Origin of the sequence: Microbacterium sp. (assembly GCF_051860965.1) — a bacterium.
Lineage (GTDB): Bacteria > Actinomycetota > Actinomycetes > Actinomycetales > Microbacteriaceae > Microbacterium.
Genome location: NZ_JBIMKU010000003.1, coordinates 1 through 57,069, shown reverse-complemented (window position 1 = coordinate 57,069; position 57,069 = coordinate 1). Strand labels below are relative to the sequence as shown.

At 67.7% G+C, this 57,069-nt stretch carries 53 protein-coding genes, 1 tRNA gene and 1 other RNA gene (1 of these 55 only partly in view); 29 read left to right on the top strand and 26 right to left on the bottom strand.

Features of this window, described 5'->3' with window-relative positions:
• From ACTIFV_RS06160 to ACTIFV_RS06135, 6 genes are all read right to left on the bottom strand, one after another.
• Positions 1-453 carry the 5' portion of a thymidine kinase gene (locus tag ACTIFV_RS06160; protein ID WP_439591898.1) on the bottom strand. Its footprint begins 198 nt before the window's first position, so the window shows 453 of its 651 coding nt (coding positions 1-453); the start codon lies at positions 451-453; its stop codon lies off the left edge, out of view.
• Between the two features lie 21 nt (positions 454-474).
• A complete protein-coding gene (locus tag ACTIFV_RS06155; protein ID WP_439591897.1) occupies positions 475-2,421 on the bottom strand; it encodes a DUF2207 domain-containing protein in 1,947 nt (648 codons plus the stop codon).
• A gap of 25 nt (positions 2,422-2,446) precedes the next feature.
• On the bottom strand, positions 2,447-3,919 hold the full coding sequence (locus tag ACTIFV_RS06150) for a malate:quinone oxidoreductase (RefSeq protein ID WP_439591896.1): 1,473 nt from the start codon (positions 3,917-3,919) through the stop codon (positions 2,447-2,449).
• Between the two features lie 41 nt (positions 3,920-3,960).
• Positions 3,961-4,668 carry a VIT1/CCC1 transporter family protein gene (locus tag ACTIFV_RS06145; protein ID WP_439591895.1) on the bottom strand — a complete coding sequence of 236 codons (708 nt, stop codon included), beginning with the start codon at positions 4,666-4,668 and terminating at the stop codon, positions 3,961-3,963.
• 12 nt (positions 4,669-4,680) lie between these two features.
• A complete protein-coding gene (locus ACTIFV_RS06140; RefSeq protein ID WP_439591894.1) occupies positions 4,681-5,751 on the bottom strand; it encodes an aspartate-semialdehyde dehydrogenase in 1,071 nt (356 codons plus the stop codon).
• 63 nt (positions 5,752-5,814) lie between these two features.
• Positions 5,815-7,098, bottom strand: coding sequence for an aspartate kinase (locus ACTIFV_RS06135; RefSeq protein WP_439592299.1), 1,284 nt, complete (start codon positions 7,096-7,098; stop codon positions 5,815-5,817).
• A 106-nt stretch (positions 7,099-7,204) separates the two neighbouring features.
• On the opposite strand from ACTIFV_RS06135, the gene ACTIFV_RS06130 reads away from it, so the two are divergent.
• Positions 7,205-7,696, top strand: a complete 492-nt coding sequence (locus ACTIFV_RS06130; protein WP_439591893.1) for a hypothetical protein — start codon at positions 7,205-7,207, stop codon at positions 7,694-7,696.
• Positions 7,697-7,847: 151 nt separating this feature from the next.
• Here ACTIFV_RS06130 and ACTIFV_RS06125 read toward each other — a convergent pair whose 3' ends face one another.
• From ACTIFV_RS06125 to pta, 7 genes are all read right to left on the bottom strand, one after another.
• A complete protein-coding gene (locus tag ACTIFV_RS06125; RefSeq protein WP_439591892.1) occupies positions 7,848-8,783 on the bottom strand; it encodes a DMT family transporter in 936 nt (311 codons plus the stop codon).
• A complete protein-coding gene (gene recR / locus ACTIFV_RS06120; RefSeq protein ID WP_439591891.1) occupies positions 8,783-9,376 on the bottom strand; it encodes a recombination mediator RecR in 594 nt (197 codons plus the stop codon). Before recR ends, ACTIFV_RS06125 begins: the two co-directional genes overlap by 1 nt.
• Positions 9,377-9,378: 2 nt before the next feature.
• Positions 9,379-11,595 carry a DNA polymerase III subunit gamma and tau gene (locus ACTIFV_RS06115; protein ID WP_439591890.1) on the bottom strand — a complete coding sequence of 739 codons (2,217 nt, stop codon included), beginning with the start codon at positions 11,593-11,595 and terminating at the stop codon, positions 9,379-9,381.
• Positions 11,596-11,656: 61 nt separating this feature from the next.
• Positions 11,657-14,176 (bottom strand): glycoside hydrolase family 65 protein, encoded by a 2,520-nt coding sequence (locus ACTIFV_RS06110; RefSeq protein ID WP_439591889.1) that lies wholly within the window; start codon positions 14,174-14,176, stop codon positions 11,657-11,659.
• Positions 14,173-14,904, bottom strand: a complete 732-nt coding sequence (locus ACTIFV_RS06105) for an HAD family hydrolase (protein WP_439591888.1) — start codon at positions 14,902-14,904, stop codon at positions 14,173-14,175. The genes ACTIFV_RS06110 and ACTIFV_RS06105 overlap by 4 nt, the downstream gene beginning before the upstream one ends.
• A 75-nt stretch (positions 14,905-14,979) precedes the next feature.
• The gene (locus ACTIFV_RS06100; protein WP_439591887.1) at positions 14,980-16,203 is read right to left on the bottom strand and encodes an acetate/propionate family kinase; all 1,224 of its coding nucleotides are present in this window, start codon (positions 16,201-16,203) and stop codon (positions 14,980-14,982) included.
• Between the two features lie 2 nt (positions 16,204-16,205).
• A complete protein-coding gene (gene pta / locus ACTIFV_RS06095; protein ID WP_439591886.1) occupies positions 16,206-18,341 on the bottom strand; it encodes a phosphate acetyltransferase in 2,136 nt (711 codons plus the stop codon).
• Between the two features lie 74 nt (positions 18,342-18,415).
• On the opposite strand from pta, the gene ACTIFV_RS06090 reads away from it, so the two are divergent.
• Positions 18,416-19,096: an NUDIX domain-containing protein gene (locus ACTIFV_RS06090; RefSeq protein ID WP_439591885.1), complete on the top strand. Its 681-nt coding sequence runs from the start codon at positions 18,416-18,418 to the stop codon at positions 19,094-19,096.
• On the opposite strand, the gene ffs is transcribed toward ACTIFV_RS06090, so the two are convergent.
• Positions 19,091-19,187, bottom strand: an RNA gene (ffs, locus tag ACTIFV_RS06085) — signal recognition particle sRNA small type. The two genes, ACTIFV_RS06090 and ffs, sit on opposite strands and share 6 nt — an antisense overlap.
• Before the next feature lie 175 nt (positions 19,188-19,362).
• Between ffs and ACTIFV_RS06080 the strand changes: the two genes are divergently transcribed.
• The 4 genes from ACTIFV_RS06080 (at position 19,363) to ACTIFV_RS06065 (ending at position 24,041) form a co-directional block, all read left to right on the top strand.
• Positions 19,363-20,331 carry an AAA family ATPase gene (locus tag ACTIFV_RS06080; RefSeq protein ID WP_439592298.1) on the top strand — a complete coding sequence of 323 codons (969 nt, stop codon included), beginning with the start codon at positions 19,363-19,365 and terminating at the stop codon, positions 20,329-20,331.
• A 13-nt stretch (positions 20,332-20,344) separates the two neighbouring features.
• Entirely contained in the window at positions 20,345-21,601 is a 1,257-nt protein-coding gene (locus tag ACTIFV_RS06075; RefSeq protein WP_439591884.1) for a DUF58 domain-containing protein, read from the top strand.
• Positions 21,591-23,930 carry a transglutaminaseTgpA domain-containing protein gene (locus ACTIFV_RS06070; RefSeq protein ID WP_439591883.1) on the top strand — a complete coding sequence of 780 codons (2,340 nt, stop codon included), beginning with the start codon at positions 21,591-21,593 and terminating at the stop codon, positions 23,928-23,930. Before ACTIFV_RS06075 ends, ACTIFV_RS06070 begins: the two co-directional genes overlap by 11 nt.
• A gap of 26 nt (positions 23,931-23,956) precedes the next feature.
• Positions 23,957-24,041: transfer RNA gene (locus tag ACTIFV_RS06065), tRNA-Ser, on the top strand.
• 355 nt (positions 24,042-24,396) lie between these two features.
• Here ACTIFV_RS06065 and ACTIFV_RS06060 read toward each other — a convergent pair.
• Positions 24,397-25,443, bottom strand: coding sequence for a cation diffusion facilitator family transporter (locus ACTIFV_RS06060; protein WP_439591882.1), 1,047 nt, complete (start codon positions 25,441-25,443; stop codon positions 24,397-24,399).
• Positions 25,440-25,805: an ArsR/SmtB family transcription factor gene (locus ACTIFV_RS06055; RefSeq protein ID WP_439591881.1), complete on the bottom strand. Its 366-nt coding sequence runs from the start codon at positions 25,803-25,805 to the stop codon at positions 25,440-25,442. Before ACTIFV_RS06055 ends, ACTIFV_RS06060 begins: the two co-directional genes overlap by 4 nt.
• Positions 25,806-26,000: 195 nt before the next feature.
• On the opposite strand from ACTIFV_RS06055, the gene ACTIFV_RS06050 reads away from it, so the two are divergent.
• From ACTIFV_RS06050 to ACTIFV_RS06035, 4 genes are all read left to right on the top strand, one after another.
• Complete coding sequence (locus ACTIFV_RS06050; RefSeq protein ID WP_439591880.1) at positions 26,001-26,330, top strand: heavy-metal-associated domain-containing protein; 330 nt, start codon at positions 26,001-26,003, stop codon at positions 26,328-26,330.
• 32 nt (positions 26,331-26,362) lie between these two features.
• Positions 26,363-28,507 (top strand): heavy metal translocating P-type ATPase, encoded by a 2,145-nt coding sequence (locus ACTIFV_RS06045; protein WP_439591879.1) that lies wholly within the window; start codon positions 26,363-26,365, stop codon positions 28,505-28,507.
• Positions 28,508-28,544: 37 nt separating this feature from the next.
• On the top strand, positions 28,545-28,985 hold the full coding sequence (locus ACTIFV_RS06040; RefSeq protein ID WP_439591878.1) for a DUF6153 family protein: 441 nt from the start codon (positions 28,545-28,547) through the stop codon (positions 28,983-28,985).
• A gap of 102 nt (positions 28,986-29,087) precedes the next feature.
• Positions 29,088-29,699, top strand: a complete 612-nt coding sequence (locus ACTIFV_RS06035; protein ID WP_439591877.1) for a DUF305 domain-containing protein — start codon at positions 29,088-29,090, stop codon at positions 29,697-29,699.
• 441 nt (positions 29,700-30,140) lie between these two features.
• Here ACTIFV_RS06035 and ACTIFV_RS06030 read toward each other — a convergent pair whose 3' ends face one another.
• On the bottom strand, positions 30,141-31,379 hold the full coding sequence (locus ACTIFV_RS06030; protein ID WP_439591876.1) for a tyrosine-type recombinase/integrase: 1,239 nt from the start codon (positions 31,377-31,379) through the stop codon (positions 30,141-30,143).
• Between the two features lie 13 nt (positions 31,380-31,392).
• Positions 31,393-31,977, bottom strand: coding sequence for a hypothetical protein (locus ACTIFV_RS06025; RefSeq protein ID WP_439591875.1), 585 nt, complete (start codon positions 31,975-31,977; stop codon positions 31,393-31,395).
• Positions 31,978-32,130: 153 nt separating this feature from the next.
• Here ACTIFV_RS06025 and ACTIFV_RS06020 point away from each other — a divergent pair, with 153 nt between their 5' ends.
• From ACTIFV_RS06020 to ACTIFV_RS05930, 19 genes are all read left to right on the top strand, one after another.
• Positions 32,131-32,310 (top strand): helix-turn-helix domain-containing protein, encoded by a 180-nt coding sequence (locus ACTIFV_RS06020; protein ID WP_439591874.1) that lies wholly within the window; start codon positions 32,131-32,133, stop codon positions 32,308-32,310.
• 21 nt (positions 32,311-32,331) lie between these two features.
• Positions 32,332-33,021, top strand: a complete 690-nt coding sequence (locus ACTIFV_RS06015) for a hypothetical protein (RefSeq protein ID WP_439591873.1) — start codon at positions 32,332-32,334, stop codon at positions 33,019-33,021.
• A gap of 425 nt (positions 33,022-33,446) precedes the next feature.
• On the top strand, positions 33,447-33,782 hold the full coding sequence (gene cmtR / locus ACTIFV_RS06010) for a Cd(II)/Pb(II)-sensing metalloregulatory transcriptional regulator CmtR (RefSeq protein ID WP_439592297.1): 336 nt from the start codon (positions 33,447-33,449) through the stop codon (positions 33,780-33,782).
• Positions 33,783-33,814: 32 nt separating this feature from the next.
• On the top strand, positions 33,815-35,866 hold the full coding sequence (locus ACTIFV_RS06005; RefSeq protein ID WP_439591872.1) for a heavy metal translocating P-type ATPase: 2,052 nt from the start codon (positions 33,815-33,817) through the stop codon (positions 35,864-35,866).
• 132 nt (positions 35,867-35,998) lie between these two features.
• The gene (locus ACTIFV_RS06000; protein WP_439591871.1) at positions 35,999-36,373 is read left to right on the top strand and encodes a hypothetical protein; all 375 of its coding nucleotides are present in this window, start codon (positions 35,999-36,001) and stop codon (positions 36,371-36,373) included.
• 188 nt (positions 36,374-36,561) lie between these two features.
• Entirely contained in the window at positions 36,562-37,128 is a 567-nt protein-coding gene (locus ACTIFV_RS05995; RefSeq protein WP_439592296.1) for a TlpA family protein disulfide reductase, read from the top strand.
• On the top strand, positions 37,125-37,895 hold the full coding sequence (locus ACTIFV_RS05990) for a cytochrome c biogenesis CcdA family protein (RefSeq protein WP_439591870.1): 771 nt from the start codon (positions 37,125-37,127) through the stop codon (positions 37,893-37,895). The genes ACTIFV_RS05995 and ACTIFV_RS05990 overlap by 4 nt, the downstream gene beginning before the upstream one ends.
• A complete protein-coding gene (resB, locus tag ACTIFV_RS05985; protein WP_439591869.1) occupies positions 37,876-39,555 on the top strand; it encodes a cytochrome c biogenesis protein ResB in 1,680 nt (559 codons plus the stop codon). The genes ACTIFV_RS05990 and resB overlap by 20 nt, the downstream gene beginning before the upstream one ends.
• Positions 39,552-40,490: a cytochrome c oxidase assembly protein gene (locus ACTIFV_RS05980; protein ID WP_439591868.1), complete on the top strand. Its 939-nt coding sequence runs from the start codon at positions 39,552-39,554 to the stop codon at positions 40,488-40,490. The genes resB and ACTIFV_RS05980 overlap by 4 nt, the downstream gene beginning before the upstream one ends.
• Positions 40,490-41,848, top strand: coding sequence for a peptidoglycan DD-metalloendopeptidase family protein (locus tag ACTIFV_RS05975; protein WP_439591867.1), 1,359 nt, complete (start codon positions 40,490-40,492; stop codon positions 41,846-41,848). The genes ACTIFV_RS05980 and ACTIFV_RS05975 overlap by 1 nt, the downstream gene beginning before the upstream one ends.
• Positions 41,849-41,869: 21 nt before the next feature.
• On the top strand, positions 41,870-42,742 hold the full coding sequence (locus ACTIFV_RS05970; protein WP_439591866.1) for a M23 family metallopeptidase: 873 nt from the start codon (positions 41,870-41,872) through the stop codon (positions 42,740-42,742).
• 12 nt (positions 42,743-42,754) lie between these two features.
• The gene (locus ACTIFV_RS05965; protein ID WP_439591865.1) at positions 42,755-43,150 is read left to right on the top strand and encodes a DUF4307 domain-containing protein; all 396 of its coding nucleotides are present in this window, start codon (positions 42,755-42,757) and stop codon (positions 43,148-43,150) included.
• 53 nt (positions 43,151-43,203) lie between these two features.
• Positions 43,204-43,674: a hypothetical protein gene (locus ACTIFV_RS05960; protein ID WP_439591864.1), complete on the top strand. Its 471-nt coding sequence runs from the start codon at positions 43,204-43,206 to the stop codon at positions 43,672-43,674.
• An 87-nt stretch (positions 43,675-43,761) separates the two neighbouring features.
• Positions 43,762-44,427, top strand: a complete 666-nt coding sequence (locus tag ACTIFV_RS05955; RefSeq protein WP_439591863.1) for a DsbA family protein — start codon at positions 43,762-43,764, stop codon at positions 44,425-44,427.
• Positions 44,424-45,443 carry an NAD(P)-binding domain-containing protein gene (locus ACTIFV_RS05950; protein WP_439591862.1) on the top strand — a complete coding sequence of 340 codons (1,020 nt, stop codon included), beginning with the start codon at positions 44,424-44,426 and terminating at the stop codon, positions 45,441-45,443. Before ACTIFV_RS05955 ends, ACTIFV_RS05950 begins: the two co-directional genes overlap by 4 nt.
• Positions 45,444-45,454: 11 nt before the next feature.
• Positions 45,455-46,369 (top strand): cation diffusion facilitator family transporter, encoded by a 915-nt coding sequence (locus tag ACTIFV_RS05945; protein WP_439591861.1) that lies wholly within the window; start codon positions 45,455-45,457, stop codon positions 46,367-46,369.
• Complete coding sequence (locus ACTIFV_RS05940; protein WP_439591860.1) at positions 46,362-47,006, top strand: copper resistance CopC family protein; 645 nt, start codon at positions 46,362-46,364, stop codon at positions 47,004-47,006. The genes ACTIFV_RS05945 and ACTIFV_RS05940 overlap by 8 nt, the downstream gene beginning before the upstream one ends.
• Positions 46,993-47,535, top strand: coding sequence for a signal peptidase II (gene lspA, locus ACTIFV_RS05935; RefSeq protein ID WP_439591859.1), 543 nt, complete (start codon positions 46,993-46,995; stop codon positions 47,533-47,535). Before ACTIFV_RS05940 ends, lspA begins: the two co-directional genes overlap by 14 nt.
• Complete coding sequence (locus ACTIFV_RS05930) at positions 47,532-47,882, top strand: DUF6804 family protein (RefSeq protein WP_439591858.1); 351 nt, start codon at positions 47,532-47,534, stop codon at positions 47,880-47,882. Before lspA ends, ACTIFV_RS05930 begins: the two co-directional genes overlap by 4 nt.
• A gap of 669 nt (positions 47,883-48,551) precedes the next feature.
• Here the strand turns inward: ACTIFV_RS05930 and ACTIFV_RS05925 are convergent.
• The 8 genes from ACTIFV_RS05925 to ACTIFV_RS05890 all read right to left on the bottom strand — a co-directional run bounded on the left by ACTIFV_RS05925 (position 48,552) and on the right by ACTIFV_RS05890 (position 56,947).
• On the bottom strand, positions 48,552-51,344 hold the full coding sequence (locus tag ACTIFV_RS05925) for a DUF4365 domain-containing protein (protein WP_439591857.1): 2,793 nt from the start codon (positions 51,342-51,344) through the stop codon (positions 48,552-48,554).
• Positions 51,345-51,930: 586 nt separating this feature from the next.
• Positions 51,931-52,341 (bottom strand): low molecular weight phosphatase family protein, encoded by a 411-nt coding sequence (locus tag ACTIFV_RS05920; RefSeq protein WP_439591856.1) that lies wholly within the window; start codon positions 52,339-52,341, stop codon positions 51,931-51,933.
• A complete protein-coding gene (locus tag ACTIFV_RS05915; RefSeq protein ID WP_439591855.1) occupies positions 52,338-53,720 on the bottom strand; it encodes an FAD-dependent oxidoreductase in 1,383 nt (460 codons plus the stop codon). Before ACTIFV_RS05915 ends, ACTIFV_RS05920 begins: the two co-directional genes overlap by 4 nt.
• A 67-nt stretch (positions 53,721-53,787) precedes the next feature.
• Positions 53,788-54,765 carry a PstS family phosphate ABC transporter substrate-binding protein gene (locus ACTIFV_RS05910; RefSeq protein WP_439591854.1) on the bottom strand — a complete coding sequence of 326 codons (978 nt, stop codon included), beginning with the start codon at positions 54,763-54,765 and terminating at the stop codon, positions 53,788-53,790.
• The gene (locus ACTIFV_RS05905; RefSeq protein WP_439591853.1) at positions 54,762-55,178 is read right to left on the bottom strand and encodes an arsenate reductase ArsC; all 417 of its coding nucleotides are present in this window, start codon (positions 55,176-55,178) and stop codon (positions 54,762-54,764) included. Before ACTIFV_RS05905 ends, ACTIFV_RS05910 begins: the two co-directional genes overlap by 4 nt.
• A gap of 45 nt (positions 55,179-55,223) precedes the next feature.
• Positions 55,224-56,123: a metalloregulator ArsR/SmtB family transcription factor gene (locus tag ACTIFV_RS05900; RefSeq protein ID WP_439591852.1), complete on the bottom strand. Its 900-nt coding sequence runs from the start codon at positions 56,121-56,123 to the stop codon at positions 55,224-55,226.
• A 10-nt stretch (positions 56,124-56,133) separates the two neighbouring features.
• Positions 56,134-56,424 carry a hypothetical protein gene (locus ACTIFV_RS05895; protein WP_439591851.1) on the bottom strand — a complete coding sequence of 97 codons (291 nt, stop codon included), beginning with the start codon at positions 56,422-56,424 and terminating at the stop codon, positions 56,134-56,136.
• A gap of 1 nt (position 56,425) precedes the next feature.
• A complete protein-coding gene (locus tag ACTIFV_RS05890) occupies positions 56,426-56,947 on the bottom strand; it encodes a GNAT family N-acetyltransferase (RefSeq protein ID WP_439591850.1) in 522 nt (173 codons plus the stop codon).
• Positions 56,948-57,069: the final 122 nt, after the last annotated feature.

The window sequence follows — 57,069 nt, the reverse complement described above, 5'->3', positions numbered from 1 at the left end:
GAGTTCCATCAGTCGCCGTGACCCCGGGAACGCATCGGTGCGGAAGTCGGTGCGGATGCCGTAGGCGAGGACCGGGATGCCGTCGAGCACGACGATGCGCAGCAGGTCGTCGACCTGCTCGCGGGTGAGGAACTGGGCTTCGTCGATGAGCAGGCACGCGACGTCGGCCGCGCGCCCCGTCTCGGAGGGCACGAGCGCCTCGATCGCCTCGTGCTTGAGGCGCGATCGGTGCGCGGCGAAGAGGTCGCGCACGTCGTCGCCGGGACGGATCAGGAAGTCGACGGGCCGCGACATCCCGAGCCGACTCGAGACCTTGTCGGCTTCCTTCGTATCGATCTCGGGCTTGGCCAGGAGCACGCGCTGGCCGCGCTCCTCGTAGTTGTACGCGGCCTGCAGGAGCGATGTCGACTTGCCCGAGTTCATCGCCCCGTAGCGGAAGTACAGTTTGGCCACCTGTCGAGATTAGCCGGTGAGTCAGCGTCCGCCGAAGCCGCCGCCACCGCCTCCGCCTCCCGAGAAGCCCCCGCCCGACGAACCGCCCGAGAACGACCAGCCCGAGCTCGAGGACGACCCGCCCGAGCTCGAGGAGCCGCGCGAGACGGGCGTCGCGGCGAGCCGGCCGATCGACCCCGAGGCATCCGACAGCGAGTCCGACACGACGACGTCGAAGAGCGACACGCGCGCGGCGACGACGGCCGCGGGCGCCGCGGCACGGATCACCTCGACCCACTGCCGCTCCATGCCGAACAGCACGGCGTAGGGCAGCAGCCGCTCGTACAGGTTCACCACGTCCGAGCCCGGCGCGTTCGGCTCGTCGCCGTACGCCCGGCGGCCGGACGACACGAGATCGGCCGTCCGCGGCGACTGCGCGGCGCGCAGGCGATCCTCCTCGGCGAGACGCAGGTACTCGCGGATGCCGTCGAGGTCGGTGCGATGCATCCCACCCGCGAGCGTCAGCACGGTCGTCGGCAGGCGGAACAGGGGCAGGATGAAGCCGGCGAACAGTCCGCTGCCGATCGCCAGGAAGTACAGCGCCGTGCCGAGCTCACCGAGGTCGTCCAGCACCGAGAAGGCCTCGCTCGAGAAGAAGAACAGGGCGAATCCGAGGCCGAGACCGCCGAACTGCACAAGCCCCCGCACGCCGTCGATCCACCCCGGACGCTTGCCCCGGTATCCGCGCTGCAGGGTGAACTCGTCGATGCGCCGGACGTAGGTGACCGCGCGACCCGGAGGACTGTGCGCGAACGAGCCGAGTCCGACTTTCACCCCCGGCTTCGCGTTCTTGCCGAAGAGAGCATCGATCACCCGGCGGTCGTCGTGCTCGAGGTCGGCGCGGTCGGTCAGGACCAGGGCGAAGTCCCCGGGATCGTCGCGCCCGCCCGAGGCCGTGATCTCGACCCGGTCGCGCACGGCGAGGTCGACGACGTGCGCCGCGAGCGCACGCTCGGGCACGTCGAGCACACCGGCTGAGAGCGTGAGCGACTCGTCCTCGGGTGGCGAGTACTGCACGATGACCGGCGAGTGGTCGGGGTTCCGGCGCAGGACGGCCTTCATCACCAGCACGAAGACCAGCCCGCCGATGCCCGACAGGATCGCCAGCACCGGCACGATCCACTCCCACCACGGGTACGGCGGAGGAGGAGGCGGGCTCGGGGCCGCGAAGGTGCCCTGCGCGAATCCGATCGAGAGGGTGACGCCCTCGTAGGGGCCGACCGCTCCCCCGTCGGCGGTGATCACGACCGCGTCGCTCGCGGCATCCATCGCTCCCTTCGACGACGCCCACGCGCTCACGTCGTCGGGCCACGGGCCGCCCGGCTCCGGGGACGAGATCTCGCACCGGTCGGTCGAGCCGGCCTCGCCCCGGTAGCAGTACGCCCGATCGTCGAGGAGCCCGCCCGCTGCAGCGCCCGCGATGTGCACTCGCGAGGTCGCGCTCGCGAACGGCTGCGCGTGATCCGTGCCGACGGTGTCCCAGAAGAACTCGTCGGCATCGGTGTCGTCGTAGCGCAGCACGACATCCTGCATCGTGTACGAGATGACATAGGTCTGCACGCCGCGGACGTAGTCGTCGTTGCCGGTGAGGACGTAGATCCACTCGTCGTCGGATTCCGTCCACCAGGGGATGGATGCTCCGCCCTCGCCGGTGACGCTCATGACGGTGGTCTGCAGGTCGATGCCCGAGTCGGAGCGGGGCAGCCAGCGCACGATGCCGCGGTTCTGATCGAAGGCGGGGAAGCGGGCGACGAGCGTCTCGGTCGTGTAGAGCGCGCTCCGGCCGCCCGCGTCGCGGATCAGCCAGTGGTCGGCATCGAACGAGTCGTACGAGAAGTCGTCGACGTCGGCGGATGCCGGAGCCGCCGTGAGCACGAGGACGAACGCCACCGCGAACGCGGCGAGCAGCCCCCGCATCCATCGCCCCATGCGTACACCCTAGGGGCGGGCGGCGTCAGGCCGTGAGGGCCAGCGTCTCGGCGGTCTCGGCGAGCGATTCCTGAGCGACCTCGGGACGCGTGTTGAGCGTCTGGCCGTAGCTCGGGATGAGCTCGCGCAGCCGCGGCTGCCATCCGTCGATCTGCTCGGGGAAGCACGTCTTCAGCAGCCCGAGCATGATGGACACGGCGGTCGAGGCACCCGGCGAGGCGCCGAGGAGCCCGGCGATCGAGCCGTCGGCGCTCGTGACGACCTCGGTGCCGAACTGCAGGACGCCGCCCTTCTCCGGGTCCTTCTTCATGACCTGCGCGCGCTGGCCTGCCTGCAGGAGCTCCCAGTCCTCGTCCTTCGCGGTGGGCATGAACGTGCGGAGGCTGTCGACCTTCTTCGCGTGGTTCTTCAGCAGCTCGCCCACCAGGTAGGAGATGAGCGACGGGTTGTCGATCGCCACCTTGAGCATCGGGCCGATGTTGCCGGGGCGCACCTGCGAGACGATGTCGAACACCGACCCGTTCTTGAGGAACTTGGGGCTGAACGTCGCGAACGGTCCGAAGAGGAGGGACGCCTCGCCGTCGACGATGCGGGTGTCGAGGTGCGGCACCGACATGGGCGGGGCGCCCACCGACGCCTGGGAGTAGACCTTGGCCTTATGCTGCGCGACGAGCGCCGGGTTCGAGGTCTTGAGCCACTGCCCGCCGATCGGGAACACGCCATAGCCGGAGATCTCGGGGATGCGCGAGGACTGCAGGAGCTTGAGAGCCCACCCGCCCGCGCCGACGAACACGAACTTCGCGTCGGTGTGACCGGGTGTGCGCCCGATCGTGTTGCGCCAGTTGAGGCGCCAGGTGCCGTCCTTGCGGCGACGGATGCTGCGCACCTCGCGGTTCGTAACCACCTCGACGCCCTTGGTCTGCAGATTGGCGAACAGCTGGTGGGTCAGCGCGCCGAAGTCGACGTCGGTTCCGGCCGGCACCCGGGTGGCTGCGAACGGCACGCCGGCACGCCGCTTCTGCATCAGCAGGGGCGCCCACTGGTTGATGACGCGGGAGTCCTCGGAGTACTCGATGCCGGCGAACAGGGGCTCCTTCTTGAGGGCCTCGTAGCGCTTCTTGAGGTACGCGACGTCCTTCTCCCCCTGCACGAACGTCATGTGGGGAGCGGAGTTGATGAAGGTCGACGGGGCATCGAGGACGCCCTCATCGATGAGGGAGGACCAGAGCTGGCGGCTCTGCTGGAACTGCTCGTTGATCGAGATCGCCTTGGCGGGATCGACCGAGCCGTCCTTGCCCTCGGGCATGTAGTTCAGCTCGCACAGTGCCGCGTGGCCGGTGCCCGCGTTGTTCCACGCGTTCGAGCTCTCGAGCGCGACATCGTGGAGGCGCTCGTACACGACGATCTTCCAGTCGGGCTGGAGTTCGGAAAGGAGGGTGCCCAGGGTGGCGCTCATGATGCCACCGCCGATGAGCACGACGTCGACGGGTTCACTCACGATACAATCCTAGGCTTCTCGGCGAGGTCCGGATTCCACGCTCAGCCGTCGCCGTCGACGTCGATCTGCGGGATGAACTGGTCGAGCACCTCGAAGACGTTTCCGGCGAGGAACGCGAGCAGGGCGATGAAGAGGCCGATCGTGATCGAGCGGATGACGGCACGCACGGGATGCCCCGTCCCGGCCCGTGCCGACACCAGCCCCGTGACGGTGAGCGACACGATGACGACGAGCAGCGAGATCGGCAGTCGCCAGTCATCGGGCAGGAAGACGACGGCGGCGGTGAGGGGGAAGGCGCCGGAGACGAACGCGAAGAAGCCGCGGGACGCGACCCCCCACGGTCTGGTCGCGGGCGCGGCGCCCTCCAGCATCCCGTACTCCACCTCGAGCGAGGCGCCGAGCGGGTCGCTGCGCATGAGCTGGTCGGCCACCTGATCGGCGAGGTCGGGATCCAGGCCGCGGCGCACGTAGTGGTCGCGCACCTCGGCGCGCTCCTCGGCAGGGCTCAGCGCGAGCTGTCGCTGCTCCTCCTCGATGATCGCGAGCTCGGCCGCGCGGTCCTGCGCCGCCTCGGCGTAGGCCGCACCGGCCAGCGACAGCCCGCCCGTGATCATGAGGGTCATGGCGGCGAACAGCACCGTCTCGTCGTTCGCGCCGGCGCCTGCGAAGCCCTGGACGATGCCCGTCGTCGAGATGATGCCGTCGTTGGCGTCGAGCACCCACTTGCGGACGACGGACGAGTCGACCACGGATGCCTCGGGTCAGGCGTTCGCGCCGAGGGATGCGGCGACGACCTCGGCGATCTGCACGGCGTTGAGAGCCGCGCCCTTTCGCAGGTTGTCGTTGCTGATGAACAGCACGAGTCCCTTGCCCTCGGGGGCGGACTGATCGGCGCGGATGCGGCCGACGAAGCTCGGGTCCTTGCCGGCCGCCTGCAGCGGCGTCGGCACCTCTTCGAGCACGACGCCCGGGGCCGAGCCGAGGATCTCGCGCGCGCGATCCGGCGTGATGTCGTCGCGGAACTCGGCGTGGATGCTGAGCGAGTGGCCCGTGAAGACCGGCACGCGCACGCACGTGCCGGCGACGCGGAGGTCGGGCAGCTCGAGGATCTTGCGGCTCTCGTTGCGGAGCTTCTTCTCTTCGTCGGTCTCGTTCCAGCCGTCGTCCACGAGGTTGCCCGCGAACGGGATGACGTCGAACGCGATGGGGGCGACGTACTTCTCGGGCTGGGGGAAGTCGATGGACGACCCGTCGTGCACCAGACGGAGCGTGTCGCCCTGCGCGAGCACGCCCTCGACCTGGCCGAGCAGCTCTTCCGCCCCGGCGATGCCGGAGCCCGACACGGCCTGGTACGTGCTGACGATGAGACGCTCGAGGCCGGCCGCGGCATCCAGCACCTTCAGCACCGGCATGGCGGCCATCGTCGTGCAGTTCGGGTTGGCGATGATGCCCTTGCGTGCTTCGGCGATCGCATGCGGATTGACCTCGCTCACGATGAGCGGCACGTCGGGGTCCATGCGCCACGCGCTGGAGTTGTCGATGACCACGGCGCCGGCCTCGGCGAAGCGCGGGGCGTGGGCGCGGCTGCCGGTCGCGCCGGCGGAGAAGAGCGCGATGTCGATGCCCGTCGGGTCGGCGGTCGCGACGTCCTCGACGATGATCGTCTCGCCGCCGAAGCCGATGGCGGCGCCCGCGGAACGCGCGGTCGCGAAGAGGCGAAGCTCGCGCAGCGGGAACCCGCGCTCGGCGAGGATGTCGCGCATGACGGTGCCGACCTGGCCGGTGGCGCCGACGACGGCGACGGAGAGTCCGGAATCGGAGATGCGGGTCATGTCGTGACTGTCCTCGTCATAGTGCGCGGGAGGCGCGGTCCTGTGTGAGCGGGATGCTCGATACTATCGGCCGGTTCCGGCGTGGACGACGGCGTCGCTCGTGCCGTCAAGACCGTAGGCCGTGTGGACGAGACGCGCGGCTTCCGCGAGGTCGTCGCCGCGGAGGACGACCGAGATGCGGATCTCCGAGGTCGAGATCATCTCGATGTTGATGCCCGAGACGCTCAGCGCCTCGAACAGCGTCGCCGAGACGCCCGAGTGCGTGCGCATGCCTGCTCCGACGACCGAGAGCTTGCCGATCTGGTCGTCGTGCACGAGGCTCTCGAACCCGATGTCGGACTGATCGCCCGCAAGCGCCTTGAGCGCCGCGGAGGCATCGGTCTTGGGGAGGGTGAACGAGATGTCCGCGCGGCCCGTCGCCGCGATCGACACGTTCTGGACGATCATGTCGACGTTGGCGCCGGACTTCGCCACGACCTTGAAGATCTCGGCCGCCTTGCCGGGCACGTCGGGCACGCCGATGACCGTGATCTTGGCCTGCGTGAGGTCGGTCGCGACACCCGCGACGATCGGCTCTTCCATCTCTTCTCCTTCGCCGTCGGGGAGGGTCATCCCCGGGCCGAGCACATAGGTTCCGACGCTCGACGAGAACGTCGAGCGCGCCTGGATCAGCACGCCGTGGCGACGTGCGTACTCCACCGCGCGGATGTACAGCACCTTGGCGCCGTTCGCCGAGAGCTCGAGCATCTCCTCGCTCGTGACGACGGAGAGCTTGCGGGCCTTGGGGACGACCCGCGGGTCGGCCGTGTAGATGCCGTCGACGTCGCTGTAGATCTCGCACACATCGGCGTCGAGCGCCGCCGCCAGCGCGACGGCGGTCGTGTCGGATCCGCCGCGACCGAGTGTCGTGATATCGCGCGTGTCGCGGTTGAATCCCTGGAAGCCGGCGACGATGACGATCGCGCCCTCGTCGAGCGCCTCCCTCAGCCGGATCGGAGTGACGTCGACGATCCGGGCGGCGCCGTGCGTGGCATCCGTGATCATGCCCGCCTGGCTGCCGGTGAACGAGCGCGCCTCGAAGCCCATCGAGTGGATCGCCATCGCGAGCAGCGCCATCGAGATGCGCTCGCCGCTCGAGAGGAGCATGTCGAGCTCGCGCGGCGCCGGGATCGGCGCGACCTGGCCCGCGAGATCGAGCAGCTCGTCGGTCGTGTCGCCCATGGCGCTCACCGCGACGACGACGTCGTGACCGGCACGACGGGTGTCGACGATGCGCTTCGCGACCCGCTTGATGCTCTCGGCATCGGCCACCGACGAACCGCCGTACTTCTGCACGATCAACGCCACGTTGGAACTCCCCGAACTGCGGACGCCGGATGCCGCGCCCATCGGATCATCTTACGGATCGCCGTATGACCCACGGGCCATGTGACGCCTTCGCTAGAGTGCACGCATGAGCGAGCTGCTGGCCGAATGGAAGGACTTCAACGTCGCCATCGTCGGCGCGACCGCGGCCCTCGGCGGCCTGGTGATCGTCGCGGCGAGCGTCAACATCGGCGACATCGTGAAGTCCCGCTCGCTCACAGCGCGCCTGGGCTCGGGCATCGTGATGCTCGTCGTCGCGCTCGTCGTGTCGGCGACGGCGCTGATGCCCGCGATCGACGAGACCTGGTACGGCTGGATCGTGCTCGTCATCGCCGTCGTCGCCGTCGTCTTCCAGCTCGGCATCACGCGCGCGGTGATCAGGAACAGAGACCCTCGCAGCAGAGCCAATTGGGCCAAAGCGGCGCTCGGCTTCGTGCCGGCCGTGCTCTATCTCGTCGCCGGCGTCCTCGCGGTCGGTGGGTTGCCGGCCGCGCTGTACGTCGCGGCGGCGGCGGCCCTCCTGGCCATCATCGCCGCGCTCGTCGTGTCGTGGGTCGCCCTGGTCGAAGTCCTGCGCTGAGGCGCCACCCGCCCCGGATCTGCGGACGCCCAACCCGACCGATCCCGTCGAACCACGGCTCGCGGGACTCGGTCTCGACGGTTTCGCTCGGGTTCGAAGAGAGCGCGGTATGCCGCAGCCGAGCGCGCAGGGCGACGAGGCGCGGGCGGCGCTACGGCGCGGCGATGGGCGGGAGTGCGCCCGGCGGCTTGCGGGTGCGGAACGTGCCACCGGTCGCTGCGAGCCAGCAACCCAGGATGACGAGCGGGAAGCCGATGAGGAGCCCCGGGGTGATCTGCTCGCCGAGGACGATCGCACCGAGCGCGATCGCGACGACGGGGTTGACGTACGTGAACAGCGGTGCGCGCGCGGGGCCCACGGTGTCGATCAGCGCGAAGAAGACGATGAACGCGACGGCCGTGCAGATGACGCCGAGCAGCACGAGCGAGACGGTGCTCGGCACCGTCGGCACCTCGTGCTGCGTCAGCAGCGCGATGGGCAGGTAGAAGACTCCGACGGCGGCGAGAGCGAGGGTGATCGATCCGAGCGCCGGGACGTCCTTGAGCTTGGTCGCGATGATGAACGGCGCGATCGCGTAGCAGATCGCGACGAGCAGCAGCTCCCCGATCGCGAGCGGGGCGCCCGGCCCGCCGACGGCGAGTCCGGGGCCTGCGACGATGACGGCGACTCCCCCGAAGCCGATCGCGAGCCCGATCGCGCGCGACGGGCGCAGCACCGAACGGTCGCCGCGCGTGAACGCGATGATGGCGGCGAACAGCGGCACGGTCGCCACGAGCAGTCCGGTCAGCCCCGACGGCAGCGTCTGCTCGGCGTGCCCCAGCAGCAGGAACGGTCCTGCGATCTCGATCGCCCCGAACGCGAGCACCCAGCCGATCTTGCGCCACGCGGGGCGCAGCGCCTTCGCCCGCAGCGCGAACGGCAGGAGGAGCAGCGCGCCGATGAGAGTGCGTCCGGCGACGATGGATGCCGGCGAGTACGAGTCGACGGCCTGCTTGATGAAGAGGTACGGCAGACCCCAGATGATCGCCATCGCGGCGAACAGGATCCACGCGCGGGTCGTGAACCGCCCTGTGGTGGCGGTCGTCATCAGACCGACCGGCGCCCTTCGAACGCTCGCCCGAGGGTCACTTCATCGGCGTACTCGAGGTCGCCCCCGACCGGGAGCCCCGACGCGAGTCTCGTCACGGCGATCTCGAGGGTGCGCAGGAGGCGGCTGAGGTACGTGGCGGTCGCCTCGCCCTCGAGGTTGGGGTTGGTCGCGAGGATGACCTCCTGCACGGTGCCGTCGGCGAGTCGCTGCATGAGCTGCGTGATGCGCAGATCGTCGGGGCCGATGCCCGCGATCGGGCTGATGGCGCCGCCGAGCACGTGGTACAGCCCGCGGAACTCGCGCGTGCGCTCGATGGCCGCGACATCCTTCGCGTCCTCGACGACGCAGATGACGCTCGCGTTGCGACGCGGATCGCGGCAGATGCTGCACCGATCCTGCTCGGAGACGTTGCCGCACACTTCGCAGAAGCGCACGCGCTCGCGCACCTCGGCGAGGAGCTCCGACAGCCGCGCGACGTCGAACGTCGGCGTCTGCAGGATGTGGAACGTGATGCGCTGCGCCGACTTGGGCCCGATGCCGGGGAGCCGGCCGAACTCGTCGATCAGATCTTGGACGATGCCGTCGTACATGGCTAGCTGAACCTCGTGGGCGGCTCGTAGGGCTCCTCACGCACGAACGTGGCGCCGAGCACCTGACGCACCACGGCCTCGCCGTAGCGCTGCACGCCGTCGTTGCGCACCGTCGTCGTGACGCGAGGCGCGACGACGGGCGGCACGTTCTGAGGAGCGTCGGCGATCGCCTCGGCCTCGGCCTCGTCGTCGTCGGGCTCGATGGACGGCTCGACCTCGGTGGGAGGAAGCACCTCACCCTCGCGGACCGCGGGTGCGGTGCGGACGGGGAGGGATGCCGCATCCTCGGGCTCGTCGTCGACCGCGAGCGCGACGGGCACGCGAGCGGATGCCGGTGCGTCGTCGATCGTCGTCGTCGGGATGCGGGCGACCGCCCACTCGGTCACGGGCGCCGCCGAGGCCGATGTCGGAGGACGGGACGCCGGTGTGCGGGGCGGCGCCGCCTCGGATCGCGGGCGAGGGGACGCCTGGGAGCGCGGCGCCGGACCGGGGTCGGCGGGTGGAGGCGGCGCGTCGTCGTCGGCAGGTGGAGGTTCGTCGGCCGGAGGGGCGCCGTCCGCGGCGGGCGGCGTCTCGCCGCCGCGACCGCTCGCGCCATCGGCGGGACCGTCGAGGCGGGGGCGGAACTTCACCTGAACGCCGAGGACTTCGGCGATCGCCTGGCGGACGTCGACGTACGCGTCGGTGCCGCCGTGCGTGCGCGGCTTGAACTTCTCGATGTCGGCCGGGCTCTGGAACGCGAGCGAGACGTTCGGGCTCTCGGGGTCGCCGTCGAGGTCGACGACGCGGGTCGCCGAGGCGATCAGCCAGGACGAGCGGCTGATGCTCTCGAGCCGACCGAGGACCTCGGGCCACGCGTCGCGCATGCGCTGCGCCGTGACCGGGCCCGATGCCGAAGGTGCGGCGATCGGGTCGGCGGACTCGGGCGCGGGCTCCGCGACCGGAGCGGCGTCCGCCTCGGGCGAAGGGGCGGTGTCGGGCGCCGGGGCGGCGGCAGCGACGGGAGCTGCGGCTGCGGGCGCCGCCTGGGCGGCGGTGCCCGATGTCGCGGCAGGCGGCACGGCATCTGCCGCGGGCACGGTCGCGGGGGCCGCCGCGGCAGCAGGGGCCGTGGCATCCATCCCCTTCGCCAGCACGCGGGCGATCATGAGCTCGAGCTGCAGACGTGGAGAGGTGGCACCCGTCATCTCGTCGAGGGCCGAGATGACGACGTCGGCCGTGCGCGAGAGGCGCGCGGCGCCGAACGCGCCGGCCTGACGGGTCATGCGCGCGAGATCGTCGGACGAGATGCCGCGCAGCACCGCGGCAGCGCCGTCGCCCGTGGCCGCGATGACGATCAGGTCGCGCAGACGCTCGAGCAGATCGTCGACGAACCGACGCGGGTCCTGACCCGTCTGCACGACGCGGTCGACCGCGGCGAAGGCTCCGGCCGCGTCGCCGGCCGCGAATGCGTCGACCACCTCGTCGAGCAGTTCGGCGTGGGTGTAGCCGAGGAGCGAGACCGCGCGGGCGTACTCGACCTTCGACGTCTCGGAGCCTGCGATGAGCTGGTCGAGGAGCGAGAGGGTGTCGCGCGGCGAACCGCCGCCGGCCCGCACGACGAGCGGCAGCACACCGGCCTCGACCTCGACGCCCTCGGTCTTGCAGAGCTCCTGCACGTACTCGAGCATCGCCGCAGGGGGCACGAGCCGGAACGGATAGTGGTGCGTGCGCGAGCGGATCGTGCCGATGACCTTCTCGGGCTCGGTCGTGGCGAAGATGAACTTGACGTGGTCGGGCGGCTCTTCGACGAGCTTGAGCAGGGCGTTGAAGCCCTGCGGCGTGACCATGTGGGCCTCGTCGAGGATGAAGATCTTGAACCGGTCGCGCGCGGGCGCGAAGATGGCGCGCTCGCGCAGGTCGCGGGCGTCGTCGACGCCGTTGTGGGATGCCGCGTCGATCTCGACCACGTCGAGCGAACCGCCGCCGCCGCGCCCGAGCTCGACGCAGCTGTCGCACGTGCCGCACGGGGTGTCGGTGGGGCCTGCAGCGCAGTTGAGGCAGCGCGCGAGGATGCGCGCCGACGTCGTCTTGCCGCAGCCGCGCGGCCCGGAGAAGAGGTAGGCGTGGCCGACGCGGTCGCCGCGCAGCGCGGTCATGAGCGGATCGGTGACCTGCGCCTGCCCGATCATCTCGCCGAAGGATTCGGGCCGGTAGCGGCGATAGAGAGCGGTGGTCACGTCGACCAGCCTAGGCGGTGGTCACGACACTTCGGCAGGCGCGTGGATCCCGTCACGACCGTCAGGCATCCACTCCCTGCTCGACGTCGTCGTCGAAGCCGACGATCGGGATCGACGACGTCACCGTCGGCACCGAGGCCGACAGCAGCGTGCCGTCCTCGCGGCGCGAATCGGCCAGGTGCCGCAGCGACGGGCGACCGGCGATGACCGGCCCCTGATCCGCGAGCGGCACGACGACCTCTTCCCCGTCGCCGATCGCGAAGGCCGCGCCGCGCACGCTGAACACGACGGGCTCTCCCCCGCTCGCAGCCACCGTCAGGGCATCTTTCGTCACCGTCACCTGCAGACGCGTGCCGTGCCAGTGCAGCACGTACGACAGCGAGGGCCAGTCCGCCGGCAGTCGGGGGTCGAACGAGAGTTCGCCGAAGTGGTCGCGCATGCCACCGAATCCCGCGACGAGCGCGGTCCACACACCGCCCGCCGATGCGACGTGCACGCCGTCGGAGGCGTTGTGGTGCAGATCGGCGAGGTCGACGAAGATCGACTGCTGGAAGTACTCCAGCGCGAGGTCCTGATACCCGACCTCGGCCGCGAGGATCGCCTGCACGACCGCCGACAGCGTCGAGTCGCCCGTCGTCAGCGGGTCGTAGTACTCGAAGTCGGCCAGTTTGTCCTCGGCGGAGAAGTGGTTGCCCTGCAGGAACAGCGCGAGCACGACGTCGGCCTGCTTGAGCACCTGATACCGGTAGATCACGAGCGGGTGGTAGTGCAGCAGCAGCGGTCGCTTCTCGGGCGGCGTGTGCTCGAGGTCCCAGATCTCACGCTCGAGGAAGACGTGATCCTGAGGATGGATGCCGAGTGCCGGGCTGAACGGGATGTCCATCGCCTCGGCGGCCCGATCCCATCCTTCGGCCTCAGCGGGATCGAGGCCGAGGCGCTCGACCATGTCGCGGTAGGCGTCGGGGGCGTCCTCGGCCATCTCGCGGACGGTCCGCGCCGCGAACCGCAGATTGAAGCGCGCCATGACGTTCGTGAAGAGGTTGTCGTTCACGACCGTCGTGTACTCGTCGGGGCCGGTCACACCGTGGATGTGGAACGACTCGACCTCGACGTCGCCGTCGCTCGAGCGCCAGAATCCCAGCGTCGACCACAGCCGCGCCGTCTCGACGGCGATGTCGACGCCTTCGCGGTACAGGAACTCGACGTCCCCCGTCGCGCGCACGTACTTCGCGAGCGCGAAGCTCACGTCGGCGTTGATGTGGTACTGCGCCGTGCCCGCGGCGTAGTAGGCGGACGCCTCTTCGCCGTTGATCGTGCGCCATGGGAAGAGGGCGCCCGCCTCGTTCAGCTGGTAGGCGCGCTTGCGGGCCGCGGGCAGCATGAGGTACCGCATCCGCAGCGCGTTGCGCGCCCAAAGGGGGGTCGTGTAGGCGAGGAAGGGCAGCACGTAGATCTCGGTGTCCCAGAAGTAGTGACCGCTGTAGCCCGAGCCCGAGAGGCCCTTCGCCGGCACACCCTGGCCGTCGGCGCGGGCGGCCGCCTGCGCGAGCTGGAAGAGGCACCACCGCGTCGCCTGCTGCAGATCGTCGTGGCCGCCGATCTGCACGTCCGAGCGCTCCCAGAACGCGTCGAACCACTGGCGCTGGCGCTCGAACTGGCGCGCGACGCCCTCACCGGCTGCGCGATCGAGCGTGCGACGGCAGCGGTCGACGAGCTCGCGCGCCGGCACGCCCCGCGACGTGTGGTAGCTCACGAGCTTGGTGACCTTCGTCGGTACGCCCGCCTTCGCCTGCACGCGGAACACGTTCTTGGCGATGTCGGGCTCGATGAGACGGCGATCGGTGTGCTCGTTCTCGGTCTCGATGACGTGGTCGGCGATCACGGCGAGCGTCATGCCCGACTCGGTCACCCGATACGACAGCGCCGAGCGATCGCCGTCCTGCCAGTACTCCTGCGGCTGCAGGACGCGCTCTTCGATGCGCTCCGCCTTGCGCGGATCGAAGCCCGCCTTCTTCGTCGCGTTGGGAGTGCCGCCGTAGACGTTCTCGCCGTCCTGACGGTTGATCATCTGGCAGCTGATCGTGACGGGCGCGTCGGCGTTGAGCACCGTGACGGTGAGGCACAGCACCGCGAGGTGCTTCTCCTCGAACGACACGAGCCGCTCGTCCTCGATGAGCACCTCCTTGCCCGACGGCGTCACCCAGTGGATGCGACGGCGCAGCACGCCGTCGCGCATGTCGAGGGAGCGCTCGTACTCGCGGACGTCGGCCACGTCGAGCGAGAGCGGCTCGTCGTCGACGTAGACGCGCATGACCTTGGCATCCGGGGCGTTGACGATCGTCTGCCCGACCTCGGCGAAGCCGTAGGCCTGCTCCGCGTGCCGGATCGGGAACACCTCGTGGAAGCCGTTGATGAACGTGCCGTCCTCGTGGGCGTGGCGCCCCTCGGGGTGGTTGCCGCGCAGACCCAGATAGCCGTTCGCGACGGTGAAGAGCGTCTCGGTGACGCCCGCGTCGTCGCCCGAGAAGTGCTTCTCGACCAGGCGCCAGGGGTCGACGGGGAAGCGGTCGCGATCCATCATGGGACGAGCTCCTGAAGGTCGTCGACGACGAGGTGCGCCCCGGCGTCGGTGAGAGAGGACGCACCGGTCCCGCGATCGACCCCGATCACGAGTCCGAAGCCTCCGGCGGCGGCGGATTGGACGCCGCTGATGGCGTCCTCGATCGCGACGGATCGAGCGGGATCGACCCCCAGCATCCGGGCACCCTCGACGAAGACGTCGGGCGCGGGCTTCGAGGCGAGGTGGTCGCGCTCGGCGATGACGCCGTCCATCACGACGGGGAAGCGCTCGCGCAGGCCTGCGACGCGCAGCACCTCTTCGGCGTTCTTCGAGCTCGAGACGACCGCGATGGGCGTGCCGGCGGCCTGGAGGACGTCCAGGAGCGCGACGGACCCCGGATACGGCGCGATGCCGTCGGCGCGCAGCACGCGCTCGAACACGACGTTCTTGCGGTTGCCGATGCCGCAGATCGTGTCGGCCTCGGGCGGGTCCGAGGGATCGCCCCACGGGATCTCGACGTCTCGGCTGCGCAGCAGGCTCGCGACGCCGTCGTAGCGCTTCTTGCCGTCGAGCGAGGCGAAGTAGTCCTCGTCGGTATACGGCGGCGCGATGTCCCACGCGGCGAAGAGCTCTTCGAACATCGTCCGCCACGCGTGCATGTGCACTTCGGCGGTCGGCGTGAGCACGCCGTCCAGATCGAACAGGACGGCGTCGTACGCGGTTAGATCGGGCTTGTCAGCGGTGGTCACGAGGCCCCTTCGCGTGAGATCGGCAAGCGGGTACGGCCCGCCTTCGCACCGTCCGTCCAGCGTAGTCGGCGGAGCTCACTCGTCGACAACCGTCAGTGTCTGACGGGCGATCTCGAGCTCTTCGTCGGTGGGCACGACGAGCACGGTCACGCGCGACGCGTCGGTCGAGATGATCCGGATGCCGCGGGCCGCGGCCGTGTTGCGCTCCGGATCGATCTCGACCCCCGCGAAGCCCAGCGTCTCGAGCGCATGGGCCCTCACGAGCGGCGCGTTCTCGCCCACCCCCGCCGTGAACGAGATGACGTCCACTCCGCCGAGCTGCGCGAGATACGCGCCGGCGTACGCCCGCAGGCGGTGGACGTACACCTCGTAGGCGAGGAGCGCGGATTCGTCGCCCGCCTCGATCGCCGCCTTGAGGTCGCGCTGATCGGACATGCCCGCCAGGCCCACGAGTCCGCTCCGCTTGTTGAGCAGGTCGTCGAGGTCGTCGATGCTCATGCCCTCGCGGCGTGCGAGATGGAACAGCACCGCGGGGTCGATGTCGCCCGAGCGGGTGCCCATGACGAGTCCCTCGAGGGGGGTGAAGCCCATCGACGTCTCGACCGAGCGTCCGCCGTCGATCGCCGTGACCGACGCGCCGTTGCCGAGGTGGAAGACGATCTGCTTCAGGTCTTCCAGCGGGCGGCCGAGGAACGCGGCGGCGGCCTCGGAGACGAACTTGTGCGAGGTGCCGTGGAAGCCGTAGCGGCGGATGCGGTGCTTCTCGGCGAGCGCTGCGTCGATGGCGTAGGTGTAGGCCTCGGGTGCGAGCGTCTGGTGGAACGCCGTGTCGAAGACGGCGACGTGCGGCAGGTCCGGGAATGCCGCCTTCGCCGCTCGGATGCCCTGAAGTGCGCCAGGGTTGTGCAGGGGCGCGAGCACCGAGAGCTCATCGATGGCGTACTCCACGGATCCCGTGACCAGGGTGGGCTCGAAGAATCGCGCTCCTCCGTGGACGACGCGGTGGCCGAAGGCGACGGGAGGATTCTCCGCGAGCGACGGACCGTGCGCGGCGAACGCATCGAGCATGACCTGGAATCCCGCGATGTGATCGGGGATCGGCAGCTCCTGCTCGTACGCCGCGTCGGAGGCGGCGACGACGGGCCCGTCGGCGTGGAAGAACACCTTGTGGACGGTACGCCCGATCGACTCGCCGATCCGCTCGACGAGTCCCGACGCGAGCACGCGCTCGGCCGCCATGTCCAGCAGCTGGTACTTGAACGAGGACGAGCCGGAGTTGACGACGAGGACGACGCTCATCGTCACTCGCCCTGCGCCTGGATCGCGGTGATGGCGATCGTGTTGACGATGTCTTCCACGAGGGCGCCCCGGGAGAGGTCGTTGATGGGCTTGTTGAGGCCCTGCAGCACGGGACCGATGGCGATCGCGCCGGCGGAGCGCTGCACCGCCTTGTAGGTGTTGTTGCCCGTGTTGAGGTCGGGGAAGATGAACACCGTCGCCCGCCCGGCCACCTCGGAGCCCGGCATCTTCGCCGCGGCGACCGCGGCATCCGCCGCCGCGTCGTACTGGATCGGACCCTCCACGAGCAGCTCCGGAGCGCGGTCGCGCACGAGAGCCGTCGCTGCGCGCACCTTCTCGACGTCGGCGCCGGACCCTGACTCCCCCGTCGAGTACGACAGCATCGCGACGCGCGGCTCGATCCCGAACTGCGCGGCCGTCGCGGCCGACGAGATCGCGATGTCGGCGAGCTGCTCGGCTGTCGGATCCGGGATGACGGCGCAATCGCCGTAGACGAGCACCCGATCGGCGAGCGCCATGAGGAAGACGGACGACACGACCGAGACACCGGGCCTGGTCTTGATGATCTCGAACGCAGGACGGATCGTGTGCGCCGTCGTGTGCGCGGCACCCGAGACCATGCCGTCGGCGAGCCCGAGATGCACCATGAGCGTGCCGAAGTACGAGACATCCGTCACCGTGTCCGCCGCCTGCGCGTACGTGACGCCCTTGTGGGCGCGGAGCTTCTCGTACTCCCGGGCGAACTTCTCGACGTGCACGGCGTCGAACGGCGAGAGGACCTCGGCACCCCGGATGTCGATGCCGAGCTCGATCGCGCGGCTGCGGACCTCGATCTCCTCGCCGAGGATCGTGAGGTCGGCGATGCCGCGCGAGAGCACCGTGGCCGCGGCGCGCAGCACGCGGTCGTCGTCGCCCTCGGGGAGCACGATGCGCTTGCGCTGCGTGCGCGCCCGCTCGATGAGCCCGTACTCGAACATCAGCGGCGTCACGACCGTGGGCGCCGCGACGCCGATCGCCCGCAGCAGCTCGTCGGCGTCGACGCTCCGCTCGAACTGGGCGAGAGCCGTGTCGTAGCGCCGCTGCGAGTCCGCCGCGAGACGCCCGCGCGTGCGCATGATCCGCGCGGCGGTCTCGTAGGTGCCCAGCCCCGTCGTGATGATCGGCACGCTCGAGCCGAGGCCGTCGATCAGCCGCGTGATGGGCTCGGGCAGCTCGAATCCCCCGTTGAGGACGATGCCCGAGATCGAGGGGAACGTTCCCGACGCGTTGGCCAGCAGCGTCGCGAGCAGCACTTCGGACCGGTCGGCGGGGATGACGACGACGCCCCCGTCGATGAGGCGCGGGAGCACGTTGACCATCGACATGCCCGCGACGACGACGCCGAGGGCTTCGCGGGTCAGCAGGTCGGGGTCTCCCGACAGCAGCTCTCCGTCGACGGCTCGCATGATGCCCCGGATGGACGGGGCGACGAGGTAGCGGTCCTCGGGGATCGCCCACACGGGCACCGGCGCGTGATCCGCTCCCAGGGCCGCGACGACGGACTTCTCGATCGCGGCGATCGCGGGCTCGGCGAAGTCCGGCTCGACGCGATTGACGACGACGGCGAAGAGATCGGCCCGGCCGTGCACGAGCTCGGCGAGGGCGAGGTCGGCGATCTGACCCGTCTGTTCGGGCGTGCGCGGAAACGACGAGCCGAGCTGTTCGGGCTGCGTCTGGTCCTGGCCCGATCGGCCGCTGAGCACCAGCAGCACCGGTGCCCCGAGGTTCGCTGCGATGCGCGCGTTGTAGCCGAGCTCTGCCGGGCTGCCGACATCCGTGTAGTCGCTTCCGACGATCACGACGGCATCGGACTGCGCCTCGACCGCCTTGAACCGCTCGACGATGACGGCCAGCGCGGCATCCGGATCCCGCCGCACGTCGTCGTACGTCACGCCGATGCAGTCCTCGTACGCGAGGTCGACGCCGTCGTGGTCGAGGAGCATCTCGAGCACGTAGTCGCGCTCCGTCGTCGAGCGGGCGATCGCACGGAAGACCCCGACGCGCGGCGTCGCGCGGCTGAGCGTGTCGAGCACCCCGAGCGCGATGGTCGACTTGCCCGAATGGCCTTCGGCCGACGTGATGAAGATGCTCTGCGCCACCCGTCAACACTACGGGCGGGGTGGATGCCACGGCCAGGCGGTCGCTGTGACGTTGCGATGACTAAGCTCCGAGCATGACCGACCGACCCGGCATCGATGTGCCCGATCACCGCGGCCGGATCGGGCTCGATCGCACGGGGCTCGACCTGGATCGCAATCCCGATGTGCGGGTGACCGAGGTCGACGTCCTCGCATCGGCGTGGCACGTGCTGCGACGCACGACCCTCGAGTACCGCACGCCCTCGGGCGCGTGGGAGACGCAGCAGCGCGAGACGTACGATCGCGGCAACGGTGCGACGGTGCTGCTCTACGACCCGGCGCGGCGGACGGTGCTGCTGACCCGGCAGTTCCGCTACCCCGTCTACGTCAACGACCACCCCGACGGCATGCTGATCGAGACGGCGGCCGGACTCCTCGACGACGACAACCCCGAGGACGCGATCCGGCGCGAGGCCGCCGAGGAGACCGGGGTCGAGATCGGCGAACTCGAGCACGTCTGGGACGTGTACATGAGTCCCGGATCGGTGACCGAGCGTCTCCACTTCTACGCGGCGCCCTACGACTCCGCCACCCGTTCGAGCGACCGCGGCGGACTGGAGGAGGAGGGCGAGCACATCGAGCTGCTCGAGCTCGTCATCGACGACGCGCTCGCGATGGTGCGTGACGGCCGCATCCAGGACGCCAAGACCATCATGCTGCTGCAGTGGGCCGTGCTCGACGGGCCGCTGCGCCCCGGAGCCCCCGGGGAAAAGTAAGACTCTCCGCGAACCCGGCAGAGCCTGGTTACCCTTGCTACGTTTCCGTCCTGGGGGAGTTGGCCTGGATGCCGCCTCGCGGAGAGCTGAGACCAGTCTAACCGCAGAGCCGGCGACGTGACGGTCAGGGTTCTCCCAGAGCCCCGCGTCCGGCAACCGGGTTACGATCGACGGAGGGCGACGACGCCCCCCTGTACTCACCGCCGACCGGCGGACCCGAGGAGGTCGCAGTGACGGACACCGCTACGACGGCAGCCGCCGAGGCGATGACGGCCGAGGGGTTCGCCCGCGCGACCGACGGCATCCTGGCATCCGTCGGCACCGTGATCGACGGCAAGCCGGATGCTGTGCGCTCGGCGCTCGTGTGCTTCCTCGCCGAGGGGCACCTGCTCATCGAGGACGTTCCCGGCGTCGGCAAGACGATGCTCGCGCGCGCACTCGCGGCCTCGGTGGATGCGACGGTGCGTCGCATCCAGTTCACGCCCGATCTGCTTCCCGGCGACGTGACGGGCGTCAGCGTCTTCAATCCCGTCGACCGGGAGTTCGAGTTCAAGCCCGGCGCGATCTTCGCGAACATCGTGATCGCCGACGAGATCAACCGGTCCTCTCCCAAGACCCAGTCGGCGCTGCTCGAGGCCATGGAAGAGGGGCAGGTCACGGTCGACGGGCGGACGCATCCGCTCCCCCAGCCGTTCCTCGTCGTCGCGACGCAGAATCCGCTCGAGATGGAGGGCACCTACGCCCTGCCCGAGGCGCAGCGAGACCGCTTCATGATGCGCATCTCGATGGGCTACCCCGATCCGCGGTCCGAAGCGCTCATGCTGCGCCAGCGCGACGCGGTGAACCCGCTCGACGCGCTGGTGCCGGTCGCCACGGGCCGCCAGGTGTCGGCGCTCGTCGCGTTCGCGCGGGCCGTCCACGTCGCCCCCGCGCTCGAGGACTACGCCGTGGCGCTCTCCGCCGCGACGCGCTCGCACGCCGATCTGCGTCTCGGCGCCAGCCCGCGCGCGACGCTGCAGCTCGTGCGCGCAGCGAAGGTGTGGGCCGCCCTCGACGGTCGCGACTTCGTCATCCCCGACGACGTCACCGCTCTCCTCGTGCCGGTGTTCGCGCACCGGCTCATCCCCACCCGGTCGGCCGGCGGCGCCCGCTCGCGCGGCGGCGCCGACGCCGTGACGACGATCCTCGAGCGCATCGCCTCGAGCGTGCGCGTGCCGATCGCCTCGCGCCAGTGAACGTCTGACCGTCATGAGACGCGTGTGGCCACTGACCGTCCGTGGCACGGGCGCGCTCGTGCTCGCCCTCGCGTGCTTCATCATCGCGAACGAAGCGGGCATCATCGAGCTGCTGTACTTCGGCGTTCTCCTGGTCGCTCTGCTCGCGGCATCCCTCGCCGCCCTCTACCTGGCGCGGCCGACGGATGCAGTCGTGCGATCGCTGCATCCCGACATCTCGACCGTCGGCCGCGAGACGCTCGTCGACGTGCGCGTCGGGGTGCGCTCGGCGTTCCCGACGCCGGCCGGAACGTGGACGGACGGCATCCCGAAGGCGCTGCGCGGCAAGGCGCAGGGCACGTTCCCGGCCCTCGGGTCAGGGCTGCGGGGCGGCTCGCGCGCCGGTGCCCGCAGCGTCGATCTCACCTACTCGGTCACGGGCGTGCGCCGTGGGGTCCACGCGCTCGGACGACTCGCCGTGCGCTTCACCGACCCGTTCGGCCTCGCGCGGCGCAGCATCATGCTGGGCGATCGCACGCCCGTCACCGTCGCGCCGGCGATCGTGGATCTCTCGCCCCTGGTCGACTACGCGGGCGAGGCGGGCGGGACCCTGCACACCACGACGAACCAGCTCGGCCAGGGCGCCGACAACCTCGTCGCGCGGCCCTACGTGCCCGGCGACTCGATGCGCCGCATCCACTGGCGCGCGACCGCCCACCGCGATGAGCTGATGGTGCGCCAGGAGGAGCAGGAGTCCACTCCCGAGGCGAGCGTCGTCCTCGACCGGGGCGTCCTGCGGTGGTCGTCCGAGGCGCTGAGCGCGCCGGGGGCCGACCCGGGCTTCGAGACCGCCGTGTCGATGTGCGTCTCGGCCGTCGCGCGGCTCGTGCACGACGGGTACGCCGTCGAGGTGCTCGACAGCGACGGCACTCTGCTCGCCGAACGCATCGACGGCGGCGACATGGACGACGTCGAGACCCTGCTGACCCACTTCGCGACCCTGACCGCGCGTCGCGACGACCATCTCGGCAAGCTGTCGCGCCTCTTCGCGGGCGTCAACACGGGTCCGCTCGTCCTGATCGTCGGGCGCTTCGATCCCGCCGACGCCGACGCCATCGCGGCCGTCCCCCACCACAGCACGCTCCCCCTGCTGTTCTCGACGTCGCCCGTCGGCGACGCGCTCGACCGTGCCGCCGATGCCGGCTGGCGCGCGCACGCGCTCGAGCCCGACGGCGATCTCGCCTTCGCCTGGAGCTCGGGCGTCGGTCGGGGGGTGCACGATGTCGTCTGACGTCCGGGCGCGCCCGCAGGCCGACCCGCGCCCCTCGCCCTCGTACGCGCAGCGTCCGGGGCCCGTCGAGGAGCGGGCGACTCCGCGACGCGACCTCGCCGTCACGATCGGCCTCTTCGCCGCGCTCGTCTCGGCATTGCTGCCGGTGCTCCCCGTCGTGCGGCCGGGGGGATGGATGCTGGGCGCCATCGCGCTGGCGGGGCTCATCCTCGCGGCGGGTTACCTCGCCCGACGTCGCCGCATCCCCGCCGTCGGCGTGAGCCTCATCGAGGCGGCCCTGTGGGTCATGTTCCTGACCGGCGTGTTCCTCAACACGACGGCGATCCTGTGGGTCATCCCCACCCTCGACACGTTCGCCGCCGTGCCGGCCCTCGTCGACCGCGCCGTCATCGAGATCGCCAACGGATCCGCGCCGCTCGACGTGTCGCCGTCGCTCTCGATCATGATCGTGGGCGCGATGGGACTCCTCGCGATCATCGTCGACCACGTCGTCCTCACGGCGCGCATGCCGCTCCTGGCCTCGGTCGGGATCATCGCGGTCTCGCTCATCCCGTCGATCGCCGTGCCCGGAGATCTCGACGTCATGGCGTTCGTGCTGCTCGCGGCATCCATCCTCTTCCTCATCCGCGCCGAGACGAGCTCGCGCGTCCCCCCGCTCGCACGTGCGGTCGAGCGTTCGGCGGGAGTGCCCGCGACGGCGATCGGCATCGGCGCCGTCGCGGTGATCGTGGCGCTCGTCGCGACTCCGCTCCTTCCGGCGCCGATCCCGCGCACCGGTGCGGGCGTCGGCAACGGACCCGGCATCGACGCGAGCCTGCAGCTCGGCGACGACCTCCGTCGGCCCATCGAGATCGAGGTCATGCGCGTGCGCACCTCGGGATCCGACGCGCCGTATCTGCGCGCGACGACGCTCTCGCGCTTCGACGGCGCGGTGTGGGAACCGGACCGCGTGCGCACGGTGCCCCTCGAGCGCAACGGTGATCTGGGCGCGCTCGAGATCGACGACGACGTGCGACTGGTCGAATCGACGACGACGGTGGACGTCGTCAACCTCGCATCCATCTGGGCTCCGATCCCCTACCCCGCCGTCTCGGTGACCGGACTGCAGGGCGGATGGGTCGCGGTGCCCTACAACCGCACGGTCGTGTCGCAGGCGGGGACCGCGCAGGGTCAGCAGTACGAGGTCGACTCGGTGACTCCGAGGCCCACGCTGGAGCAGATCCGCGCCACCACGGCCGACAGCGACGAGATGCGCGAAGAGCTCACCGCGCTGCCCGAAGACCTCCCGCCGATCATCGCGCAGCTCGCGGCCGAGAAGACGGCGGGCGCGGAGTCCGACTACGACGCCCTCATCGCGCTGCAGCGGTGGTTCCGCGGCAGCGACTTCCGCTACTCGCTGAGCGCACCCGTCGAGGAGGGATTCGACGGATCGGGAGCCGAAGCCGTCGCGTCGTTCCTCGAGGTCAAAGAGGGGTACTGCATCCACTTCGCCTCGGCCTTCGCGCTCATGGCGCGCAGCCTCGGAATGCCCACGAGGATCGTCGTCGGCTATCTCCCCGGCATCCCCACCGCCGAGCGCATCGACGACGAGACGGTCTACAGCGTGCCGAGCTCGCTGCTGCACGCGTGGCCCGAAGTGCACTTCCAGGGCATCGGCTGGGTCGGGTTCGAGCCGACCAACGGCCTCGGCAGCCCGACATCGTTCCTCCCCGCATCGGTCGCCCCGGGACAGATCGGCAATCCGGGCGAGACCGACCCGCAGCCCACCGCCTCGCCGTCGGCGAACCCGACGGGCGGCCCGCTCGACACCGAGGACCCGCGCGCCGGAGAGACGGCCGGCGACGCCGTGCGCATGGTCAACCCCCTCCCGACGCTCGGCGCCGTGCTGGCGATCCTCCTTCTGCTCGGGGTCCCCGCGCTCGTGCGCGAGGTCCGACGCCGCCAGCTCGCGACCGCCGCCGAGAACGGCGACTCCGCAGCGGCGTGGCTGACGGTCCAGGATGCCGCGATCGACGTCGGCATCCCCGTGCCCGCACACGAATCCCCACGCGTGTTCGCGGCACGCCTCGTCGCCGACCACAGCGCGCCGGCGAGCGAACTCGGCGTGCTCGTGCGCGCGATCGAGCGCGCGAGCTACGCGTCGTCGGCGGTCGCCGGGTACTGGCACGGCAATGACGTCGCGGATGCCGCGGCCGCCGTGCGCGCGGAGCTCATGCGCACCGCTCCCCCGGCGCGCCGCGTGCTCGCCGTCATCGCGCCCCGGTCGCTCATCATCCGTCCGGGGAGCGTCTACGCCGGCGGTGCAGGAGCGCGCGTGCGCGCAAGGTAGGATGTCCTGTGGCCCTCCGGGGCCCTGGAGGATTCGCCTAGTGGCCTATGGCGCACGCTTGGAAAGCGTGTTGAGTGAAAGCTCTCAGGGGTTCGAATCCCCTATCCTCCGCGCCCGCGATCCCAGTGTTTACAAGGGATCGCAACCTGATTTTTTCCCCGTGGCACAGTTGGTGGCACAGTTAACGTTCATTAACAGCCCTTTTTTGGGTTGAAAGTTGAAGGTTTCGCTCGTCGGCGCTGTGCGTTGTGCTCAGCCTCGACAGCGCCGACAGAGAGCTCCGCGGCTCGCTTCGCACAGATCGTCCGAGCAGAGAAGCGCGGATCTGCCTGCGCGAGTGCAGCGTTCGACGACGCCTCGTTCCGGCTTCCGCCGCCGTGCAGCGTTCCACCAGGCGCAGGTCGCACGGGCTCCGATGCCAGACTCTCAACAGCCACAGGCGCACGGAGGCCGCATTTCCCGCAGATCAGTTCGTTGCGCGCCCCTCTCGGGCGCTGTACGTGCTGACCATGAACTCGTCAACATTGGGAAGGTGGGCGCGGACAGTGCGGTTCGCCTCTGCCGTGATCGATTCGAGCTGAGCGCGTGATGCTGTCCGATCCACGGCGAGAACTGCGTCTCCTTCGAGGCGGTGCCCGTTCCAACGCAGCCGAACTCGGTCGACTTTGACGCCGTCGACGTGGCCCAGCGCATGCGCGACCCGGTCGACCAGTTCAGGTTCCACGCCGTCGAGGAGGCGACGTCCGACGCTGCGCACGGTGCCGATGAGCAGGATGAAGATCGCGGCGGAGATGATCAACCCGACGATCGGGTCTGCCAAAGGGAAGCCGAGCAGCACGCCGATCCCACCGGCGACGACGGCGAGGGAGGTGAATCCGTCCGTTCGGGCGTGGATGCCATCGGCGACCAACGCGGCGGAGCCGATGCGCTGTCCGACGCGGATCCGGTAGACGGCGACGATCTCGTTGCCGAGGAACCCGATGATTCCGGCGGTAATAACCCAGCCGATGTTGGTGAGCGGCTGCGGGTGAATGATGCGATCGATGGATTGCCAGGCGGCGACGATCGCGGACAGCGCGACGACGAACACGATGAACAACCCGGCGAGGTCTTCGGCGCGGCCGAGCCCATAGGTGTAGCGGCGGGATGCGGCTCGGCGGCCGAGGATGAACGCCACCCAGAGGGGAACGGCGGTGAGCGCGTCGGAGAAGTTGTGGATGGTGTCGGCGAGGAGAGCGACGGAGCCGCTGAAGAAGACGACCACCGCCTGCAGAGCCGTCGTTACCAGCAAGATCAGCAGGCTGATCTTCAACGCCCGGATGCCGGAACTGTTTGCCTCCATCGCGTCGTCGATCGAGTCCGCTGCATCATGCGAGTGCGGCACGAACAGGCCGTACACGAATCCCTTGAATCCGCTCGGATGACTGTGGTCCCTGCCGTGCGAGTGGTCGTGACCCCCGTGGTCATGCTCGTGGTGCGGGTGGGTGTCGTCGTGCTCGTGACGGCTCGTCATCCGCCGACTCGATCCGAATGGTGGTGGCGGGGGGTGCCCCCAAGTGAGTGTTCGGCCTGGAAGATGGCGTCGGCGACCAGCCGGGATGCGTGCTCGTTCTCGAGGCGGTAAAACACCTTCTGTCCCTCCTGCCGGGTCGCGACGATCCGAGCAAGACGAAGCTTGGCGAGATGCTGTGACACCGCCGCCGGCGACTTGTCGACCGCCTCCGCGATGCTGTTCACCGACAGCTCCTGCGCGTCCTGCAGCGCGAGGATGATCCGCACCCGGGTGGCGTCGGCCAACATCCCGAACACCTCTACTGCGAGCTCAACATACGAGCTATCCGGTCGGTACCCGCATGACTGCTTATCTACGCTCATACGCAGATACTACATCGCCGCCACCGTTGCCGACCTCGTTCTCTGAATGCGGAATACCAGTCCATGGGCACCACTTGCATACCCTAGGGGGGTACCATTCGAGAATCGCGCCTGCTCTTGCTGGGCGACCATGGCCGCCATGATTGCCCGGTGGTCCCTTCCTAGACAGCCCCACCACGTATCGGAGAACACACCATGACTGACCGCATCGAGCTCGGCCTCGAAGACACCAGCAGTGCAGGCTGCGCCTGCTGTGCGGTACCGGCATCCGCTGCCGATATCCCTGTCGCCGCGGCGTCGGCCGTGACGGAGGAGGTGCTGGTGTCGGGGATGACGTGCGCGCACTGCGTGTCCAGCGTCACCCAGGAACTGACAAGCATCGAGGGCGTGCAGAACGTCACCGTCGGCCCACACCCCGGCGGCGCATCACGCGTCACGATCAACAGCTCGACCCCGATCAGCAGCTCTGCGGTGAAAGCAGCCGTGGAAGAGGCTGGCTACGCCCTGGCCGACACCTCGGTCTAATACTTCGACGCAACGCAACGAAGGAAGCTCTGATGAGCCAGCACGATCGCTCCCCCCACCCCGCGGGCCACAGCGGGCACGCAGCCTCGACTGCCACCGCGCACGATCATGCGGCGATGGACCACACCGGTCACGACGACGGCCGGGCGCCGCAAGCCGGGCACTCCGATCACGGGCCTGCCGGCCACGGCGGCCACGCGGGTCACGGCGACCATGTGGCCAGGTTCCGGCGACTGTTCTGGATCATGCTGATCCTCGCCGTCCCGGTCGTCGGGTTCTCAATGATGTTCTCGATGCTGGTCGGCTACCAGCTCCCGAACGCCGCATGGGTCGGGTGGGTGTCCCCGGTGCTGGGCACGGTGATGTACGTGTGGGGTGGTGCCCCGTTCCTCACCGGCGCCGTCAGTGAGCTCCGCGCCCGGAAGCCCGGGATGATGCTGCTGATCGCCCTCGCGATCACGGTCGCGTTCGTGGCCTCCTGGGGCGCCAGCCTCGGGGTGTTGGATCATGAGCTGGACTTCTGGTGGGAGCTGGCGCTGCTCATCGTCATAATGCTGCTGGGCCACTGGATCGAGATGCGCTCCCTCGCCCAAACCACCTCCGCCCTCGACTCCCTCGCCGCACTTCTCCCGGACGAGGCCGAGAAGGTCGACGGCGACACCACCGTGACCGTTGCTCCCGCTGACCTGCTCGTCGGTGACGTCGTCGTGGTCCGCCCGGGCGGGCGAGTGCCGGCAGATGGGCGGATCGTGCAGGGCTCGGCCAGCATGGACGAGTCGATGATCACCGGCGAGTCCCGCCCGGTGCGCCGCAGCGACGGGGACTCGGTGATCGCCGGGACCGTGGCCACCGACTCCGGGGTGCGGGTGGAGATCACCGCGGTCGGTGCGGACACCGCCCTCGCCGGCATCCAGAATCTCGTCACCGAAGCGCAGAACTCTTCCTCCCGGGCGCAGCGACTCGCCGACCGTGCCGCAGGGTGGCTGTTCTGGTTCGCGCTCGGCGCTGCCGCGATCACCGCGATCGCCTGGACGCTGCTGGGGTTCCCCGATGATGCTGTCGTTCGCACCATCACGGTGCTGGTGATCGCCTGCCCCCACGCCCTCGGGTTGGCGATCCCGCTGGTGGTGTCCATCGCCACCGAACGCGCAGCCAAGGCCGGTGTGCTGGTCAAGGACCGGCTGGCGTTGGAGAGCATGCGCACCGTGAATACGGTGCTGTTCGACAAGACCGGCACCCTCACCAAGGGCACGCCCGCCGTCACCGCCATCGACCCCGCTGGCGGCATCAGTGCCGACGAGCTCCTCTCCCTGGCGGCCGCGGCCGAGACGGACTCCGAGCACCCCCTGGCCCGCGCGATCGTGAACACGGCGAAAGAGCGCCAGCTCACCATCCCACGCTCCAGTGACTTCGCGTCCTCACCTGCGGTCGGCGTCCGCGCGATGGTGGAGGGGCGCACCGTACAGGTCGGTGGCCCGTACCTCCTCAAGCAAGAAGGGGCGAGCCAGCTGCCCGTCGCCGACGAGTGGCGCGAAGAAGGCGCGATCATCCTGCATGTCCTGATCAACGGGGTCGTGGCGGGTGCGTTGCGGCTTGCGGATGAGATCCGCCCCGAATCCCGAGAGGCCGTGACCGCGTTGCAGGGGCGTGGCGTGCAGGTGGTCATGATCACCGGCGACGCGGAAGCCGTTGCTGCGTCCGTCGCGACCGAGTTGCGTATCGACCGGTACTTCGCCGGGGTCCGCCCCGAAGACAAAGCCTCCAAGGTGAAGCAACTGCAGAGCGAAGGACGAAAGGTCGCAATGGTTGGCGACGGGGTGAACGATGCCCCCGCCCTCGCCCAGGCCGACGTCGGTATCGCGATCGGCGCCGGCACCGATGTCGCGATCGCCTCCGCCGGGGTGATCCTTGCCAGCGACGACCCACGGTCGGTGGTCTCGGTGATCGAACTGTCCCGGGCCAGCTACCGGAAGATGACCCAGAACCTCTGGTGGGCAGCCGGATACAACCTGCTCTCGGTGCCGTTGGCCGCGGGAGTGCTTGCGCCGATCGGGTTCGTGTTGCCGATGTCCGTGGGAGCGATCCTGATGTCGCTGTCCACGATCGTGGTCGCGTTGAACGCCCAGTTGTTGCGGCGCCTGGATCTCAGCCCGGACGCCGTTATCGGCCACCGCTGAACCCGGGTGTCGTACCGTGGAACGCGACGGAGGTGACATGTCGCTGATCGCACTGACAGAACACCTGCGTGCCGGCCACTCGATGGCCCGCACACTACTGCTGCTGATCGCTGTCATCGGGGCGGTCATCGTAGGCCTGCTGGCCATGCACTCCCTCAACACCCACACCACGGCGGAAACCGGCCACCACGCCACCATGGCAGCCGACCCTTCCGGGATGAGCACCGACTCTCACGCTGCGGCGACCACCGCGGTCGAAGAGGCGTGCATTGACTGCGGGTCCGACCACTCGAGCATGTTCGCCATGGCGTGCGTCCTCGCGCTACTCGCCACGGTACTGCTGCTCGCCCGCCCCGCCGGCGGCCACCAGGGCCTCGCACTTCTACCCCGACCGGGACCCGCTACGGTCTCATCGCCCGGCATCCCGGGCCGTTCTCATCCTCCCTCTCTCACCGCTCTCTGCATCAGTCGTACGTGACGCGTCCGAGCCTCGGCACACCCCTGCCGCAGGCTCCCCCTGTCCCACGCCGGGTCTCCCTGACCAGGCGCACCTTTCACGTACCCTTTTTGGAGAACCCTGATGAGAATTCGCACTGCGGCAACCGCCGCACTGGCCCTGGCCACCGTCCTCACCCTTGCCGGCTGCGCAGGTAACACTGCCGGTTCCGGCTCAATGCCGGGCATGGACCACGGCGGCAGCAGCAGCGCTCCACCGTCCGTGGTGATGGCGGAGTTCAACGACGCGGATGTGATGTTCGCGCAGATGATGATCCCGCACCACCAGCAGGCCGTCGAGATGGCCGACATGATCCTCGCCAAAGACGGCATCGACGCCGGAGTGATCACACTGGCGGAGCAGATCAAAGCCGCCCAGCAGCCCGAGATCGAGCAGCTGCAGGGATGGCTGGAAGAGTGGGGCGCCGACAGTGACATGGGCGGCATGGGCGGCATGGATCACGGTGACGGGATGATGAGCGACGAGGACATGCAAACCCTCGACGCCGCCACCGGCACCGAGGCGTCCCGCCTGTTCCTCGAGCAGATGACGATGCACCACGAGGGCGCCATCACCATGGCGCAGGACGAGGTCGACAACGGCCAGAACGCGGGAGCGATCAAGATGGCGCAGACAATCATCGACACGCAGACCGCCGAGATCGCCACCATGCAGGATCTGCTCGCACAGCTGTAACGCGCCATCGTGAGGGACACCTGCAACGGGTGTCCTCACCTTCCGCCCAGGTGCCTGAGATTCCTCTCGCGATCTACCTCCACAGACCTGCGGTTGTTGTCCTGGACATCCCATCCCGAGAGAAGCCGGGCCCGATTCCGACGTCTGGCGGTGGACCCGTGAGCCGGCAAGCGCTTGTTGCCCTCCCTCCGCCGGCGAAATTGTTGCGGAGAGGAAACGACTCCGTGCCTGTCGTTCGCTCTTTGCAGACTGCGCTCTCCGCTGCGCTTCGAGCTCCGCTTAGCAACCGCTCGCTTGGGCACTCTGTCGTGCCCTCCCCGCAATCAGCCGAATGTCGGAGCGAAGGGGGAGTTCGAGGCCGGTCCGAGGCGTGTCATTTTCTGAGGCGCGGCCGGAGAGAGCGTAGGAGGTTTGGGAAGAGTGTGTGAGCGACGGACGTGATCACCGGACAGCCGCTGGAACTGCGGGCTCATCTGGAACCGGCGCGAGCAACCGACCGACTAGGTCAGCCGCGCCGCGCTGCAGCGTCCTGACCGCGTGCGAGTACGTGTTGAGCGTCGTCTGAATATCGGCGTGGCCAAGGCGCTCGGACACGATCTTGGGGTGAACGCCGGCGCGCAGAAGCAGGGTCGCATGCGTGTGACGAAGCTCATGCAGGTGCAGCTCATCGAGATCAGGATGCGCCGCGACTGCCTTGAGCACCCGCTCGCGCCATTGGCGTGAGAACTGCGTGGGGTTGTGCGGCTGCCCGTAGCGGTTGCAGAAGATCAGATGCTCACCACGCGCTACATCCGGTGACACCGCTCGCAGCATGTCGCGCTTGGATCGGAACGCGCCCGCAAGCCTCAGATCGATGTCGACATTGCGTACCCGTCCGCTCTTGGTTGCCTTGAACTCGATGATCGGCTTCTTGCCGGCCTCCTTCACGTAGGACATCGCTCGGGCGATCGTGATGACGTTGTTCTCGAGGTCGAGATCCTTCCACCGCAGTCCGAGAATCTCGCCGCGCCGCATCCCGGTACCCAGCAGTGTCAGCCATGCCAGCCAGAGGTAGTCCCCTGTCGACTCCGACCACTCCAGGAAGAGTCGTGCGTCCTCTGCCGACCAGGTAGACATCTCGGGTGGAGCCGCCTCGAGCTTGGTGGGAGGTGACGCGCGCTTCGCCGGATTGAATCGGAGGAGTCCGTCCTCAAGCGCGTGCTGCAGCACCTGCGAGATCAACACGTGGATGTGCCGAACCGTGGCGGCACCGAGCGGCTCGCCGACGTGGGCTCGATCCTTCCGGCCGTCCCGCTCGAGCTGCCGATAGAAGCGGTTCAGCTGATCCTTCGAGATATCGGAGAGCGGCGAACGGCCCACGCTCGACGGCAGCACATGCACCCGATAATGCTTGCGATAGCCGGCGAGCGTCGTCGCCCGCACCCGGAGCGAATCGAAGTACTTCTCCGCGTAGCTGTTGAGCGTCTGCCGCGTCTCTTCGATGTGGTCGCCACGCCGAATATCGACCTGCACCTCGATGAGAGCGTCGAGCGCCTGCTTCTCGGTCTCGAACCCGCGCTTGAAGCGCCTGACGGTATCGCCGTCTGCTCGCTCCACCCAGTAGGCGATCCGATAGAAGGTCTCGCCTTCCTTCGACCTGTATGAAGACACCGTTCCATCGAGGTTCGATCTGCGTTGCATCCTTGCGCTCCCCTCAGCCGATCGATGGTCCGCCGGACGTAGGCGGCCCGACGACCGGGCCCGTCGCATGCTCACGCCGCGGAGGTTGCGTCGCGCGGGGCTCCGGCAGGTTCACGCCGCCCGCGAGCCCCTCTTGGCGGGCGCGATTCATCAGTCGCGTCGCGGTGCTCTGGCTGATACTCAGTCCGTCCGAGACGGCGCGCAGCGGCGGAAGGTTGATGGCGGCCGCGAGCTGGTACAGCCGGGTGGCATCGACGAGGCTCTGCCAGTGGTTGCGGTCGCTGCGGTCCCGCATGCGCTGGATGTACTGACTGCCAGCAGCGAGTGGCTGATCCGGCTCCGCGATCCTGGAGACCGAGAGACCGCTAACCTGCAGTGCCCACTGGACTCGTACCTCCCGCAGCGTCAGGCTGGTCACCTCATCGCCCCGGTCGGCACGAAGCACCCTGACCTCCGTTGCGACGGTGCGTCTGAGTTCAGCGTCGTATTCGGCTCGCACTGACACTTCTCCGGGCACGCCCGGTTCTTCTCGAAGAACGACCACCCAGGACTCGGGGACGCTCACTCCATCGCCGACGAATACTCGTGCATCGCTCACGTCCCGCGTCTCAAAGCTCACCATGCACTTGATTGTTTCAGGAGTGGATTCGCGGGCACCAGCAGTGTCATGACGCAATCCTGACACATCTGGCTCATCAAGTGCTACCGTGTGCACATGCGCTGACAAAGGTGGCTCACGAAGGAGAAGGCAATGAACCGCTCGCAGACCTCACTCGCACTCACGTACAAAGATGCCGCGGATCTCGTCGGCGTCGAGTACCGCACGATCAAGCTGGGCGTCGAGCGCGGCACCATCCCCACGGTGCAGCTCGGGCCGCGAAGGATGATTCCCCGCGCGGCATTGCTGCGCGTCTTCGGCGTCGAGTCCTGATCGCACCCCGCGGAATCCATCGTGGTCGACGCACGCCTCCCGGCCGAGTGGCTCGGAAGCATCCGCATCGACAACCTCAGCGACCGCGCCTTCCGCATCCTCGCCGGCGCCCTGATGTGGTGCAACGGGCAGGGAACCGACGGCTCCATCCCCGCGCGATACACGAAGTATCTCCATCCTGACGGCGACGATCCGGCCGCGTTCGCGGAGATCGAGCGCGCAGGAATCTGGACTCGGACCCACGACGGCTACGTCATGGACGGCTGGTCGACCGACCTTCGTCAGTCCACCGCGGCCCAGGTCGCGGAATACCGCGAGGGCTCTCGCCAACGTCAGAAGCGCTATCGCGATCGACAGCGAGGCGCTGCCACGTCGGCTGCGGACCCGTCCATCGTCACCGGCGACGTTATGCGTAACGCAACGCGTGAGATGACGCCGGACGTAGGCTCAGGCTCCTTCAACGAGACCAGAGAGAAGAGCGCCTACGCGTCGCGCAACGTCACGCGTAACGCGGACTCCCCGTTCTGCCGTAAGCATCCCGAAGGCACTACGGAGCCCTGCGGAGCCTGCGCACGCGCCAGAGTCGCCCTTGCGGCGCGCCAGAGCACCATTCCCGGTCTCGGCTGGGACTGCACGATCGACGGCCACAAGCTCGTCGTCGACGGGACGTGCGCCGTCTGCGATTACCGCCCTGAGCGTTCGGTTGCGTAGAGAACTCGCCGATTGCCGACTTGGTCGGTAGGGGCCTCAACGTTAGGCCCGCCACTCAGGGACGCGATCGATCCCGTTCGCGAAGCCGCAGTCGCCTGGTCTGGAAACCGGTCGCGAGACCCAGCAGAAGACAGAGGACCGCGATCGGCACCGCAATCGCGGTCGAGCCGCCACCCGTGAGCAGATTTGCGATCAAGACAGCAACCCCAATCCCATTGAGGGCGAGTGCGAGATAGGCGAACTGAAGCGAGGTCCAGGGCTGTCGGCCCTCGGGTTGATGTGGCGACACGATGGTCCATTCGACGAAACGGCTCCCCGACCCTACCTTCCCGGTCCAGACTGACCGGTAGCCTTTGCGGCATTTGATCGCCCATTGAGTCGAACCCGAGCCGATGATTGATCAGCCATCACTGTATAGTCATTGTGTGCTGACTATTGCTTCTCGTCTCGACGTCATGAACCGCCTCGGACGCGCGATGGCGGATCCGACGCGGTCGCGGATCCTCCTGGCCCTGCTGGACGGGCCGGGTTATCCGGCGGAGCTCGCGCATGACCTCGAGTTGACGCGTACGAACGTGTCGAATCACCTCGCCTGCCTTCGGGGATGCGGGCTGATCGTCGCTGCGGTGGAGGGGCGACGCACCCGTTACGAGATCGCGGATCCGCATCTCACGCAGGGAATGCGGCAGCTGCTCGAGGCGGTCGTCGCGGTCGACGAAGGCGCGCCCTGCGTCGATGACGCGTGCGAGTGCTGCGCATGAGCGAGGAGTGCTGCGGTCCCGACGAGCCGCGCATGACCTCTGCCGTCCGCCGGATCGAACTGTCTCGCGTCCAGCCGTCTGCCGACGTATGCTGGGCGCCGGAGGGTACGACCTCCTCGACGAGTCGCGTCGAGAGCGACGCGTGCTGCGGCCACGACATCGTCTCGACCGACGGGCCTGTCGAGATCGAGGTTCGTCCGGCGTGGTGGCGTGATCCTGCGCTGCTGCCGTCAGGGATCGCGGGCGTCCTCCTCCTAGCCGGTTACATCCTCGAGTGGACCGGTCTGCCGATCCCTGCCGTCGTCCTCCAAGGTCTGGCGTTGGTCACCGGCGCCTACACGTTCGTACCGGGCGCGATCCGACGCCTGATCCGGGGACGTCTCGGCGTCGGGCTGCTGATGACGATCGCCGCGATCGGGGCCGTACTGCTTGGGCATGTCGGCGAGGCGGCGACGCTCGCGTTCCTGTTCTCGCTCGCAGAAGCTCTCGAAGACCGGGCGATGGACCGCGCAAAGGAGGGCCTGCGCGCACTGCTGTCGCTGATCCCGGAGACGGTTCGCATCTCTCGGCTGTCCGGTGACGTCACGATCCCCGCAGCAGATGTGCGCGAACTCGACATTCTCGTCGTCGGTGCAGGCGAACGCGTCGCCACCGACGGCGTCGTCGTCGAAGGCCGCTCGAGCGTGGATACCTCCGCGATCACGGGCGAATCCATCCCGATCGAGGCCGGTCCCGGCGATGCTGTCGCCGCCGGCTCGGTGAACGGGTCCGCGACGCTACGGATCGAGGCCACCGCTGACGGCCGAGACAACTCGCTGACGCAGATCGTCGCGCTCGTGGAACAGGCGCACGCACGCAAGGGCGAGCGAGCACGACTCGCCGACCGGATCGCTCGCCCGCTCGTCCCCATCGTTCTGATCGCCGCGGCTCTCGTCGCGCTCTCCGGACTCCTGATCGGCGACCCCTCGACGTGGATCGAGCGTGCGCTCGTCGTCCTGGTCGCGGCCTCCCCGTGCGCCTTGGCGATCGCGGTGCCGGTCACCGTGATCAGCGCGATTGGATCGGCATCCAAGTTCGGCGTCGTGATCAAGTCCGGCGAGGCCTTCGAAAAGTTCGGAACCATCCGAACGGTCGCACTCGACAAGACCGGCACGCTCACTCGCAATGAGCCGACGGTCGTCGATGTCAGCACCGCCGCCGGCGTCTCCCGCGACGAGGTGCTCAGTTGGGCGGCCGCGCTCGAAGCATCCAGCACCCACCCACTGGCCGCAGCGATCACATTCGCCGCGCCAACCCGCACTATCGCGTCGGAGGTGGTCGAGGAAGCCGGGCGCGGCATCATCGGACGCATCAACGGCAAAACCGTACGGGTCGGCAACGATCGGTGGCTCGACCCGAATGCGCTCCGCGAGGCCGCGGATGCGATGGCATCGGACGGCATGACGGTCGTCGTCGTCGAAGCCGACGGCGAGATCGTCGGCGTCATCGGTGTCCGTGACGAGCTGCGACCCGAAGCGGCAGAGACCATCCGGATGCTCGAGGCGCAGGGCATCGACACCGTCATGCTGACGGGCGACAACGCCCGCACCGCCCGCGCGATCGCCCAGGAAGCCGGGATCGCGGAAGTCCGCGCCGACCAGCTCCCCACTGACAAAGCCACCGCCATCGACGAACTCGTCGCAATACGACCGACCGCGATGGTCGGCGATGGCATCAACGACGCCCCTGCCCTGGCCACCGCGACGGTCGGCATCGCGATGGGTGTCAAGGGATCTGCTGCCGCCGTAGAGTCAGCCGACATCGCCTTCACGGGGCACGACCTGCGCCTGCTCCCCGCGGCCATCGCGCACGCGCGCCGCGCGCGTCGCATCATGACCGTCAACATTGGCCTCGCACTCGCGATCATCGTCATCTTGTTCCCGCTCGCCCTGTTCGGAGTGCTCGGTCTCGCCGGCGTCGTTCTCGTGCACGAGGTCGCGGAGCTCATCGTCATCCTCAATGGGGTACGCGCGGCCCGCCGACCCGCTGCAGTCTCCGGAAGGTCCGCAACTATCAATGCCAACGAGCTGCTCGACGCACGCTAGGCCAGACGGTCGCGCTGTCGCGAACCACACAGGATGCCAAAGCAAACGCAAGGTACTCTGACGGGGATGCTCCCTTCGGTTCGGATTCAGCGACCCGCAATGCTGAATGAGCGCCTCCTCGCGATGCGACTCATGACCAGCATCGGTTTGGCGTTGCTTCTCCTAGTGGGAATCGCCATGGCGGGTCACTTCGAAGGGGAAGAATCGGCTCCGGTAGCCGCGGCGGTCAGCACGACCGTCGCACCCAGTCATTCCGTCGACAACGCGCCCGTTTCGGCAGCCGTGGAGGGTGTGCTGGAATCCGACGTCCTGGTCGGTACAGCGCTCTGCCTCCTCGGAGTTCTGTGCGGGCTCGCACTCTTCGCACTCGTGCGCATCTTGTGGCACCGCCGACCACAGCCGGCTCCTGTAGCGACTGCACCGCTGCAGCGCCCCGTTCCGATGCTGCTCGCTCTTCCTCGCGTCGTCAGCTTCACCCCCACTGAACTGGGTATCTCCCGAACCTGACACTGGCACGCCGCCCGACGGGCGGGGACACCTTCCCGCTCGCCGGGATCTGACCATTGCCAGTTCTGTGTTTGGGGTACCCATTGAACGCCTCCGAGAAGGCGACGTCCGACGACGTCGCCCGCGGCGCACCCGCGCGCGCCAATCGACTTTCCTCCCGCACCCGGCGCCGCACGTTCGTCGCCGCGCTGCCGATTTTCGCTGCCGTCCTGGTGGGATGTAGCAGCAACGACAACCTCGCGGAGCAGTACCGCGACGGCAACGCCAAGGGATACATATCCGGCGACTTCCAGGTCGTCGAGATCGCGGAAGCCGATCGGGGTGAGCCAGTCACCTTCGACGGTACGACCGAGACGGGCGAGCGCGTCACGAGCGACGGCTTCCGGGGCGGCATCCTGGTTGTCAACTTCTGGTATGCCGCGTGCGGTCCCTGCATCGTCGAGGCGCCGCTCCTCGAAGAGGTTTGGCAGGACTATCAAGGCGAGGACGTCGAGTTCCTCGGCGTGAACACCTACGACCAGCCGGCTACCGCCCTCTCGTTCGCGCGCGACAACAACATCACCTACCCCAGTGTGATCGACGTCAACAACGGCAAGGTCAAGCTCGCATTCGCGGAAGTCACACCCATTCAGGCGACGCCGACGACTCTGGTACTGGACCGCGAAGGTCGTGTGGCCGCGCGGATCATCGGCCAACTCGCCAGCGCATCCATCCTGTCCACGCTGGTCGCGGACACCTTGGGCGAGTCGCCATGACCTCGGGAGCCGCGGTCATCGACGGCGCGCTCTGGGTTGGGCTGCCGCTCGCCCTGCTCGCCGGGTTCGTCTCGTTCCTCTCCCCCTGCGTGCTGCCCTTGGTGCCCGGATATCTGGGCTATCTCGGCGGCGCATCAACAACCAGCCGCGAGCGCCCTTCGACCGGTGGGAACGACGAGGCACGTGCGGAGCGGGCGCGGCTCATGCTCGGCGTGACTCTGTTCATCTTCGGGTTCACCGTGGTGTTCGTCGCGGTGACCGTCCTCGGCGGAGCTTTCGGACTGCTTCTGCTGGAGTACGCGAACGTGCTGACGCGCGTCTTCGGCGTCGTGATCATCCTGCTCGGGCTCGTGTTCGTGGGGCTCTTCGGAATCGCTCAACGCACGCTGCGCCCTCGCATTCAAGGTCGGGCAGGTCTGATCGGCGCCCCGCTTCTCGGCTTTGCGCTCGGCGTCGGATGGACGCCATGCATCGGCCCGACCCTCGCCGCGATCTTGTCCATCTCCTGGAATCTGGGTGATCCGGTCCGTGCCGGACTGCTCGGGTTGGCTTACTCGCTGGGACTCGGCATCCCGTTCCTCCTCCTCGCGCTCGGTTGGGGATGGGCCGCGCACTCCGTCGGGTTCCTGCGACGCCACATCAGACTGCTCAACATCATCGGCGGCGCGCTCCTCATCGCCCTCGGACTGCTCATGGCGACGGGCATCTGGACCGCTCTGATGTCGGCTCTGCAGCAGGTGGTGATCAATGTCCCCCTCCCGCTCTGAGGCCGACACGCAGTTCGACCCGCTGCGTCCGAGCGACCACGCCGACGCTGATGGCCGCCCGGCCGATGTGAGCCCGCCCGTGCTGGGAGCGGTCGGGTGGATGCGGTGGGCGTGGCGGCAGCTGACCAGCATGCGCTCTGCGCTGCTCCTGCTCCTCCTCCTCGCGATCGCGGCCGTCCCTGGGTCGTTGTTTCCGCAGCGCGGCGCCGACCCCAATGGTGTGATCCAGTGGGAGCGCACCAACCCCGAGGCCTTTCCCCTCGCGGATGCGGTCGGCCTGTTCGACGTCTACGCCTCGCCGTGGTTCTCGGCGATCTACCTGCTCCTGTTCGCTTCGCTTATCGGCTGTGTCATCCCGCGCGCCCGCCACCACTACAAGGCTCTTCGTGCGCTCCCCCCGCGCACTCCTGCCCGTCTTTCGCGCCTAGCTGACTACCGGGAAGCGAGGCTCCCTGGCAACACAACGAACTCCGCCGCGGAGTCGATCGATCTCGCCGAGAGTCTGCTCCGCGCCGGTGGATATCGCGTGCAGCGCTACGACGGTCGCGATTCGTCATCGGTCTCAGCCGAGCGAGGATACCTTCGTGAGACCGGCAACCTCATCTTCCACGTCGCATTGATCGGCGTCCTCGGATCCGTCGCCATCGGAGGGTCGTTCGCGTACACCGGCCAGCGCGTTGTCGTGGAGGGCACGACGTTCGTGAACGCGCTCAGCGACTACTCCTCTTTCGACGCCGGGCGGTTCATCGACGGCACCAAGCTCGCCCCGTACTCACTGAGCCTGGATGACTTCCGCGTCTCCTACCAACTGCCTGGCGCGCCGGGTGCCGGACAGGCCGGTGACTTCGCCGCGGACGTCACCGTCCGCCGGCCCGGAACGGACGATCTGGCGGCCAGCGTCGTTGTGAACTATCCGATCACGGTCGAAGGCGACCGCATCTACCTGCTCGGCAATGGCTACGCGCCGACGCTCACCGTGCGCGACGCAAGCGGCGAGATCGTCTACAACGAGTCTCAGCCGTTCCTGCCACAGGACTCCAACATGACCTCGCTCGGGATCATCAAGATCCCTGATGGGATGCCGGAGCAACTCGGTCTCGTCGGATTCTTCTATCCGACGAAGGGCGTGCTGCCCTCTGGTGCGTTCACATCGATCTACCCCGACGTCGTCGACCCGATCCTCACCTTCAATGTCTTCAGCGGCGACCTCGGAATCGACGACGGCACTCCTCGGTCGGTATACACGCTGGACGTCGCCGGTCTCACACAGCGCACCGGGGGCGACACGGGGTCCGACTCCCTTGAACTCACTCTGGGAGAGACCGTCGACCTCCCGAACGGCTGGGGAACGATCACGTGGGAGAGTGCCGGCGATGCCGAACCCGTCAAGCGGTTCGCGTCGTTGCAGATCCAGAACGATCCCAGCAGCGGTTGGGTGCTCGCCTTCTCGATGCTCGCCACTGCGGGCCTCTTCGCCGGACTGCTGGTGCCACGCCGACGAGTCTGGGTCAGAGCGCGGCCCAATGGAGACGGCGTCCACGTCGAGTATGCGGGGCTCGCTCGTGGCGAGGACCCCACGCTCGCGCGAGCCGTCGCCGACTTCGCCTCGCGTCACGCCGAGAAGTACCGCGGGTCCCTGGGCGAAGGAGAGCCACGATGAACGGCTGGACCCCCGACGTGCCGCCGACGCTACTGGACTTCGTCGGACCAGGGCCGCTGTCATTTCCGCTCCTTCCCCTGTTAGCTCTCGCGCTCGGTGGCGCGTACCTCACCGGTGCGCTACGGCTGTGGATGCGAGGACGGAGATGGCCGGTGTGGCGGACGGTCAGCTTCCTCCTCGGGTGCGCCCTGTTGGCCGCGGCCACCGGGTTGGCGGTCGAAGCGTACGGCTACGCACTGCTGTCGGTGTTCATGTTCCAGCAGCTCACCCTGATGATGGCGATCCCCCCGCTGCTGGTGCTCGGCTCCCCCGGAACGTTACTTCTGCGCGCGACCCCGCATCACGGCGCCGGAGGTGGGATTCTCCGGATCGCCCACAGGAGTCTGCGCAGCAGGGTAGCCCGCTGGATGCTGAGCCCCTGGGTCGCATTGCCGCTCTATCTGTTCACGTTCTACGGCCTCTACCTCGCGAACCTCGCCGACGGCATCCTGGCCCTACCCGGAGGTCACGCGGCGCTCGAGCTCGCATTTCTCGTGACCGGGATCCTGTTCACCATTCCGGTGCTCTCCGCCGATCCTCTCCCGGTACGCCTCAGCCACGGTGGTCGAGCACTCGATGTCTTCGCCGAAGCAGCACTGCACGCGTTCTTCGGCGTCTTCCTGATGATGGCATCTGGCCTCCTCGTCGATCAGTTCGCCGCGACGACGATCGCGATGGGGATAGATCCGATCGAGGACCAGCGGCTCGCAGGCGGGCTCGCGTGGTCGTACGGCGAAGCGCCCACGCTCCTGATGCTGATGTTCGTCATGCACCGCTGGTTTCGCGACGACACTGCGCGCGACGCCGCCGACGCCCGGTACGCCGACGCGCACGGCGACCCCGAGCTCGACGCCTACAACGACTACCTCGACAGCCTGCGCCGAAAGGGTGCCTGATGGATCAGACTCACCTCCCTGAGAAGACGACCGCCTTGATCCAAACGAAGCCGACGGGTCGCCGGCCGGAAGACCGCCAGATCGCCGCCCGCGCCGATCCCGCACACAAGACCGTCACACGGCGCACTGCGCTGGGACTCGGGGCGCTCGGAGTCGTGGCAGCCATCCCTCTCGCCGGGCTGTCCCTTCGCCCTGCGTTTGCCGCCTCCTATCCGTCCTGGGACGACGTGCAAGCAGCGAAAGCGAATGAGGCCGCAAAGGCTGCGCAGGTCGAACGGATCACGGAACTGATCCGTGGCCTGACCTCAGAAGTCGAGCGCACACGCGCCATCGCTCAGCAGACGGCGGACGCGTTCTACGTAGCTCAGCAGGACTACTTCGCCGCGGCTGAACGCGCGGACACCCTGCAAGCCCAAGCGGATCAGCAGGCGGCGATCGCGGCCACCGCGTCGGACCGCGCGGGACGCATCGCCGCACACCTCTACCGCGACGGCGGCGACACAGCGTCCCTGGAACTGTTTCTCTCCGAATCGGCCACCGACGCGGATGACCTGCTCACCCGCCTGTCCACGCTGGACAGACTCCTCGAACGAAACCAGGACGTCTATGCGACGGCGCTCACCGCGCGCAACGCCGCCCAGAACCTGAGCGATCAATCTGCCGTCGCCCGCGACGAACGTGACCGGCTGCAACAGGTCGCCGAGCAGAGAATGGCGGAGGCGCAGCGGGCCGCAGAGGAGGCCGAGGTGGCACTGGAAACTCAGACGCTGCGTCGCGGTGAACTGGAGGCCCAACTCGCCGCCCTCCAGGACACCACCGCCAAGACCGTCGCCAGCTACCAGGCCGGTGTCGAGGCTGCGCGACTGGCCGAAGAGCGACGTCGAGCGGCGGAGCGGGCGGAAGCCGAACGCCTCGCCGCAGCTGGTGGTGGCGTCAGCGCGTCCGGGTGGTCACGACCTACCCGCGGACGCCGCACTTCCGCGTTCGGTCCGCGCAGCTCCCAATGCGGCAATGGCTACTGCTCGACCAGCTACCACTACGGCGTCGATCTCAGTGCTGGCTGCGGCGCGGCGATCTACGCGGCAGCCGGGGGCACGGTCGTCTACGCCGGGCCCAACGGCGGGTATGGCAACTACATCAAAATCGACCACGGCGGCGGGGTGGGGACCGGCTACGCGCACATCCGTGACGGCGGATTCCACGTCAGATACGGCCAGCGGGTGAACGCCGGCGACCTCATCGCCAGCGAAGGAAGCACCGGCAACTCGTTCGGATGCAACCTGCACTTCGAGACGTACCTCAACGGCCGACCCGTCAACCCGATCGACTTCCTCGCCGCCCGCGGCGTTGCCATCTGACCCGACATGAAGGAGGACCTCATGGTCGACGAGATCACCACTCCCGAAGACGATCTACACCCCGCACCTCTCACACGGCGCGCGCGCCGAAACCAGACGGCCGTGCGCCCACAGCTTGTCACCGACACCGCGGATGACGTGGCTGCCCAGGTGCCACGGCAGACTCACTCTCCGCGCCCACGCGTGGTCCGGACCGTGGCCGTGTTCGCGATGGTGAGCGGCCTCATCGCGACCGTCGCTCTGCCGGCCTACGGGGCGTGGCAGGCTGCGGACGAACCAACCAGCACTCTGCATCAGGTCGCTTTCGATGACGCACAGTCCCTCGTGATCGCCTCGGACGCATCTGCGACGCCGTTCACCCGCGAAGGGTATGCGGCGACCACGCAGGAGGAGATCGACCAGAAGAAGGCCGCCGAAGCCGCCGCCGCCCGCGCCCGTGCGTCAGCTCGCAGCGCCGCGATCCCCTTCGACTACAGCATGGTGTCGCCGGGCAGCGGTCTCGTGCGCTGGCCCGTCGGTGGACCCTTCAGAGTGGGTGACGGGTTCGGAGCGCGTGGCGGAGCACACATGGGTACGGACATGCTCGCCGCGGGTGGCACACCCGTCTACGCATCAGTCGATGGCGTGGTGAGAATCTCACAGGACAGCTATGGCGCCTACGGCGTGACCGTCGTTCTCGAATCCGTGCTGAACGGTCAGCGAGTGAGCACGGTCTACCCACACATGCAGACAGGCAGCCGTCAGGTCTCAAGCGGCCAGACGGTCTCTGCCGGCCAGCTCCTCGGCCTCGTGGGCAGCACCGGCCGCTCCACTGCCAATCATCTTCACTTCGAGGTCTACCTCGACGGACGGGCGGTCGACTCGCTCGCCTGGCTCCAAGTGAACGCCGGCTGAGGCATCCAGACGTTGACCACCCCTCAGCAGCTCGCCGAACGCTACGGCCGCCGACCTCGCCCGCATCGTCGACGCGCATTCTGGATCGCGGTCGCTCTCGTCGCTGCGACATCCATCGCCGCCCTGGCGTGGCTCACGATCTCGAACGCGACCGACGACGTCGGTTTCGACGAGATGGGGTTCCGCCTGGTTGATGAGCGAACCGTCACGGTGTCGTTCCAAGTCACACCGCCCACGGGCGCGAGCGTCGCGTGCGCCATCCAGGCGCTCGACGAAGACTTCGGCGTCGTGGGCTGGCGGGTCGTCGAGTATCCGTCTTCCGAGCTCGTCACACGAACGTTCACCGAGACCATCCCGACAGTGGCCGAAGCCACGACGGGCACCGTGAAAGCGTGCTGGGTCACGTAATGCGCGCTCACCGTGCGGAAACGGTCAAGATGATTAGGTATTCTGACCCTGACATGCTCTCCTCGGCGCGCTCCCGACCGCTGAGGATCCTCAACGAGCGACTTCTGATAACGAAGATCATTACGTGCCTAGGGCTCGCGCTCCTTCTCGTGATCGGCGCCTGGTCGGCCGTTCATTCCGAAGTGGATGGAACGGTAACCGCGGCGGCCTCGACGGCTTCGCCCTTGGATGTCGCCTTGGTGAGCACGGCCACCGGAGATGCAGAAGCGCTCCCGGGACTCGGCGGCTCGACGATTCCTGCATCCGCCTGGGCGGATGAATCGACACTCCTGGTGGGGGCGGTCGGTTGCCTGCTCGGCATCTTCTGCACGATCCTGCTCGTCGCGTTCCTCCGGTTCTTCGTCCTGCGAGGGCATTCTCCCTTCCTGGGCGTGGTCGCCCGGGCGATCTCGGCTTACGTCGTTCGGATCGCTCCTGCTCGTCAGCCCCTTACCCTCGCTCAACTCTCCGTCTCCCGCACCTGAGACAGGTGGGCCGTCTTTTGCGACGGCCCCACGCCCGGCGATTGCTCCGGGCATTGACCTGTCCATCTGCGCCCATGGAGATACCCGTTGAAAACCCCTGTCAAGGTGACCATCGTCACCGGTTCCGTTCTCGCCCTGCTTCTGCTCGCTGCACTCGTCCTTTTCCTGGTGAATCAAAGTCTCACCGCACCGCCGAAGACGGACGGCGAAGAACCTCAAGTCGTCCGCGCCAGTTCCCACGTCCTCGACGACGGCGGTGAAGGTGCCGTCACCGTCGTGGAATTCCTCGACTTCGAGTGCGAAGCGTGCGGTGCCTTCTATCCGCTCGTCGAAGACATCCGCGAACAGTACGCCGGCCAGATCACGTACATCGTCCGCTACTTCCCCCTCCCCGGTCACACCAACTCCACGAACGCGGCACTCGCCGCCGAAGCCGCCGCGCAACAGGGCCGATTCGAGGACATGTACCATCGTCTCTTCGAGACGCAGACCGAGTGGGGAGAAGCGCGCGAATCCCGCGCCGACGTCTTCCGCGGGTTCGCCGAAGAGCTCGGTCTCGACATGGAGGCCTACGACACCGCAGTCGCCGATCCGGTGACGCTCGCCCGCGTACAGATGGACTTCAACGAGGGAAGCGCTCTCGGAGTCAGCAGCACACCCACGTTCTTCGTCGACGGGAAGCAGCTCACGATCGAAAGCTGGGACGACCTCCCCAATGCGATCGAGCAGGCTGTGAGCGGATCAGAGCGATGACGACGGGATTATCGCATCGGCGCGCGATCATAGTCGGCGCCGGCCAATCGGGACTGGCGGTCGCCGCAGCCTTGATGGCGGAAGGATTGCGCCCTCAGCAGGACTTCGTGGTGATGGATGCCGCCCGACCGACTGAACGAAGCTGGAGCACGCGATGGCACTCCATGCTCCTTCTCAGCGACGCGCGGCACAGCGCACTCGCGTCCTTCCCGCACGCAGGAGACCAGCGGCGCCGACTACGCGCCGACGAGATGAACGACTACCTCGCTGGCCTTGAAGCCCGCCTCGGGATCGAGACGCGGTGGGGCATCCCCGCAACAGGAGTCGAGCGGCACGGCACGGGCGCGACGCTCTCGCTCACGACAGCCGAAGGCAGCGTACAAACGCGCAACGTCATCTGCGCGACTGGCGCCGCAAGCCGTCCCCAGATCCCAAGCTGGGCGACGAATCTGACCGTCCCCGGTGTTCGGCTCCACAGCGCCGAGTACCTCTACCCACGCCAGATCCCCGACGGCGAGGTCCTCATCGTCGGCGGCGGAAACAGCGGCGCACAGCTCGCCCGGGAGCTGTGCGAGTCGCATTCTGTCACGCTCGCGGTGCGGTCGAACCGCGCGCGGCGCTCGATCGGACGATACCCGCGATCGGCAGGTGGCCGGCCACCCATCCGATCGAGCCCCGCTCGCCTCGAGCCGCTGTTCGGTGACTCTGCCGCCGACCTGAGCAGGGCGGGCGTCACCGTCGTGCCTGCGGTCACCGGGGCAAACGGAGCTCAAGTCGAACTCGCTGACGGGAGCCAGCTGTCGCCGCATTCGGTCATCTTCGCGACCGGCTTCCTGCCGGCGGACGAGTGGCTGCCGACGGCAGTAGCGGATCGGCGCAGACGCCCGACTCTCACCGACATCGCCGGCCTGTTCGTCTGCGGGATGCCCTCATTCGGGCGACGAGGGTCCGGAACTATCGCGGGCGTCAGCCGTGACGCCTCCGCCATCGCCCACCACGTCATTAACCGCCCCTAAAGGAGCAGCTCATGGGAGCCGATCACAGCCACGCGTCGAGCGGCGAGGCGACCCCGCGCAACCGCCTGATCATCGCATTCTCGATCACCGCGTCGGTGTTCGTCGTCGAGGTGTTCGGGGCGATCATCACGGGCAGCCTCGCGCTGCTCGTCGATGCGACCCACATGCTCACCGATGTCATCGGGCTCGCCCTCGCCGTGACAGCCGCGCATCTAATGAACCGGCCTCCATCGGACCGGCACACCTGGGGACTGCGCCGCGCCGAGGTTCTGGGCGCGCTCGCGCAGGCCGCTCTCCTGCTCGCCGTGGGAATCTTCGCGCTCGTCGAAGGTATTCGTCGAGTCTTCGAACCTCCGGAGATCGCGTCCGGAAGCCTGTTGTTCTTCGGCATCGTCGGTCTTGTCGCCAACGTCATCTCGTTGATCGTGCTGATGGGCGGGCGCAAGCAGAACCTCAACATGCGCGCTGCATTCCTCGAGGTGATGAATGACGCGCTCGGCTCCGTCGCCGTCATCGTGAGCGCCATCCTGATCGCCACTCTCGGCTGGTACCAGGCAGACGCCATCGCCGGCATCCTCATCGCCCTGCTGATCATCCCCCGCACACTCATCCTGCTGCGCGCATCGGGGAGCGTCCTCCTCGAGAGCACACCGCCCGGACTCGATCTCGCCGACGTACGCAAGCACATCCTCGCCCTGCCACATGTCGTCGCGCTCCATGATCTGCATGCCTCGCAAGTGTCCACGGATCTTCCGACGCTCACGGCTCACGTCGTCGTCGACGACGGGCTCACTGCCGAGGACTCAGCACAGCTGCTCCGGTCACTGCAGGAGTGTGTCGCCGACCACTTCCCGGTCAGTGTCGAACATTCCACTTTCCAGCTCGAACCCGCATCCCACCCAGGAGAACACACCACTCATGGCTAGAACTCTCCGACGCACTGTCGTCGCCCTCACCGCACTCCTCCTCGGCGCATCCGTCTCGCTCGCGGTCGCCGCCCCGGCCGCAGCACACGACCAGCTCGTGTCGACATTTCCCATTGCCGACAGCACCGTCGATGCCTCGCCCGCAGAGATCACGCTCACCTTCAACGCGGCGCTGAACCCGGACCCTGCGTCGATGGTGATCGAGGTGATCGGCTCCGACGGCGAGAACTACGCCGAGGACCCGCCCTCCGCGCAGGACGACGTCTTCGTGATGCAGCATCTCGCGGACACCGCACCGAACGGGCTCTTCACCGTGCGCTGGAAGGTCGTCTCCAGCGACGGCCATCCGATCAGCGGTGAGTACTCGTACACCGTCGCTGCGACGATCACACCGACCGCGACAGCCGAACCGACCGCATCCGAGACGCCCACACCAGAACCCACGACCTCCTCAAACAACGACACGGGAGCGGCAGGCCACGGCGAGCCGACCGGAGGGGGCGCGCTGCTGCCGACGCTCGCCGCCGTCACCGGTGCGCTCATCCTCGGTGGTGCGGTCATTGTGATTCTGATGGTGGCGCGTGAACGTCGTCGTCGCGATCGACTCGAGCAGGAGATGCAGGATGATGGCGAGTAGCGGAACGGTGCGCCGATTCGCCCTGGCCTGCATCGTCGCGGCCGTCGCCGTCGTGATCGACCAGGGCAGCAAGGCGCTCGCGCTCGAGAAGCTCAGCGAAACCGAGCGCATCCCCCTCATCGGAGACCTGCTCGGCTTCCAGCTCGCATTCAACCCGGGCGCAATACTGTCCCTCGGGTCCGGTGTCACGTGGCTGCTGACGCTCGTGGGCGTGGCAGCGGTCGCACTGATCATCTTCGCCGCGACACGGACGCGCTCTGTCACGACTGCGCTTGCGCTGGGCCTCATCCTCGGAGGCGCGATCGGCAACCTCATCGATCGGCTCTTCGCGCCGCCCGCGTTCGGTCGCGGTCACGTCGTGGACTTCCTCGCTTACGGTGACCTGTTCATCGGGAACCTCGCCGACGTCGCTCTCGGTGTGGGTATCGTCATGCTGCTGATCGCGACCTTCGCGCGTCGACGAAACTCGGCGTTGATAGGTCGTGGGTCGGCACCACATGAGACACAGGCGGAGGCTATCGACCGATGACCAAACCCAAGCGCGTAGCATCCCCGTACCAGCGGAACGCCCTCGCGCCCAGTCTCGTCGCCGCGGCCACGCTGTTCCTCGCGCCGGCGATCCTCGGTGGCGACTGGGACATGCTCGTCCTGTTCCTCGTCTCGATCCTCGCCGTCATCGTCGGATGGTTCGCCATCCAGGCCAAGCAATGGTGGTGGCCGCCGGTGTTCCTCGCTATCGCCGTGCTCTGGAACCCGGTCCTCCCTTTCCCCTTCGAAGGCATCGTCTGGACCATCGTCCAGCCGGTCGCGGCTCTCGTCTTCCTCGCGGCGGGAGCACTCATCAAAGTACGAAGAGAGCCCACCGCGAAGAAATGACTCTGGTCCGCCGGGCGCCGCAGTCAATGCCAATTCGCCCGGCGGGCCCGACACCCAAAAACGAAAACAGCAATGAAGACAGCAATGCACGCAGGCACTAAAAGTGACCGCGCTCGGATCCCTTGTCTCGACTGCGATCGCGTGTCAACCTGGTTACATGGCTCGAGGACGCTATAAACAGCGAAAATTGGTGGGAGGTCGCGCGGCTGCCGCCCTCGCGAACGTCGATCGCAATAGCCCTGAGACAGTCCGGATTGTCAACGCACATGTCACGCCAGCGCCAGTTAGTGGGACCAGCAGCAGGATGGACGGCAGTTCGTTCCGAAGCTCGATCTCGAGCGAGACACCTCTTCGCCCGGATGCCGCGGTGGCCGCACGGCTACCTCGACAAGTGACCAAGACTGCGTCAACACCATGGGAAAAGAAGAAGGCGCAGATATCGGAGCTGAAACGGCTCAGCGAGATATCGAAGTCACTTTCCAAGCTCCACCGCGACGAGGCAGCGCTCCTCCGCGAGCGAGACATGTTGGTGGCACACCTAAGGAAGCAAGAAGTCTCGTGGTCCTCTCTGGCCACGCGCACTGGTCTGAGTCGTCAGGCTCTATCAAAGCGAATGGCATCATCGACTGGAGCGGTCTGAGCAGCGAGCGTCACCCTTAGCCTGCATCGTCACCCGTCGAAGACGTTGGTCAAACTACGGATTCGAAGCGACTCGTGCCCTCGAAGGCCATCTATCAGAGACTGCACCTGATCCACCGCCCCCTTCACCCCAAGCAAACCCCCGCCGATGTGCAGTGCGACATCCTCGCCTCCGTTCTCCATCAGTTTCAGAAGTTCGGGCACCGTCGTTTCGGCCACGCGCTCGTCCTTCGCAGACAGAGTTGCAAGCGCCGATACCGCGAGGCCGGACACATCCGAGTCAGCGTCTCGGGTGAGTGCGAGCAGCAGCAGCGCATGGCCACCGCGGTCCGATATGACCTTGACTGCGGCGCAACGTTCGTCCGAGGATCCCGACAGCAAGCGCGCCACTTCAACGTCCCACCACTCAGCCCCAGTTGCATCAGAGAGCGCAAGCCGCAATCGAGCAAACGCGGGACCCACCGGTTGAAGGTGACGGGCGAACAGCAGCGTCAGATCGCTCGCCGGCGCATCGCTGATTTCTTTCGAGGCCGCGAGCAGCGTGGGCAAGCACCCGCGAGGAATCTCTGCGTTGTGCGCGGCCAGGAAGTCGATCGCATCTGTCTTCCTATTGTGTATGGCGTCGTGCTCCGCGATGCCCGCGATTAGAGGCTCCCACGCGGTTGCCGCGACCTCTGCAGGACCAAACACGGCTACCTGAGCGAGAAGGAGATAGGAATCCAACTCACCTACCGTGATCCTGTTCGTTTCACCGGTGTAGGCGAGGATGCGTTCACTGCACGCCACCACAACGGACCGCGCCTCCTCCGAACTCATCGACTCAATTCGAAAACCGGAGGGTAGACCCGTCAGATCGCCGCGCAGAATTCGCTGCGACACATCCTCCCGCGCACCTCCGTCGTGATCGGCCGCGATGTTGAGCAATAGTGTTCGAATCCAACTGGTCGGCGACACGTTCATACCTCGACGCACGATCTCACTCGTGCGATCGCGAACAGCCGCGGAGCCTCTGGTCTCGGGTGTGCCGAGCAGTCGGTGCAGGGGCCTCTCGAGTAGCTGAGTTGAGTCCTCATCGAGGCTGAGAGCGTAATCAAGCACCTGACTAATGTGCGGTTCGCCCATGTGCAGTCGAAGGCCGCTCAGAGCATCGAGCACATCCCAATCGATCGCGCTCTCAATGTTGAACCTTGAGGTGAACTCTGTCGACTCATAGAGCACACCTAGGAGATAGTCGATCCACGCACGGGCGGAATCTTCGCTGGAGTACGACCCAGCGATGGACAACGACTTCAGATCGGCTCGCAGCGATGTTGTCGTCGCATTACGGAGGGTCACCTCGGTCATGTACCGGACGACGATGCTCAGCGGACCGACATCGCGGAAATGTCGGAGAGCAAGTTTCAGTTGATCGGGGTAGCCCGATCGCCTCAGCAATTCGAGTTGATCCTCCGGCCCGGCGTGCGCACCCGGCAGTGAGAGTCCGGCCATGGCCCGGAGGTAACGTGCGTACCGACTTGCCCGTCGGTTGCCTGCAAGTCGCGATGCAAGGTCGGCGCTGAAGAGATTATTGTGCGTCGAATCGGAAGCGCCGATGGATATCGATGCGTCGTGGGCCCAGCGTTTGAACGCGCGGCGCAGATAGTCATTCAGTGCGTCCTCCACCTGCTGCGTGTTCCACCAACTCAGTGTCGTGTCGGATGCCTGAGCGGCAGACGCCAGGTCGCCGGTGAAGGCCGGCGCCATGTCAAAAAGCCAAAGAATACCCGCCGATCGAATGGCCGAGTTAGTGAGGCTGGATGAGAAGGCTCCGTGCATTGCCAAACTGGCCTCAAACTGAACACGCGCGTCATCGATTCGCCCTTGCTCGAAAAGAGCCCATCCCAGCTGGACAGCGACCCACGCTTGGTCGGCTGAGGATTCGTTCTCGCGACGAACCTGACGGAGCACATCAGTCGCGGCTGGCCAATCGTCACGGTCTGCGAGGATAGCCGCGACGCAAACGGCGGTCGCGACCTGCAAGGGCTTGGGGAGAGTCGATTCGTTGAGCTTCTCCAACTCCGAGGTCGATCCGGAAACCCAAGCGTGGATCGCGGCAGCGAACCGCCAACCGGGATCCTCCGAGACGCGAGCGTCCGCTACCGTCGGAATCTCTGGGCGGTTCTCCGCGACCTCCGCCCAGGCCATTGGGTTTGCTTGAACGCACAGCGCGACGGCCTGTGGCCAATCGAGCCGGTCGCCCACTCCGCGGTTCGGATGCGGCGCCACGATCCGAGATGCCAAGAGCGCATATCGCGGCCATTCGTCCTGATCAACGTCAGAGATCTCGAAGCTCCATCGCGCGCCCTCAAACGAGTGTCCTTCTCGAGCTTCGGCTGCGATCGTCGCCCACAATGGGGCGACGCCTGCATTCACTGTCTGATCCGCTGGCACAAAAACACGTAGCCCTTGGGCGGTGCGTTTCACCGATGCTCGGTTTAGGCGAGCCCATACCTGCCGCGTCCTCGACTGATCCTGCATCACCAGGATGTGCGGAATGTGATGGTTCACCCAGTAGCTCTCATGGCCCAGAGCCGATTCACGGAACCACCACCCGGGTCGACCATCCTGGGTCGTCACCTCGCGGAACCAGCTATCGCCGGTCTTGACCTGAACGCCGAGCAGCATTCCAAGATCGGTGAGGTCGGCGTCCCTGACTTGAACGAACAGATCGGTACCCAGGTCGTGTTTTCCGGTCGGCAGAGGCCCCCATCCGAGATCGTTGAAGAACAGCTGCACGGCGCTTTGACCAGCCTCACCGAGCTGGTCGCGAATCGGTTGCCGCATTCCCTGTCCTCCGAGTTCACTTTCACACACTGTGCCAAGTGATGACAGGAGGGTGCGCCGTCTCGACTCAACGAACGACGTTGCCCCGTCACAGGACAGAACGTCTAATGAGCGTCTAGTACGGCCACGCGCCTCGAGTCGCTAATGAACGCCCGGTTCGCCCGTGGCACAGTTAAGGCACAGTTACGGAAATCCACCCGCGTATTTACTTGCATCTTCAGGCAGGGGGATGCTGGTGTGCCACGACAGCGAGTCCGCGAACACCGCGTAATTCCGCGGCAAAAACGGGCATTCGCAGGTGGGAAAATGAGAGTTCGAATCCCCTATCCTCCGCCACCCCGATCCCAGTGTTTTCAAGGGATCGCAACCTGATTTTTCTCCGTTGCACAGTTGACCTTCATTGACAACCCTTTTCGAGGTTGAAAATCGAAGGTTTCGCGCCGTTTGCGGGCATTCTGCTCAGCCCCTGATCGAGCGTCGGGACGTCTCAGAGCGTCTAACCCGGACAATCTGTCGATGGCACGTGCGCCGTCTGCGACTACCGCCCGGAGCGGTCGGTCGCCTGAGCGGAACGCGGGCGCGACAGCTACACCGCCGGCACCTTCAGCTCATCGAGGAGTGTGCGAATCTGCGCCGCGATCGCGTCGCGCATCGAGCGCACACCGACCAGATCCCACTGTTCCGGGTTCGGGAACTCCCACTCGATCCGTCGGCCGACGACGGGTCCGGGCAGCTGAAGTCCCGGCTTCATCGTCACCACCACATCAGCCGCCGACAGGTCTCCGATGGTCACCTGTCGAGGCTTCGCAGCCGTCGCGTCGGCGCCGACTTCCTCGAGGGCCTGCGCGACGATCGGGTTGATCTCGTCAGCGGGGTTGAGGCCGGCGCTCGTGCTCAGGAACGCCCCAGGGGCGACCAGATCGAGTAGATGCGCGCCCATCTGCGAGCGGCCTGCGTTGTGCTGACAGATGAACAGGACGGTGGGTGGCGTGGTCATGCGGTCACTCCAGTGGTTCGGTGCGTGCGGGTCCAGGTCTGCGCTGCCGTCTGAACGGCGTCCCATGGCGACCCGAGCGGTGGGGTGTACGAGAGATCCAGGTCGCTGATCTGCTCGACGGTGAGACCGGCGAAGAGGGCGGCGGCGTAGGTATCGACGCGCTTCGCGGTCTCCGTGCCAAGTCGTCCGACGAGCTGCGCGCCGAGCAGCAGGCCGTTCTGACGGTCGCCGGTGATGCGAATGCTGATGGATTGGGCTCCCGGGTAGTACCGCTTGTGGTCGTCGGCGACGGTCTGCGTCGTCAAGGGGTCGTGGCCTGCTGCCCGCGCTTCGTGCTCGCGCAGTCCCGTGCGGGCGGCGACGACGTCGAAGACCTTCACGACCTGCGTGCCGACAGAGCCCGCGAAGCGCGCTGCTCCTCCGAGGGCGTTCTCCCCCGCGATCCGGCCCTGCTTGTGCGCGGTCGTCCCGAGCGGCAGATACGTCACTCCCAGGAGGCGATGGTGAGTGACGATGCCGTCGCCTGCTGCGAAGACATGCGGGATGCCGGTACGCATCTGCTCGTCGACGACGACCGCGCGACCCGCTCCGAGCTGCGCGCCGGCGGTCTCGAGCAGGGACGTGTTGGGACGCACGCCGACGACGGCGAGGACCAGATCGGCGGTGTGAGCGACCGGCTCGCCGTGGTGCTCCGCGTGGACCACGAGGCCGTTGCTCGACTTCTCGACGCCCTTCACGACCGTGTGCGTGCGCACGTCGACGCCGTGCTCGACGAGTTCGTCGTGCACGATCGAGGCGAGGTCGGGGTCGAGCGTGGAGAGCACCTCGGGTCCGCGCTGAAGCTGGGTGACGCGCATCCCGCGGGCTCGGAAGCCCTCGGCCATCTCCAGGCCGACGTAGCCGGCGCCGATGATGATCGCTGTGCGGGGGTGGCGGCGCGTGAGGTGTGCGTCGAGTGCGAAGGTGTCACCCATGGAGTGGATCACGTGCACGCCGTCGTCGGGTCCGAGCGCTTCGAGGCCGGCGATGCCTGCGTATGAGGGAAGCGCTCCGGTGCCGACGATCAGCTCGTCATAGCTGATCTCGGACTCGCCGCGCTCGTCGCGGACCGCAAGACGGCGTGCCTGCGGGTCGATGCGCGCGGCGAGAGTGTTGAGTCGCAGCCTCATCCCCGTCGCTTCGAGGTCGGCGTGGGTGCGATGTGCGAGGGATTGCCACGGCTGGACGTCCCCGGAGAAGTAGTACGGGATGCCGCAGATCGAGTAGTTCGGGTAGGCGTCGGCGACGACGACGGTCACGTCGACCGTTGGGTCGAGTTCGCGGGCGCGCAGCGCGGCGGAGATGCCCGCGTCGCTGCCGCCGATGGCGACGATGTGCATGGTGGGATTTCCTGTCTCGGTCGGTGGCAGGCGAGTCGGTGTCGGCGCTCTGAGTGGAGCGGACGGTTCAGTGCAGGGTCGCGAGCTCTTCCTGAGCGAGATCGACCTGGTCGTTCGTGAGCGGAACGAACAAGGCGCGATCGGCGATGTCGAGCGCGTTGTCGACGTAGAAGTCGACGAAGGCGCGGACCTCCGGCCGGGCGGCGTAGGCGGAGTTTCTGACGTAGATGAAGAGCGGACGGCTGAGGGGCGAGTAGCTGCCGTCCTGCACGGTGTCAGAGGTCGGAGCGACTCCGTCGATGGATGCCGCGACGATGGCGCCCTCATTCTCTTCGACGTAGCTCAAGCCGAGGAATCCGGTCGCACCGAGATTCTTGCTCACGCCTTCGACGGTGCTGTTGTCATCTTCGGAAGCGCTGTAGTCTCCTCGGATCGCGTCTTCCTCGCCCGTGATGGCGGCCGTGAAGAAGTCGAGAGTGCCCGAGTCGACGCCCGGCCCGAACAGGGTGAGCGGCTCGTCTGGGAACGACGGATCGATCTGACTCCACGTGGTTACCTCGCCCTCGGACTCCGGCGACCAGATGGTGGCCAGTTGTTCGACGGTGAGGTCGGTCGCCCAGTCGTTCGCCGGGTTGAGGATCACGCTGATGCCGTCGTTGGCGACGACGATCTCCGTGTACTCGATGCCGCTCTCCTCACACGCCGCGATTTCGTCGTCGGTGATGGCGCGGGAGGCGTTGGCGATCTCGGTGGTGCCGTCGCAGAAGGCGCGGAAGCCGGCGGTCGTGCCGGTGATGGACACTTTGATCTCGACGTCCGGCTGGGTGGCCGCGAACAGGTCGCGGGCGGCGTCCGTGAGCGGCGCGACGGTGGACGACCCATCCGTCAGAATCGTGCCTTCGAGCGCGCCCTCCTCCACTGCGTTGCCTGCGACGCAGCCAGTCAGGGCGAATGCTGCCGAGAGAACGAGCGCACTCCCGCCCATGGTCGCCCGACGTCGCTGAAGTGATGACCGGGCGCGGAGGCCGGTCGTGCGGGTGCTCATGCCGCGTCTCTTGTGGGCAGCAGCTCGGACAGAAGGACCTCGACGCGGGAGCGGATCTCGTCGCGGATCGGGCGCACCGCCTCGATCCCCTGACCTGCCGGGTCGTCGAGCTCCCAGTCCTCGTAGCGCTTTCCGGGGAAGATTGGGCACGCGTCGCCGCAGCCCATCGTGATCACGACGTCGGACTCACGTACCGCGTCGACGGTGAGGATTTTCGGGGTGTTATCCGCGATGTCGATGCCCTCTTCGGCCATCGCGTCGATCGCGACGGGGTTGATGGTGTCCTTGGGTGCCGAGCCCGCGGAGAGGACCTCGATTGCATCGCCGCCGAGCGCGCGAAGGTAGCCCGCCGCCATCTGGGAGCGGCCGGCGTTGTGGACGCACACGAAGAGGACTGTTGGCTTAGAGCTCATGACGGACTCACTTTCTCTCACGAGAAAGCATAGACCACCATCTATCTATTTTCCAGCGACCGCGTGTTCTGGAATCAGGTCGGCAAGAAGTTCCCGCACGCGAGCTTCGATGTGTTTGCGGATCACTCGGACCTGCTCGAGCGGTTTGCCGACAGGGTCCTCGAGGTCCCAATCGAGATACCGGCGGCCGGGGTAGATGGGACACGCGTCGCCGCAGCCCATCGTGACGACGACGTCGGCGGCGCGGACAGCCTCATCGGTGAGGGGTTTGGGGAACTCTCCGGCGAGGGGGATCCCGATCTCTTCCAGCGCCGTCGCGATCGACTGCCGCACATCCCCTGCGGGCGCTGAGCCCGCGGTGCGAACGACGAGCCGGTCGCCGGCGAGCTGCCGCAGAATCCCTGCGGCGAGTTGTGACCTGCCGGCGTTCTGCACGCAGACGAAGAGCACGCTGGGGATGCCGTGCGGTGATCCTTCCGCACGCGCGAGCGCTTCCAGCCGGGTTGACGCGAAGGTGGCGACGCGGCTGCCGAGGGTGGTCGAGGTGCCCGCACGCGCGAGAAGCGTGTAGCTGTCGTCGACGGTCGCGCGGACAGTCTCGGCACTGAAGACGCCCCGGAACCGCAAGGCGAGATCGTCGGAGATGCGTTGCAGATCCGGAGGTGAGGCCGAGCCGGGGCTGTCACCGAGGAGCGCGTCCACGCGCTCGGCATGCTCCGGCGCGATCGAGTACCAAACTCGCCGACCGTCCGGCTCGCGGACGACGATGCCCTCATCGTGCAGCGCCTTCATGTGGTGGCTCACCGTGGGTTGGCGCAGCTCGAGAACGGTGGCGAGGTTGCCGACCAGCGCACGGCCGTCTTCGGACTCGCGGATGAGGCGCAAGATGCGCGCGCGCGTGGGATCGCCGAGGGCCGTGAGCCCGACATCAGCGGCGCGATTCATAGACCTCAGTCTATCGGCGAAGGGCGACACCCCGGCGATCGGCAACCTCGAGCGCCCGCTGCCCGACGCCGGTGACTTCGAATTCGCCATCTCGACCGGCGATCCATTCGAGGTTCTCCAACTGCCAGAGGAGTTGGTCGACCGCTCGCGCATTCCAGTCCGCGCCACGGCCGATACCCCCGAGTACATGTGTCCAGGCGGACAGAATCTCGTCTCGGCTCGCGGGGTGCGATTCCTGCACTAGCTCGAGCATCGCGACGCGACTTGCCGAGAGGTGCCGACGGATGACGGCGTACTCCATCTCAGTCCGCTCCGGTGATGGCGCTTCGTCGTTCAATCAGCAAGGTGTCCCGCCAGGCGCCCGCATGAGGCCCCACACCCGCACGGGCGATGCGTTCGCGACGTCCCACAACTCGGAATCCGGCGGCCTCGTGAAGCCGGGCACTGGCGGCGTTCTCGGGGAAGATGCTGGACTGGATGGTCCAGACACCGGCGGCCTCGCACGCGGTCACGAACGCGGCGAGGAGGAGCTTTCCAACGCCTCGCCCGCGGCCGGACCGCGAGATGTAGACGGAGTGCTCCACGACACCGACGTAGACGGGTCGTGAAGAGACGGCCGATGCCGCGATCCACCCGATGATGTGCCCAAGTTCGTCGACGGCGACCAGCCGCCCGACGTCGAGCTTGCCGGCATCGAACACGCCCCAGTCGGGCGTGTGGGTCTCGAAGGTCGCTTCGCCGTCGGCGATGCCCTCCGCGTAGATCCGCTCGACGTCGGGCCAGTCCGACGCCTGCATGGAACGCACCGTCGTCACGAGCAGCATCCGCCTCCGCTACCGCTGTCGGTGGAGCACACACCCGTCGCGGGAAGCACGAGATCCACCTTCGACGCGGAGACCATGTCGCCCGCGAGCCACGCCGTCACGGAGCGGACCTGCTCGTAGCC

Excerpts from the sequence above, each read along its gene's own strand:
- ACTIFV_RS06155 (WP_439591897.1), bottom strand. The coding sequence starts at position 2,421 with ATGGGGCGATGGATGCGGGGGCTGCTCGCCGCGTTCGCGGTGGCGTTC.
- ACTIFV_RS06140 (WP_439591894.1), bottom strand. The coding sequence starts at position 5,751 with ATGACCCGCATCTCCGATTCCGGACTCTCCGTCGCCGTCGTCGGCGCC.
- ACTIFV_RS06130 (WP_439591893.1), top strand. The coding sequence starts at position 7,205 with ATGAGCGAGCTGCTGGCCGAATGGAAGGACTTCAACGTCGCCATCGTC.
- ACTIFV_RS06125 (WP_439591892.1), bottom strand. The coding sequence starts at position 8,783 with ATGACGACCGCCACCACAGGGCGGTTCACGACCCGCGCGTGGATCCTG.
- recR (WP_439591891.1), bottom strand. The coding sequence starts at position 9,376 with ATGTACGACGGCATCGTCCAAGATCTGATCGACGAGTTCGGCCGGCTC.
- ACTIFV_RS06110 (WP_439591889.1), bottom strand. The coding sequence starts at position 14,176 with ATGATGGATCGCGACCGCTTCCCCGTCGACCCCTGGCGCCTGGTCGAG.
- ACTIFV_RS06100 (WP_439591887.1), bottom strand. The coding sequence starts at position 16,203 with ATGAGCGTCGTCCTCGTCGTCAACTCCGGCTCGTCCTCGTTCAAGTAC.
- ACTIFV_RS06090 (WP_439591885.1), top strand. The coding sequence starts at position 18,416 with ATGACCGACCGACCCGGCATCGATGTGCCCGATCACCGCGGCCGGATC.
- ACTIFV_RS06080 (WP_439592298.1), top strand. The coding sequence starts at position 19,363 with ATGACGGCCGAGGGGTTCGCCCGCGCGACCGACGGCATCCTGGCATCC.
- ACTIFV_RS06075 (WP_439591884.1), top strand. The coding sequence starts at position 20,345 with ATGAGACGCGTGTGGCCACTGACCGTCCGTGGCACGGGCGCGCTCGTG.
- ACTIFV_RS06070 (WP_439591883.1), top strand. The coding sequence starts at position 21,591 with ATGTCGTCTGACGTCCGGGCGCGCCCGCAGGCCGACCCGCGCCCCTCG.
- ACTIFV_RS06060 (WP_439591882.1), bottom strand. The coding sequence starts at position 25,443 with ATGACGAGCCGTCACGAGCACGACGACACCCACCCGCACCACGAGCAT.
- ACTIFV_RS06055 (WP_439591881.1), bottom strand. The coding sequence starts at position 25,805 with ATGAGCGTAGATAAGCAGTCATGCGGGTACCGACCGGATAGCTCGTAT.
- ACTIFV_RS06050 (WP_439591880.1), top strand. The coding sequence starts at position 26,001 with ATGACTGACCGCATCGAGCTCGGCCTCGAAGACACCAGCAGTGCAGGC.
- ACTIFV_RS06045 (WP_439591879.1), top strand. The coding sequence starts at position 26,363 with ATGAGCCAGCACGATCGCTCCCCCCACCCCGCGGGCCACAGCGGGCAC.
- ACTIFV_RS06040 (WP_439591878.1), top strand. The coding sequence starts at position 28,545 with ATGTCGCTGATCGCACTGACAGAACACCTGCGTGCCGGCCACTCGATG.
- ACTIFV_RS06035 (WP_439591877.1), top strand. The coding sequence starts at position 29,088 with ATGAGAATTCGCACTGCGGCAACCGCCGCACTGGCCCTGGCCACCGTC.
- ACTIFV_RS06030 (WP_439591876.1), bottom strand. The coding sequence starts at position 31,379 with ATGCAACGCAGATCGAACCTCGATGGAACGGTGTCTTCATACAGGTCG.
- ACTIFV_RS06020 (WP_439591874.1), top strand. The coding sequence starts at position 32,131 with ATGAACCGCTCGCAGACCTCACTCGCACTCACGTACAAAGATGCCGCG.
- ACTIFV_RS06005 (WP_439591872.1), top strand. The coding sequence starts at position 33,815 with ATGACCTCTGCCGTCCGCCGGATCGAACTGTCTCGCGTCCAGCCGTCT.
- ACTIFV_RS06000 (WP_439591871.1), top strand. The coding sequence starts at position 35,999 with ATGACCAGCATCGGTTTGGCGTTGCTTCTCCTAGTGGGAATCGCCATG.
- ACTIFV_RS05990 (WP_439591870.1), top strand. The coding sequence starts at position 37,125 with ATGACCTCGGGAGCCGCGGTCATCGACGGCGCGCTCTGGGTTGGGCTG.
- resB (WP_439591869.1), top strand. The coding sequence starts at position 37,876 with ATGTCCCCCTCCCGCTCTGAGGCCGACACGCAGTTCGACCCGCTGCGT.
- ACTIFV_RS05980 (WP_439591868.1), top strand. The coding sequence starts at position 39,552 with ATGAACGGCTGGACCCCCGACGTGCCGCCGACGCTACTGGACTTCGTC.
- ACTIFV_RS05975 (WP_439591867.1), top strand. The coding sequence starts at position 40,490 with ATGGATCAGACTCACCTCCCTGAGAAGACGACCGCCTTGATCCAAACG.
- ACTIFV_RS05970 (WP_439591866.1), top strand. The coding sequence starts at position 41,870 with ATGGTCGACGAGATCACCACTCCCGAAGACGATCTACACCCCGCACCT.
- ACTIFV_RS05960 (WP_439591864.1), top strand. The coding sequence starts at position 43,204 with ATGCTCTCCTCGGCGCGCTCCCGACCGCTGAGGATCCTCAACGAGCGA.
- ACTIFV_RS05950 (WP_439591862.1), top strand. The coding sequence starts at position 44,424 with ATGACGACGGGATTATCGCATCGGCGCGCGATCATAGTCGGCGCCGGC.
- ACTIFV_RS05945 (WP_439591861.1), top strand. The coding sequence starts at position 45,455 with ATGGGAGCCGATCACAGCCACGCGTCGAGCGGCGAGGCGACCCCGCGC.
- ACTIFV_RS05940 (WP_439591860.1), top strand. The coding sequence starts at position 46,362 with ATGGCTAGAACTCTCCGACGCACTGTCGTCGCCCTCACCGCACTCCTC.
- lspA (WP_439591859.1), top strand. The coding sequence starts at position 46,993 with ATGATGGCGAGTAGCGGAACGGTGCGCCGATTCGCCCTGGCCTGCATC.
- ACTIFV_RS05930 (WP_439591858.1), top strand. The coding sequence starts at position 47,532 with ATGACCAAACCCAAGCGCGTAGCATCCCCGTACCAGCGGAACGCCCTC.
- ACTIFV_RS05925 (WP_439591857.1), bottom strand. The coding sequence starts at position 51,344 with ATGCGGCAACCGATTCGCGACCAGCTCGGTGAGGCTGGTCAAAGCGCC.
- ACTIFV_RS05920 (WP_439591856.1), bottom strand. The coding sequence starts at position 52,341 with ATGACCACGCCACCCACCGTCCTGTTCATCTGTCAGCACAACGCAGGC.
- ACTIFV_RS05915 (WP_439591855.1), bottom strand. The coding sequence starts at position 53,720 with ATGCACATCGTCGCCATCGGCGGCAGCGACGCGGGCATCTCCGCCGCG.
- ACTIFV_RS05910 (WP_439591854.1), bottom strand. The coding sequence starts at position 54,765 with ATGAGCACCCGCACGACCGGCCTCCGCGCCCGGTCATCACTTCAGCGA.
- ACTIFV_RS05905 (WP_439591853.1), bottom strand. The coding sequence starts at position 55,178 with ATGAGCTCTAAGCCAACAGTCCTCTTCGTGTGCGTCCACAACGCCGGC.
- ACTIFV_RS05900 (WP_439591852.1), bottom strand. The coding sequence starts at position 56,123 with ATGAATCGCGCCGCTGATGTCGGGCTCACGGCCCTCGGCGATCCCACG.
- ACTIFV_RS05895 (WP_439591851.1), bottom strand. The coding sequence starts at position 56,424 with ATGGAGTACGCCGTCATCCGTCGGCACCTCTCGGCAAGTCGCGTCGCG.
- ACTIFV_RS05890 (WP_439591850.1), bottom strand. The coding sequence starts at position 56,947 with ATGCTGCTCGTGACGACGGTGCGTTCCATGCAGGCGTCGGACTGGCCC.